Here is a 55,036-nt window from a genome sequence, read left to right on the forward strand (position 1 = left end):
CGGCCTTCTCCCACTGCTGCGCGGTTGGGAGCGTCTTGCCCGCCCACTTCGCGTAGGCGGCGGCGTCCTTCCAGGTCACCCACACCACGGGGTGGTTGGCCAGTTCCTTCGGGAAGGTGCCGTTTTCCCAGTGCTGCGGCGGCTGGTGCCCAGTGGCGGCGACGAACTGGGCGTAGTCGGCGTTGCTGACCAGGTAGATGTCGATGTAGTACGACGGCACCCACAGGGGCGTGTTGCTCGGGCCGGACTGGTAGATGCTGCCGTCCACCTTGACCATCGAGCTGCCGGTGAGCGGGTGGCGAACCTGGCTGCTCCCAATCGGTTCGATGGTCTCGGCGCCGGAGATCTCCGCACCGCCGGTAAGGCCCTTGAACCGGGCTTTGGTGTCCGGGTCGGACATCCGCAAGGCCGTGTCCAGGATCGCCTGGTTGACCGGGATCGGGGTGACATCTGAGCCTTTGGCTTCCCACTTCGAGATGTTGCGCTCACTCACGCCCAGGTGGGCAGCGAACTCCCGAAGACTCAGCCGCATCGCGGTGCGGAGAGCCTTGATCTCGGTCCCCGTCCAAACCTGCACATTCGCCACTTGCCAGCTCCCCTGTCACGACTTCCGCAGGGAAGCCTAAAGGTCATGCCCGCGTGGCTACACCCTTTCGCCTGGGATGTCTGCGTACAGCCCGCGCAGCTCGTCAAGAACGGGGTGTTCCTTGGGCCATTCGTTGCTCTCAACGGCGGAGACCACCCGGAGGCCGGTGGCGGCGTTCGTCGCGAAAACGGCGTCCATCTCGTTCAGGTCGGAGAGCGTCACCGGCTCCACAACCACCGACTCGTCGAACTCCTGCTGAAGCAGGGTCATGGTGACCCCGGACAGGTACTCGGCCTTGGGCCAGATGATCTGTCCATCTCGGACGAAGCCGATGTTCGAGGTCGCGATCTCGCTGATGGTGCCGTTGGGGTTGAGAAACAGCACGTCATCGAAGCCGTCGCGCTGGGCGATGCGGCGCCGGCGGAGCGCGGCGTACAGGCCGATGTGCTTCACCGGCGGATCATCGCGAACGTAGGAGATCGCTCGAAGCCGCAGCGGTGACGCGATGCCCGGAGAGGCCTCACGCGTGGTCACGAGAACGTGCGGTTCGGCGTCTTGGCCGATCGTGCCGAGGCTGAGCGCGGGGTCATAGATCGTCACGCGGGCCGTCGTCAGAGCCGGCGCGTCTTCGAGCGCCAGGCGGACGAAGTGCCGGACGCGGTCGACGTCCAGGTCGACGTCGAAGAGCTGGCGGCAGTCACGCAAGAGCCGCTGCATGTGGTGGGACAGGCCGCGTACGCGCCCCTCCTCAACCCTCATCGACGTGAAGTGGCCGTAGTTCGTCAAGGCCAGGGTCTTGACCTGCTCCATGTCGGGCGGCGTGCCGTTGAGCTGCATGGGGACCAGCTTGGCAGCTGACCGGCCAATTCTGAACTTCAACGGAACCGGAGTGCAGCACGAGTTCAGGGGCACCGGTTCAGCACGGGTTCAGTGTAGGGCGTTCGAGGACAGTTCTTTGCAGCTCGCTGAGACCGCAATCTGGATATGTCAGCGGAACGGGCAAGCGAAAAGCCCTCAGCGAGAAGGAGAAAGTCATGGCGAAGCAGGCCTTCCCCGGAGTCCAGACCGGCGGCATCATGCCCAAGCTCATCGGCGCGGCCGTCACCTTCGCGGTCCTGGTCCTCATCGTGAAGCACCCTGCCGAGTCGGCGGTGTGGGTCAAGGGCGCGTTCGAGCTCTTCATCGCCCTCGTCAACGGCATGGCCCAGTTCTTCCAGGGACTCATGGCATGACGGCGCCGACCACGAAGCGGTCCGCGCTACTCGTCCCGGACTCGGCTGATGAGGTCGTCAAGCCGCCCCTCCAGGGCGTTGATAGCGGCGTCCGCCTGCTGAACCGTCTTGCGAAGCTCGGTCAGCTCCGAGCGTGTGCGGGTGAGTTCCGCAGCCACGTCGACCTGCTCCGAAGGCTCCCGGACGTAGGCGCCGGCGTTGGTCCGGATCGTGACCACGCCGGCGTCCCGGAGCAGGCGCACGGCAGCCAGCGCGGTGTTGACCGCAACCTCGTACTCCTCCGCGAGCAGGCGATATGTCGGCAGCTGGGCACCCGGGGCGAATTCGCCGGCGTCGATCCGCCCCTGTAGGGCGTCCGCCACACGCCGACTAGCTGGGCGCTTGTCCTCGTGCGCGTCGTCAGTAGCCACGTGATCAGCGTACTCGGCATGTCTTGAGACATGGGTTGACAGCTCATCCCGCGCGCCCTAATGTTTCGCGACAGATAAATATCTTAAGACATCAGGAGGTAGCAATGCCTTACCAGGGCTACGGGTCCCTTGGAGCCGAGCTGGCCAACTGCGAGGCCGAACTGAGCGAGTTCGAGCAGGAGGCGGTGCAGGACTACTGGGCGCAGGTCATCGCCGACGAGCTGGGCGAGCTGCCCGTGGCGCCCTTCGTCTGGTCGGAGCTGGGCGCGGGGGAGCGCACGCGGCTGCGGCGCTACGAGCGTCGCGAGGCCGGCGCGGTGCTGCGGCTGATCACGACCGAGGCGGACTCCGGGGAGGCGGCGTGAACGGGTTGCTGAATTGGCTGTTGTCCGGGCGGCGGGTGCCGCGGTTTTCGACCGAGGACGGCTCCAGGGGTGCCAGGCGGCGGCGTGAGCTGACCTGCCCGGAGCACAAGCCGAGCAGTGGTGAGCAGGTCAGTGAGGTGTCGGTGCGGTGGACCTGCGACTGCGGTGCCTATCGCTTCGAGATCGACGCGCCTCCGCCGCACGTCGATGAGGTCCCCACGGCGGCGTATCTGGAGATGGAGCGTAGGGGCCTTCAAGGGAAGAAGGGGCCGTGGCGTTCCCAGATCACCGGCAAGCCCCTGCTGGTCAAGCGCACCGAACCGGCCGACGAACCGGCGGTCGAGGCGTGCGCGTCGGAGCGGGCGGAGCGCGAGCTGCGCTGCGACCGCAAGGCCCGGGAGTACGTCAAGCGGTACGGGCCGAATGCGGCGCGGGATGAGGCCTACTGGGCCGATCAGAACAACGACGCCTGGATGGCTGAGGCCCTGTTCCGGGCTGCCGATCGTGTCGACGGCGGCGAGACCACCTGGCCTTTTTGATGCACCCGACCCAGCAGGCCAGTCGCCAAACCAACTGCTGGGCCGGGTCTCCCACCGATCACGAAACCGTTAGGAGATCTCTGATGCTACGGATCACCGCTAGCCCCCGTGGGGGTGCGCGATGACTACCGCGAACAGCTCGTACCCCGTGCCAGTCGCCGAGCTGCTGCCGCAGGCACGCCACCTGGTCACGCAGTTGGGGCGTACGCCGAGCCGGAACCAGTTGATGGCTGAGCTGCGGATCGGGGCGCCGAAGGCCCGCGAGATCCTGGAGCGCTTGGCCGCCGAGCAGCCGGTGAAGGCTTCCAACCCGGCCGGTCTGCACGTGGTCACCGACCCCACCCCGGCCGAAACCGAACCCACCGAGACCCACGACAACGAACCCACCGAGGCCGAGCCTGAGACCGCCGACGTGGAACCGGTCGCCGAGTCTGAGCCAGTTTCTGCCGAACAGTCGGAGCCGGTGCGTGAGGTCGAGTCTGAGCCGATCACCACGGCCGCAGACCCGGCTAAACCCGCCGACGATCAGGCGCCGAGGCCGGTGGCGGTGTGGCCGGTGATGCTGCTGGCTTTGCCCGCGTTCGTGGCGATCTGGTCCGGGTGGGTCGGACTCGGCCAGCTCACCGGGTTCGGCATCGTGCACCCGCTGCCGGGGATCGCGGACGCGTTCGCCATCAACACGGCGATCACGCTCCCGATCGGAGTGGAGACCTACGCCGCCTACGCCTTGCGGGTCTGGCTGTCCGGCCAGGTTCCGGCCCGTGCCCGGCGGTTTGCGAAGTACTCCGCGCTCGGCTCGCTCGGGCTGGGGGCGTTGGGGCAGATCGCGTTCCACCTGATGAAGGCCGCCGGCATGACCTCCGCGCCCTGGCTCATCACCGCCGCCGTGGCGTGCCTGCCCGTCGCCGTGCTCGGCATGGGCGCCGGCCTGGCCCACCTGATCAAAGACACCCACCGGGAGGTGCAGCGATGACCGAACAGCCGAACACCCCCAAGCCCGAGGACAACGAGCACCAGGCCGACGAGCAGGCCGCGCGGGTGCTGCGCTTCCCCTCCGAACGCCTCTAGTCCGACCAGGCCGAGGCCGACGGCCAGGTGGTCGACGGGGAGTTGGTCGAGGAGGACCAGGCCCCGCAGGTCGACCAGGCCCAGCCCGCTGGGGATGGGGCGAGTCTGGTTCGCCGTGAGAAGCGCGAACCGGTCCTGCCCCGGTGGGCGAGCAGCGTTGAGGAGTTCCGGGAGACCGCGAAGTGGGCGGTGGGCTACGCCGGCCACACCCTGGCCTTCCACGCGGTACGCTGCCCGGTCTACATCGCCCGCATCCTCATCCGCGTTCCGCAAGGCACGCTGCGGCTGCTCCGCGGGTTCCTGCGGTGGGTGACCGACGCCGAAGGCCGCCCGGTTCGGCACGCTGCCGCTGACCGCGCCGACGCTGCGGAGTACCTGCGGCTGTCCGGACAGCGTGATAGCCGGGTCCGGGGCCGCATCTACGCCACCGTCGGCCTCGGGGTGGCTGCGCTTGCGGCGTTCTTCCTCGGCCGCGAGCTGCTGCCCGAGCTGATCCAGTACGCGATCGTGGCCGGCGCGCTCGGTGCGGTGGGGTGGTTGGGTGCTCCGGCGGATCAGCCGATCGCCTCCCGTGCGGTGGAGGCGACGAAGGTGCCGAAGCTGACCAGCAACGCCGTCGAAACCGCCCTCAACGCCCTGGGCATCTCCGGGATCAACCAGGCAATGGCTAAGGGCGGCGAAGGCATCGGGTTCCCCAAGCCGATCTCGCGTGACGGCAAGGGATGGCGGGCCGACATCGACCTGCCGCACGGTGTGACACCGGGCGACATCATGGACCGCCGCGAAAAACTCGCCTCCGGCCTCCGCAGGCCACTCGGGTGCGTGTGGCCCGAGGCCGACAACGCCGAGCACGCTGCGCGTCTCATCCTCTGGGTCGGTGATCAGGACATGCGCAAGGCTAAGCAGCCCGCCTGGGCACTGCGCAAGGGCGTGCGCGTGGACCTCTTCCAGCCCCAACCGTTCGGCACCGACCAGCGCGGCCGGTGGGTGGACCTGCGCCTGATGTTCACCTCGGTGGCCATCGGGGCGATCCCGCGCATGGGCAAGACCTTCGCCCTCCGCGAGCTCCTGCTCATCGCCGCACTCGACCCGCGCGCGGAGTTGCACACCTACGACCTCAAGGGCACCGGCGACCTCGACCCCCTGGAAAAGGTCACCCACGCCCACGGCGTCGGAGACGACGACGAAGAGATCGAAAAGGCTATTAGTGACCTGCGGAAACTCCGCGACGAGCTCCGCCGCCGAGCCAAGCTCATCCGGGACCTCGCCAAACAGGGTCTCGCCCCGGAGAACAAGGTCACCCCAGAGCTCGCGGGCAAGAAGAGCCTTGGGCTGCACCCGATCGTCATCGGTGTCGACGAGTGCCAAGTGTGGTTCGAGCACCCCGACCACGGCGAGGAGTTCGAAGCCATCTGCACCGACCTCGTCAAACGAGGACCCGCGCTGGGAATCATCATCATGTTGGCTACCCAGCGCCCGGACGCGAAGAGCCTGCCCACGGGGATCTCGGCGAACGTGTCGACGCGGTTCTGCCTGAAGGTACAGGGCCAGACCGAAAACGACATGGTCCTGGGCACCTCGAAGTACAAGCAGGGCGTCCGAGCGACGACGTTCGCCTGGGCGGACAAGGGCATCGGCTACCTCGTCGGCGAAGGCTCGGATGCCCAGATCGTGCGCACGGTGGCCGGTTTGGATGGTCCGGCCTCGGAGAAGGTTGCGGCCTACGCCCGCACCTTGCGCGAGCAGGCCGGAACGCTGACCGGCCACGCCACCGGCGAGGCGCCGGACGTCGACGAGTCGGTGTCCAAGAAGGACACGTTGCTCGAAGACATCCTGGCCGTGGTCGGCGAGACCGAGAAGAAGGTCTGGAACGAACGCGTCATCGCCCGCCTCTACGAGCTCAAGCCCGAGGTCTACGGCACCTACACCGAGTCGGCCGACCTCACCGCCGCGCTCAAGCGGCATGGCATCCGCACCGCCCAGGTGTGGGGCACCACCGACGACAACAAGGGCGCCAGCCGCATCGGCATCACCCGCGCCGACATCGCCCACGAAGTCGCGGAGCGTAACCGCCGTGAGGGGTCCGGCTAGCCCTCGCCGGGTCTCTAGACCTAGACGACCACGCCTCTAGGTCTAGAGACCCCGCTAGACCCCCACTCCCACTCTCACCAGCGCCCTAGTCCCTAGAGGTGCCTGGGCCAGTGCGCCCAAAAACCGCCCAGGAGGCCACCTGTGACCCCCACCGACCCCGCTAGCACCGTCCTGTTCCTCGCGCTCCTATTGGTCACTTTCGGTTACGGCGTGACGTGCTGGTTCTGGCCCTTCAAGGCCTGCCGCACCTGCCACGGCACCGGCAAACGCCGCGCCCCCTTCGGCCGCGCCCTCCGTCTCTGCCCGCCCTGCGACGGCACCGGCCTTCGCCTTCGCCCCGGCCGCCGCGTGATCAACGCCGCCCGCCGCATCCACCGCGCCAACCACCACCGCAACTGAAAGGGGCAGCCATGACCACGAACCTCACCATCGCCAGCTGGCTCGCTGCCCAGGGCATGCACGTCTTCCCGCTGCGGCCCGGCAGCAAGCGCCCGTTCGCCAACTGCCCGCACTGCAAGGCCGGCCACACCGCACCGGCCGCCTGCCGGTGCCTGACCGCCGAGCAGCCCTGCCACGGACTGCTCGCCGCCACCACCGATCACGAGCTGATCCGGCAGTGGTGGACCCGCACACCCCGCGCCGGCGTCGGCATCGCCACCGGGCCGTCCGGGCTGGTCGTGCTCGACCTCGACCGCAAGCCCAAGACACCGGCCCCGGCCGCGCACGACGTGCCCAGCCCAGTCGGCGACGGGTTGGAAGCCCTCGACGCCCTGACCATCGCCGCCAGCGTGTCCTGGCCAACCACACTCGCCATCGCCACACCCTCCGGTGGCCGGCACCTGTACTTCCGCGCCCCGGCTGGCTTGGACGTGCCCAGCGACGCCACCGGCCGAGTGGGGCATCAGATCGACGTCCGTGCTCAAGGCGGCTACGTCGTCGCTCCCGGAACCCGCATCACTACACCCCCGGAGGACGTTGCCGGCGCCTACAGCCGGATCTCAGCGACGGCTGAGATCGCCGAGCTGCCCACCTGGCTGCGAGCCCGGGTCATGCCCCCGGCCACCCCGGCACCAGCAGCTCCCAACCTCGCCGCCGAGCGGCCAGGCGCGCACGCACCGGGCTACTGGCAGCGCATCTGGGAAGGACAGCTGACCAAGGTCGAAACGGAGCCGGGGGAGCGCTGGCGCCTGGTCTACGCGGCCGCTCGCCGCCTGGCGAACCTCGCCACCCACGACACCGCCCCTTGGACGGCGACCGAGGCGATCGACGCCCTGACCGCCGCCGCCCTCCGTCGCCGGGAGCGCACGGGCAAGCCGCTCGAACCCGCCGCCGCCCGACGCAACGCCCTCCGGGGTTGGGAGCGCGGAACCCACGACGGCCCGGAATCCCTGCTGGGACGAGGCGCGGCATGACTACCACCGACATGAAGGGAGGTAGCCCGATGACGGCACCCACCACCGGCGCGGAGCTCCTGGACGAGCTCCACCAGGCGGTGACGCGCTACGTGATCCTGCCCAGCCCACAGGCCGTCGACGCCGTGGTCTTGTGGATCGCCGCGACCCACGCCCAGCCCGCGTGGGCGCATGCCCCGCGCCTGGTCATCCGCGCACCGGAGAAACGCTGCGGCAAGTCCCGGCTTCTCGACGTGGTCGAGGCTGCCTGCTACGAGCCGCTGATCACCGTCAACGCCTCGCCGTCGGCGGTGTACCGCTCGATCGACGAGGACCCGCCCACGATGCTCGTCGACGAGGCCGACACGATTTTCGGCGCCGACGCGGGCAACAACGAAGACCTGCGCGGGCTGCTCAACGCCGGACACCAGCGCAACCGTCCTGCGATCCGGTTCGACGCCAACACCCGCAAGGTCGAAGCCATCCCGACCTTCGCAATGGCCGCGTTGGCCGGCATCGGCGCCATGCCCGACACGATCGAAGACCGAGCGGTCGTGATCCGCATGCGCCGACGGGCACCGGGCGAGAAGGTCTCGCCCTTCCGGCACCGCCGCGATCGGCCGGCGCTGACCCGCCTTGCAGACCGGATCAACGGATGGTTGCGCGCTGACCTGGACAAGCTCGAAGCCGCTGAGCCGGACATGCCGCTGGAAGACCGAGCGGCCGACACCTGGGAACCACTGACCGCGCTGGCCGACCACGCCGGAGGGACGTGGCCGGAGCGAGCACGGCAAGCCGCGGTTGACCTCCTGGCCGAAGCCAACGACAGCGACCAGGGCTCGATGAAAATTCGACTGCTGGTCGACATCCGCCGTGCCTTCGCCGATCAGCAGGCCATCTCCACCAGCGACCTGCTAGGCAAGCTCAACGCCGACTTGGAAGCGCCCTGGTGCGAGTACGGACCGTTGGGCCTCAACCCCAACAAGCTCTCGAAGCTGCTGGCGGACTTCGAGATCCGCTCCAGCAACGTCCGCTTCCCAGACGGCTCCCAAGCCAAGGGTTACCGCCGCGCCGACTTCGTTGACGCCTGGGCTCGGTACTGCCCGCCGGAGTCCCCAGCCGGGGAGGCGTCCCAGCCGTCCCAAGCGTCCCAACCCAGGTCAGCGCGGGACGGCACCACCGCCCGGGACAGCTCAAGCCGTCCCACCCAGATCACCGGCCCAGTCCCTTGGGACGGCAAAAGCCGTCCCGGTACTGCAAGCCGTCCCGCGCTGACCTGCATCGGGACGGATGGGACGGCTGGGACGGCTACCCCGCACGCCACGAACAACAGGGGGGTCGCATGACCGCGAACACCGCACAGCTCGCCGCCACGCTCGCATCGCTCGCGGCCTTGCTCGCGGATCAGCAGACCGCCGAGCCACCTCAGCCCGAGCAGGCTGCCCGCGTGATGCCGGATCGAGTGCTGCTGACGGTTGAAGAAGCTGCCCAGTGCCTCGGAATTGGCCGGACGAAGACCTACGCCCTGGTCCGTGATGGCGAGCTCGAATCCGTCCAGATCGGCCGATTGCGCCGCGTGCCCAAGAACGCGATCGAGGACTACGCAGCCCGACTTGTTCAACGGCGACCGTCGAAGGCCTGAGGGAGATACCTATGGCGAAGAAGAGCAGGAACGCCAACGGCGGTTCGAGCATCCACAAAGGTTCTGACGGCTCGTGGCATGGATGGGTGAGTGTTGGAACCAAGGACAACGGACGGCCGGACCGTCGGCACGTGCGTGGCAAGACGAAAACCGAAGTAGCGGCGAAGGTCCGCAAGCTTGAACGCGAACGAGACGAAGGAAAGCTGCGCAAGGCAGGCCAGACCTGGACGGTTGCCCAGTGGCTCACGCATTGGCTGGAAACCATCGTCGCTCCGCCGGCCATCACGGAGAACGCATGGGATGCCTACGCCAACGCCGTCCGTGTGCACCTCATCCCCGGAGTCGGCGGGCACAGGCTCGACAAGTTGGAACCGGAACACCTTGAACGCCTTTACCGGAAGATGATCCAGGCCGGGGCGAAGGCGGGAAATGCGCACCAGGTTCACCGGACCATTCGTGCGGCGCTCAACGAGGCGAAGCGGCGCAAGCACATCACCGAAAACCCGGCGTCGATTGCCCGCGCGCCAAAGGTGGACGAGACCGAGGTCGAGCCGTACACGGTCGAAGAGATCAAGTGCCTGCTCGAAACCGCACAAGAGCAGCGAAACAGTGCGCGATGGGCGATCGCGTTGGCCCTTGGTCTGAGGCAGGGGGAGGTGCTTGGCCTGCAATGGTCGGACGTCGACCTTGAGGCCGGGACACTCGTTGTCCGCCGGAATCGGCTCCGGCCGAAATGGAAGCACGGTTGCGGCGAGAAGTGCGGGCGCAAGCGCGCCGGACACTGCCCGCAGCGGGTCCCGGCCAGGGAGGAGACGGCAGGGACGAAATCGCGGGCGGGGATGCGTGGCATGGGCCTTCCCGACGAGCTGGTCCAGCTGCTCAAGGAGCATCGCGACCAGCAGGAGAGGGAACGACAGCTGGCGGCCGGCATGTGGGAGGAGAGCGACTACGTGTTCACCAAGCCCAAGGGCGGCCCGCTCCATCCGCGAACGGACTACGCGCACTGGCTCCGCCTTCTGGAACGAGCCGGTGTCTCAGAGAGGCGGCTGCACGACGCCAGGCACACTGCCGCAACGGTCTTGCTCTTGCTCGGAGTCCCGGAGCGGACGGTCATGGGCGTCATGGGGTGGTCCAACACCGCGATGGCGGCCAGGTACCAGCACGTGACCGCTGCGATTCGTCGCGACGTGGCCCACAGCGTTGGGGGCCTGCTGTGGAAGTCGGCGGCAGGCGAACCCGGCTCGGAGGGCGGGGCGTCCGAGCCGTCGCGGACAGCCTGACGGGACGCAACTGCTACCAAAACTGCTACCGCGACCAAAAGGACCCGGTGGGGGAGATCCCCATCGGGTCCTGTTTGTGCTGGTCAGCTGAGCGGAAGCGGCGGGATTCGAACCCGCGGTCGGTCTCCCGACGCTCGCTTTCAAGGCGAGTGCATTCGGCCGCTCTGCCACGCTTCCAGGGCCGGAGCCTAGCCCGCTGGGACGGTTCGGGGGACAGCGGGGAGGGGCTGCGCTCAGGCGTCCGGGCGGTCGTGCAGGCGGGTGCGGAGGCGTTCGAAGACGGCGGCGAGGACCTGCTTCTCGGCGGGCTCCAGCAGGTCGATGAAGTGCTCGCGGACGCTGGCGACGTGGGTGGGTGCCGCGGTGCGCAGGACTTCGAGACCGCGGTCGGTGAGGACGGCGAGGACGCCGCGGCCGTCTTCGAGGCAGTCGTTGCGGCGCACCAGCTCGGCGTTCTCCAGCCTGCGGATCTGGTGCGAGATGCGGCTCTTGGAGTGCGCCACGTCGCGGGCGAGCTCGCTCATCCGCTGCTGCCTGCCGGGCTGCTCGGAGAGCCGGACGAGGATCTCGTAGTCGGCGATGGACAGGTTGTGCGCGGCCTGCAGCTCCCGGTTCAGCCGGTGCTCCAGCAGGGCGCTGCCCTCGATGTACGAGCGCCACGCCGCCATCTCGCCGTCGTCGAGCCAGCGGGCCTGTTCTTCGCTCCCATCGATCACGCCCACCAGGTTAGTCCGCGGTGGGCGACGGCCGGAGCGGATCGGCGGGACGGGCCGCCGCGCACCGCCTGCGCCGACCGGGACGCTGCGGGCCGCGGGACCGGATCGGCGGGCGAGCGGGCGGGCCGGGGTCCGCCCGTGCCGGATCGGGCCGAGCGGTCCACCCGGTCCGGGCGGGCCGCTCGGCCACTCGATCAGCGGACCGCGTGCTCCCCGAGCCGGGGGAGCGGTGCGGCGGCGGTGCGCTGGGCGGTGCGGCCCTGCGCGCCGTTGACGCCCGCGGTGCTCTGCGCGTACCGGCCGATGGTGTCGGCCAGCGCCTTCGAGTTCCGCTCCAGCGCCACCCGGTCCACGTTGGACAGGTCGTCCTGCGGGGTGTGGTAGTTCGGGTCGAAGGTCTGCCCGGCGGTGCCGCCCCACTTCGCGGCCTGCTCCTCGGTCTTCGTGCCGTCGCCGCCGGTGAACAGCCCGCCCGCGGGGATGCCGTTCGCGATGAACTCGCCGTAGTCCGAGCGCCCGTCGAAGTCGGTGCCCTCGGCCTCGACGCCCTGCTCGGCCAGCGCCGCCACCAGGTCCCGCTCGATGGCGCCGGAACCGTGCGGGCCGGGGCCCGCGCCGACGCCGTCCGAGTCGTCGCCGTCGTAGGCGAAGTACCCGGCGTTCGGGGAGCCGATCATGTCGAAGTTCAGGTACAGCGCGATGTCCAGCTGCTGCTCGAACCCGAGGCCCTGCACGTACTTCGTCGAGCCGACGAGACCGGATTCCTCCGCGCCCCAGAACGCGAAGCGCACCGCGTTCTCCGCGCCCGGGTTGCCGCCGAGGGCTTCCGCGGTGGCCAGCAGCCCGGCGGTGCCGCTGCCGTTGTCGTTGATGCCCGCGCCTTCGGGGACGCTGTCCAGGTGCGCCCCGGCGACCACCACGTTGTCGGTGCGGCCGCTCCGGGTCTGGGCGAGGACGTTGCGAGTGGTGATGTCCTCCAGCCGCGACTGCACGTCCAGGTGCACCTGCGCGCCGGCCTGCTCGGCGAGCCGCTGCCCGGTGGCGAGGTCGACGCCCGCGCTGGGGATCCGGGCGTCGGCCGGGTCGCCCAGGGTGCCGTTCAGCGGGCCTTCGACGTTGTTGTAGACGATCGTGCCCGCGGCGCCGAGTTCCGCGGCGACCAGCTGCTTCTCCGCGAACGTGCAGGAACCGCGCTGCACCAGCACCACCGAGCCCGCCACGTCCGCCGGGTAGTCGGTGGCTTCGCAGCCGGGCGTGTCGTCGATCGCGGCGACGGTCAGCGGTGCGGTGATCCCGCCCTGCGGCGTCGCGGGGGAGTACTCCAGCGCGCCGCCCTCGACCGGGGCGCCCGCCACGTCCAGCGCGAACGAGTCGAGGAAGAACGCCTGGTAGTCGAATTCCGGTGTGGTGACGTCGAAACCGGCCGCGCGCAGCTTGCCCGCCACGTAGTCCACGCTGGCCTCGTAGCCGGGCAGCCCGGAGGCGCGGTTCCCGTCGTGCGTGTCGGCGATGCGCTGCAGCGCGACCAGGTGCCGGTGCACCGCGTCCACCTCGACCCGGTCGCCCAGGTCGGTGGTGGCGGCGGAAGCGGGAACGGCGGCGAGCAGCATCGCGGCGAAGGTGGCGAACGCGGCGGTCGCGCGGCGACCGGGTTTCACAGCACTCATGTTCTGTTCGGCTCCCCAAGGTGAGTTCGTGACGATCAGCTTCGACAGCTCCCCCGACGGAGTCAAGAATGTCCGGATGATGGTCCTGGCGGGCGGTTTTCCCGATATTGCCGGAACGCGTCCAGGTACTACCGTCGGCACCATGCATGCCATCGCGATCCGTGAACCCGGGAATCCGGAAGTGCTGGAGTGGACCGAACAGCCCGATCCGCGGCCCGCTCCCGGCGAAGTGCTCGTCGAGGTCGCCGCGGCCGGGGTGAACCGGGCGGACCTGTCGCAGCGGCAGGGGAACTACCCGCCGCCGAAGGGCGCCAGCGAGGTCCTCGGGCTGGAGTGCTCCGGCACCGTCGCCGAGCTCGGCGAGGGCGTCACCGGCTGGCAGGTCGGCGACCAGGTGTGCGCGCTGCTGTCCGGCGGCGGCTACGCCGAACGCGTCGCGGTGCCCGCCGCGCAGCTGCTGCCGGTGCCGGACGGCGTCGACCTCCTCGACGCGGCCGGGCTGGTGGAGGTCGCGTGCACGGTGTGGTCGAACGTGGTCATGGAAGGCGGTCTCGCCGAGGGGAAGCTGCTGCTGGTGCACGGCGGTTCCGGCGGCATCGGCACCAGCGCCATCCAGATCGGCCGGGCGCTGGGCGCGCGGGTCGCCGCGACCGCGGGCGCGCCGGAGAGCATCGAGTTCTGCCGGCGGCTCGGCGCCGACCCGGTGATCAGCTACCGGGACGAGGACTTCGTGGAGGTCGTGAAGGGCCTCGGCGGGGCGGACGTGGTGCTGGACAACATGGGCGCCGCCTACCTGGACCGGAACCTCTCGGCGCTCGCCCCGGACGGGCACCTCGCCGTGATCGGCATGCAGGGCGGCCGCAAGGCCGAGCTGGACCTGGGCAAGATGCTGGTGAAGCGGCTGCACATCTCGGTGCTGGGGCTGCGCGGGCGGCCGGTGGACGGCCCGACGGGGAAGGCGGCCATCGTCGCCGACGTGCGGGAGAAGCTGTGGCCGCTGGTCGCCGCCGGGAAGGTGCTGCCGATCGTGCACGACCGCATCCCGCTGCCGGAGGCGGCGCGCGCGCACGCGCTGCTCGAAGCGGGCGGCGTGCACGGCAAGATCCTGCTCGTCCGCCCCTGACCAGGTGAGTGGCCCATTCGCCCAGTCCCGCTGGGCCGGTGGGCCGTTCAGCAGGCGCTCCCCGCCTGCCCCCGAACCCTGCCCGGCGGGTCCTTCATCGGTTTCCTGTCAGCGGCGAAGCCGCTGAGCCGCCGACCACGTATGCAGCAGGACCACCCGCGGGTTCTCAGCGGTTCCCTCGCGAGGACAGCTTTTTCCCTCGTGGCGGAGCCACTTGGGAAAAAGATCCCGCAGCGAGGGGACCGCTGAGGTTCCGCCACCCCAGTGCTACGCACAAGGAGTGGGAAGACCAGCACTCAAGTGAGAGCGGCGACCGCGCGCAGGAGTTGGTCGACCTCGTAGGTGTTCGTGTAGTGGGTGAGCCCGACGCGCACCGCGCCGCCGACCTCGCCGACGCCGAGCACGGCGAACACCCCGTGCGTGCCCGGGTCGGCGAACGCGCAGACGCCCTGCTCGGCGAGGTGCTCGATCGCGTCGACCGCCTTCACCCCGTTCACGGTGAACGCCATCGACGGCACCCGGCGCATCGCGTCCCCGATGATCATCACGTTCCGCAGTCTGCGCAGCCCGCCGGTCAGGTTCGCCAGCAGCCCCGCCTGGTAGGCCTTCACCGAGCTCAGCGAGGTCAGCAGCCGTTCCCGGCGCGGTCCCGCGGCGGCGTCGTCCAGCCCGGCCAGGTAGTCCACGGACGACACCAGACCGGCCAGCAGCGGGTAGGCGTGCGGCCCCAGCTCCAGCCGGTCCGGGCCGCGCCAGCCGGGTTCCAGGGCCGCCGACGGCAGCTGGTCGATCATCGCCGGGTCGCGGAACACCAGGGCGCCGACCGGCGGCCCGCCCCACGCGGAGGCGTTCAGCGCGAGCACGTCGGCGCCCATCGCGGTGATGTCCAGCGGCAGGAACGGTGCGGCGGCCGAGGCGTCGACGACCACGAGCGCGTCGTGCGCGGCGGCGAGCTCGGCGATCTGGCGGACGTCCGGGCGGGTGCCGACGGCGCCGGAGGCGGCGGTGACCGCGACGACCTTGGTGCGCTCGTCGATCAGGTCCTGGTACTGCCAGGCGGGCAGCTCGCAGGTCTCGATGTCCACCTCGGCCCACCGCACCTGGGTCCCGGAGCGCTGCGCGGCCCGCTGCCAGCACACCACGTTGGAGGGGTGGTCGAGCCGGGACACCACGACGCCGTCGCCGATCATCCAGCCGTCGCCGAGCCCGTCGGCGAGCCGTTGCAGCAGCACGGCGGAGTTCGGCCCGAGCACCACCCCTGCGGGGTCGGCACCCACGAGATCGGCCAGTGCGCGACGGGCTGCGTCCACGATGGCCTCGGCGCGCTGCGACGCGGGGAAGATCCCGCCAGGCCCGGAGACGGGGGCGCGCAGCGCGGTGGACACCGCGGTCGCGACCTGCTCGGGAACCTGCATGCCCGCCGGGGCGTCCAGGTGCACCCACCCGTCACCGAGCGCGGGGAACAGCCCGCGAACTGCAGCGACGTCGAACGCCATGGTCATACCGTACGGAGCGGGCCGGGCCGCACCGCCGCCGGGTGGTCCGATCCAGCGCGCCACGTGCACCCGGCGCGGCCGGACGCGGCAGGATGGTGGGCATGAACCAGAACGAGCAGGACCAGCAGCGCGAGATCTTCGTGGTGGGCGAGGGCACCCCGCTCGGCTCGGGGGCCGACCCGTCCGCCGAGGCGGTGGGCGAGCGGGAGAACGTCGGCGAGCTCGTCGAGCAGCCCGCGAAGGTGATGCGCATCGGCACCATGATCAAGCAGTTGCTGGAGGAGGTGCGGGCCGCGCCGCTGGACGAGGCGAGCCGCAGCAGGCTCAAGGAGATCCACCAGTCCTCCATCCGCGAGCTGGAGGAGGGCCTGGCGCCGGAGCTGATCGAGGAGCTGGACCGGCTGTCGCTCCCGTTCGCCCAGGAGTCCACCCCCTCCGAGTCGGAGCTGCGCATCGCGCAGGCCCAGCTCGTGGGCTGGCTGGAGGGCCTGTTCCACGGCCTGCAGACGGCGTTGTTCGCGCAGCAGATGGCCGCGCGGGCGCAGCTGGAGCAGATGCGGCGCGGCCTGCCCGCGGGTGGCGCGGGCGAGGGCGAGCCGGCCTCGCACCCGAGGGGAACCGGCCAGTACCTCTGAACGGACGATGACCGGAGGGTGTCCGGTATGCCGAGAGTGATCGCGGCAGCGATGCCCTGTACTCGGTCGGGTGTGGCCTGTGGGTACTCTGACGCACCGTGCAGGCCACAAGCACGCAAGAGCGCCCTCCGGCCCCGCCCGAGACGTCCGCACGGACTTGGCGCAAGGCGTTCCACGACATCGCGCAAGGTTTCCAGCAGCAGCAGCTCTGGGCTCATCTGGGCTGGCAGGACATCAAGCAGCGCTACCGCCGCTCGGTGATCGGCCCGCTCTGGATCACCATCGGCATGGGCATGACGGCGACCGCGCTCGGTCTGCTGTACTCCCAGCTGTTCGACCAGGACATCAAGACGTTCCTGCCGTACCTGACGGTCGGCTTCATCGTCTGGAACTTCATCCTGGGCTGCCTGACCGAGGGCACCGAGGTCTTCATCTCCAACGAAGGCCTGATGAAGCAGCTGCCGGCCCCGTTGAGCGTGCACGTGCTCCGGCTGGTCTGGCGCCAGGCGCTGCTGTTCGCCCACAACATGGTCGTCTACCTGGTGGTCCTCGCGATCTTCCAGATGCCGATCGGGTGGAGCGTGCTGCTGGTCTTCCCGGCGTTCCTGCTGCTCATGATCAACGGCGCGTGGGTGGCGCTGCTGTTCGGCGTCATCGCGACGCGGTTCCGCGACATCCCGCCGGTGATCAACAGCCTCACCACGCTGCTGTTCTTCATGACCCCGATCGTGTGGGACGCGAAGATCCTGGAGGAGAAGGGCGTCGGCTGGCGGGCGAACCTCGCCGAGATCAACCCGCTCTACCACTACATCCAGATCATGCGCGACCCGCTGATCGGTGGCGACGAGAAGTTCTACCACTGGGGCATCGTGCTCGGCTGCACCGTCGTCGGCTGGCTGCTGGCGCTGGTCGTGCTGCGCAACTACCGCGCTCGCGTCACCTACTGGATCTGATCGGGGGTTCTGCACATGGTCAGCATCGACGTCTGGAATGCCGCGGTCGACTTCCCGATCTTCGACGCCAAGTCCCGCTCGCTGAAGAAGGCGGCGCTGGGACGGGCCGGCGGCAAGATCGGCACGGAGAGCCGGGTTCCGATCATCGAGGCCCTGCACGACATCGACCTCTCGCTGCGGCACGGCGACCGGGTCGCGCTGGTCGGGCACAACGGCGCGGGCAAGTCCACGCTGCTGCGCCTGTTGTCCGGCATCTACGAGCCCACCCGGGGCAGCGCCCGCGTGGTGGGCAAGGTCGCGCCGGTCTTCGACCTCGGCGTCGGCATGGACCCGGAGATCTCCGGGTACGAGAACATCATCATCCGCGGTCTGTTCCTCGGCATGAACCGCAAGCAGATGGAAAAGCGGATGGACGACATCGCCGAGTTCACCGAGCTCGGCGACTACCTCGGCATGCCGCTGCGCACCTACTCCACCGGCATGCGGGTGCGGCTGGCGCTGGGCGTGGTCACGTCCATCGACCCGGAGATCCTCATCCTCGACGAGGGCATCGGGGCCGTGGACACCGAATTCCTGGACAAGGCGCGGGACCGGCTCAACGACCTGGTCAAGCGCTCCGGGATCCTGGTGTTCGCCTCGCACTCGGACGAGTTCCTGATGGAGCTGTGCACCACCGGGCTCTGGATGGAGAAGGGCGGCATCCGGGAGCACGGCTCGCTGCGCAGCGTCCTGACCTCCTACAAGGGCAAGGACCCGTTCGAGAACCTCAGCCCGGAAACCCTGGCGCGGATCGGCGAGTCCGCCCTGATCGAGAGCGACAAGGCACCATGAGCACCGACTCCGCCGAGCAGCCGCAACTGCCCGCCGACTCCGTCGTCGCGGTGATCGTCACCAGGCATCGCCGCGAGCTGCTCGCGGAGTCGCTCAAGGTGATCGCCACCCAGACCCGGGTGCCGGACCACCTGGTCGTCGTGGACAACGGTCCCGACCAGCCCGCGCGGCAGGTCGTCGAGGACTGCCCGATCCCGTCGACGTACCTGCCCTCGCAGCGCAACCTCGGCGGTGCCGGTGGTTTCGCGCTGGGCATGCTGCACGCGCTGGCGCTCGGCGCGGAGTGGGTGTGGCTCGGCGACGACGACGGCAGGCCCGCCGACGACCACGCGCTGTCGACGCTGCTGGAGGTGGCGCGCACGCGGAAGCTCGCCGCCGTCTCGCCGGTCGTGGTGAACATCGACCACCCGGAGAAGCTGGCGTTCCCGCTGCGCCGCGGCCTGACCTGGAAGCGGCACCCGGAGGAGCTCGGCGCTCCCGGCGGCGACGCGGACTTCCTGCCGGGCATCGCGTCGTTCTTCAACGGCGCCCTGTTCCGCGCGGCCACGCTGGACGTGGTGGGCGTGCCGGACTACCGGCTGTTCTTCCGCGGCGACGAGGTGGAGCTGCACCGCCGCGTGGTGCGCTCGGGCCTGCCGTTCGGCACCTCGTTGAAGACGCGGTTCGTGCACCCGGACGGGTCGGACGAGTTCAAGCCGATGCTCGGCGGCCGGTTCCACGCGCAGGACCCGTCGGACGCGAACAAGCGCTACTACACCTACCGGAACCGCGGCTACCTGCTGTCGCAGCCGGGGATGCGCAAGATCGGTGCGCTGGAGGTGCTGCGGTTCGGGCTGTACTTCGTCGGTCACCGCCGGGACCCGAAGGCGTTCCGGGAATGGCTGCGGCTGGTCCGGCAGGGGCGCCGGGAGCAGTTCTTCCGCCGCTGATCGGGGCTGCGCGCGTTCCGCCGTTCGGCGGAACGCGAATCTTTCTAGCGTATTTGCCGCTTGAGTGGCCATCGCGGTAGAAGTATGCTGTGGTCAACAAGAAGCTGAAGCCGGCCAAGGTGCTCAGCCTGGCGCGCCGCGCGGCCCGCGGCGCGAAGGCGACGATCAAGGAGATCCCCGGCAGGGGCAAGGGCTCGCACCGGATCTTCGCGGTCTACGACCGGGACGGTGCGGAAGTGGCCAGATTCGGTTTAACGGGGCACAACAAAGAGATCTCCTGGCATGTGCTGACGCACGTCGAGACAGGTTTGGCCCCCGTGTTCGGCGAGAAGTGGCTGGAGGACCGATGAGCGCGACGCAACGTGCCGGCGACTACCGAGTGGACGTGAGCCGGGAGTCCTCCGGCTGGGTCGCGGTGGTCCGCGGGCTGCCCGCCGGGGCGACCGAGGTGGACCACTTCGACGAACTCGACGTCGAGGTGCGCGACCTCATCGCCGGTCTCGCCGACCGGGAACCGGACTCCTTCGACCTCTCCTGGCACTACCGCCAGGGCGACGTCGAGTACACCCGCCCGGTCGAGGAGCTGGTCCACTGGCGCGAGCAGTCCCGGCAGGCCGCGGAGAACGCCGAACGCGCCCGCCTGGAGATCATCACGACGCTGCGGGCGGCGGGGCTGAGCCAGCGCGTCATCGCCGAGGTGATCGGCACCTCGCACCAGCGCGTGGCGCAGCTGCTGGCGGAGGCGTCCTGAGCGTCCCCGGTGTCCGGGTCACCGGGCGGTCACCGGGGGATCACGGGACGCTGAGAGCGGCCTGAGAATCACTCGATCGGTACTGCTCATGGGGTCGGCGGAGATCTCGATTCCGGCCGCACCGAACGCGCCGGACGTCCCCGGACCAGCGACTACTATTCTCCTGGCGTGCTTAAGGGGCAGGAAGACAGCAGTCGCAAGGACGACCCATCGGAGTCGTCCGAGGATCGACCGGCGGACTCTCCGGCACGCCCGGCGGCGAACCGGCGCGACCCGTCCGCGAAGCAGCTGAGGTGGTTCGCCTCCGTGCTCGGGCTGCTCGGCGCGGTCCTGGCCATCGCGGTTCCCTTCCTGCCGGTCGAGCACGACGTCAACACGTTGAGATGGCCCACCGCGGAGGGCACCGAGTCGGTGTCCGCCCCGCTGGTGAGCTTCGAACCGCTGTGGATGGACGCGACCGTGCCGTGCGCCTCGATCCGCAGCCTCGACGCGCGCACCCAGGGCCCGGCGAACCTGCTGAGCACGAACCCGCCGGACTCCGACTACGGCAACCTCACCGGGATGACCCTGCAGGTCGACAACGGCCAGGTGACGCTGCTGTCGAAGGGGCAGCAGATCAGCACGATGCCGCTGCCGCCGGGGGACTGCGCCATCGAGGTGCGCTCGGACGCGATCGGCACCAAGGTCGAGCTCGGTGACGAGAAGCTGGCCAACATGCGCGGCGACCAGCGCCCGCAGCTCACCGGCATCTTCTCCGACCTGGACGCGAACGTCGACGACATCCGGGGCCTGTCCTTCGAGGCCCGCATCGACAACCGCTACGAGAGCAGCGCGACCCCGATCAAGATCGCGGTGATCGTGCTGGCGCTGGCGTCGTTCGTCGGCTCGGTGGTGTGCCTGCGCCGCCTGGACGTGCGGGCGGGCCGGCGGCCGCCGCGGTGGGCGCCGCTGGGCTGGTGGAAGCCGACGCTGCGCGACCTCGCCGTGTTCGGGTCGCTGGTCGTCTGGTGGATCGCGGGGGCGATGACCTCCGACGACGGCTACATCCTCACCATCGCGCGGGCGCGGGAGAGCGCCGGCTACATCAGCAACTACTACCGCTGGTTCGCGGTGCCGGAGGCGCCGTTCGGCTGGTTCTACGAGCTGTACTCGATGTGGGTGCAGGTGTCCACGGCGACGCCGTGGGTGCGGTTGCCCGCGCTGCTGATGGGTTCGGTCAGCTGGATGCTGATCAGCCGGGAGGTGCTGCCGCGGCTCGGACAGCAGGTGCGGCGCAGCAACGCGGCGGGCTGGGCCGCGGCCGCGGTGTTCCTGGCGTTCTGGCTGCCCTACAACAACGGGCTGCGCGCCGAGCCGGTGATCGCGCTGTTCTCGCTGCTGGCGCTGTGCGCGGTGGAGCGGGCGGTGGCCACCGGCCGGCTGATGCCCGCCGCGCTCGGCCTGGTCGTCGCGGCGCTGGCGCTCGGCGCCGGGCCGCACGGGCTGGTGGCGGTGCTGCCGTACGTGGCGGCGCTGAAGCCGCTGCTGCGGCTGGTGCGGCAGCGCGCCAAGGACTACGGCTGGTTGCCGGTGCTGGCGCCGATCGCGGCCTGCGGGTTCGTGATCCTCACGGCGGTGTTCGCGGACCAGACGTGGGGTTCGGTCATGGACGCCACCGAGCTGCGCACCGAGCTCGGGCCGAGCGAGGACTGGTACCAGGAGCTCAACCGCTACAACCTGCTGTTCAGCCCTACTCCGGACGGTTCGCTGGTGCGCCGGTTCCCGGTGCTGCTGGTGATGCTGTGCCTGGCCACCTGCGCGGTGATGCTGCTGCGCCGGGGCCGCATCCGCGGTGCCGCGCTCGGCCCGAGCCGCCGCCTGCTGGCGGTCGCCGCGCTGTCCTTCGTCGCGCTGGCGCTGACCCCCACCAAGTGGTCCCACCACTTCGGGATCTTCGCGGCGGTCGGCGGCGCGCTGGCGGCGTTGACCGCGCTGGCGACGAGCAGCACGGTGCTGCGGTCGCGGCGGAACCGGGCGGCGTTCTTCGCCGGTCTGATGGTGATCTGCGCGTTCGCCGCGACCGGCCCGAACGCCTGGTGGTACGTGTCCGGCTGGGGCGTGCCGTGGTTCGACAAGCCGCCGTCGATCAAGGGGCACGACGCGAGCACGCTGCTGCTGGGCCTCGCCGCCGTCGCCGGCATCGTCGCGTTCGTCGAACACCTGCGGCTGGACGAGAAGAACCCGAAGCTCGTGGAGCTCCCGGACAGGACGGGGATGGAGAAGCGCAGCCGCGCCCTGCGGCTGGGCACCGCCCCGCTGGCGATCATCTGCGCGCTGCTCGTGCTGGGCGAACTGGCGACCTTCGGCAAGGTCATCCAGAAGCAGGCGGGCAGCTACAGCCTCGGCATGGACAACATCAAGCAGCTGGCCGGTTCCAGCTGCGGCCTGTCCGACTACGTGTACGTGGAGACCGATCCGAAGGCGGGCATGCTGCCGGTGTCCGGGCAGCAGCCGGGCTCGCCGGCCCCGGACTTCGAGGTGCCCAAGCGCGCCAAGGACGAGGAGGACGCCCGCCAGTACCTGGGCGCCAAGATGGACGGCTTCCGCCGCCCTGGCCTGCCCGTCGGGGACGGTTCGGACCCGGAGGAGCCGGACTGGCGCCCGCCGTACCAGTTCGGCGACGACACCGCCCCGGTGTGGGGCAGCTACGACGAGGCGGGCACCGGCACCGGCGAGCTGCGCACCCAGTGGTACGACCTGCCGGAGCGCGCGGCGACCGGCGAGGTCCCGGTGGTGCTGAGCCTGGCCGGTTCGGAGTCCGGGGCGAACGCGCTGGTCCTCGAATTCGGCCGGGACACCCCGCAGGGCTTCGAGCTGATGCACCGGCAGTTCGTCGGCCAGGGCCCCGGACCGTCGTGGCGGGACTACCGCTACACCGTCGGCGGGGACGCCGAGGGCGCCACCAAGATGCGGGTCGTCGCGATCGACCAGGCGGTGTCCCCGAACGGCTGGCTGGCGGTGAGCGCGCCGCGCGCGCCGCAGCTGTCGAACATGACCGACGTCGTCGGCGACGCCCCCACGTTCGTGGAGTGGACGGCGGCGCTGGTGCACCCGTGCCTGAAGATCTCCGGGATCAGCGGCGGCGTCGCCGAGATGCCGCGGTTCCGCGTGTCGGCGGGTGCCGAGGTCCGCGACATCGGCGCGGGCTGGTCCTCACCGGACGCGGGCGGTCCGTTCGGCTGGATGAACGTGAGCTCCAGCGTGCGGGAGCTGCCGACCTACATGCGCGGGGACCTGAACCGGGACTGGGGTTCGCTGTACGAGGTGGACCCGTACGAGCCGGACGCGCTGCCCGCGCAGGCGGCGATGGAGGTGCACTCCGAGACGCACTCCGGGCTGTGGTCGCCGGGGCCGCTGACCAAGACGGTCCAGCTGCCGGGCGACGTGCCCAGCTCGGACGACCGCAACGACGTCAAGCAGCTCGGCGGTGACGACGACCAGCAGTGAGGAGCCCGTCCGGAACGGCCTGCGGGTCGTTCCGGCGGCCCCCGAGCGATGACGGCCCGCCTCGCCGATTTCCGGTGGGGCGGGGCCGTTCCCGTGTCCGCCGAGGGTGAAAAGGCCTGGTGGCGCGTCCGCTCAGGGTGAAAGCACCTGTCGCCGGGGCCAGCGCGGTGGTGCGCTGGGGGCATGAGCGAGAAACGACCGGGACTGGTCCTGCACCTGGCTGGCGTGTCCCAGCCCCTGCACATCGCGCTGGACGCGACCGAGGCCGAGACGCTGGACGGGCGCTTGGCGGAACTGATGGGCTCCGGCGGCACGACGCTGCTGACGACGGCGGACGGCGGCAAGTTCGCGGTGAACTTCGCGCACGTCGCCACGGCGCACGTGGAGAGCACGCGTTCGGACAGCAACGCCTACGGGGCGCCGAACCGGCCCGCCGGGTTCAGCCGCTGACGGGCCGGTGCCGGGTCAGTCGCGGAAGACGACCCACTTCAGCATCACGAAGTTGATCAGCGTGCCGAGGCCCTGGGCGATCACCCAGAACAGCCCGAACTGCCACGCCTCGCGCGCCTCGAAGATCCGGCACAGCAGCTCGTTCGAGCCCATGTTCACGAAGAACGTCGTCGTGTAGACGATCGCGAACGCCCCGGCCTTGGCCGTGGAGTTGCCGGTGCTCGCCCCGCTGAAGGTGAACTTCCGGTTGATCAGGTACGACGCCGTGGTGCCGAGGATGAAGGAGATCGACTTCGACAACCAGGTCGGCCAGCCCAGCACGCCCAGCAGCACCGAGTACGTGCCCGCGTCGATCAGCGCGCAGAACCCGCCGATGGCCACGAAGCGGAAGAGTTGCTGGAACAGCCCGAGCTTCTTGATCTCGGCGTCTGCACCGGATTCGGCCACGGCCACTGGTTCACCCCAAGTGTCGGCAACGAGCGTCGGTACGGCGGGCCCGGAGGCGGACGACCACAAGTCGCCCCGAAAAGTGTAGCGGCGAAGCTCTGCACCGACGGGGACACCTGTGCTAGGCCGCCGCTACCCGCCCGTACCCGGGGTCGGGGCGCGGATAGACTCGGCTGGGTGGGATCGGTACAGCACGAACACGCGACCAGCCAGCGGTTGACCGGCTGGGGGCGCACGGCGCCGACCTCGGCTCAGGTCGTGAGCACCCCGGACGTCGACGTGATCGCGAGAGCGGTCCGCGAAGCCGGTGCGCGCGGCGTCATCGCCCGCGGCCTCGGCCGCAGCTACGGCGACCCGTCGCAGAACGCGGGCGGCACCGTCATCGACATGACCGCGCTGAACCGCGTGCACCAGGTGGACGCGGACGAGGCGACGGTCGTGGTGGACGCCGGTGTCTCGCTGGACGTGCTGATGCGCCGCCTGCTGCCGTACGGCCTGTGGATCCCGGTGCTGCCGGGCACCCGCCAGGTCACCGTCGGCGGCGCCATCGGTTCCGACATCCACGGCAAGAACCACCACTCGCAGGGTTCGTTCGGCAGCCACGTGCTGTCGCTGGACCTGCTCACCGCCGACGGCTCGGTGCGCACCCTGTCGCCGCAGGGCGCCGGTTCCGAGCTGTTCTGGGCGACGGTCGGCGGCATGGGGCTGACCGGGATCATCCTGCAGGCGACCATCCGGCTCAAGCGCGTCGAAACGGCGTACTTCCTGGTCGACAACGTGCAGACGAAGAACCTCGACGAGCTGATCGAGCACTTCACCGACGGCTCCGACGGCAACTACATCTACTCCGTGGCCTGGTTCGACTCGCTGGCGCGTGGCGAGAAGCTGGGCCGCGCCCTGCTGACCAGGGGGAACTCCGCGAAGCTGGAGGACCTGCCGAAGAAGCTGCGCAAGGACCCGTTGAAGTTCAACGCCCCGCAGCTGATGACCGCTCCGCCGATCTTCCCGAACGGGCTGGTGAACAAGTACACGATCACCGCCTTCAACGAGGTCTGGTACCGCAAGGCGCCGACGAAGTTCGGGGCCGTGCAGAACATCACCCAGTTCTTCCACCCGCTCGACCTGGTCGGCGAGTGGAACCGGGTGTACGGGCCGAACGGGTTCCTCCAGTACCAGTTCATGGTGCCGTTCGGCCAGGAGGACATGTTCCGCCGGTCCATCGACAAGATCAGCGCGAGCGGGCACGTGTCGTTCCTGAACGTGCTCAAGACCTTCGGCGCGGGCAACGAGGCCCCGATGTCGTTCCCCGGCGAGGGCTGGACGCTGACCGTCGACATCCCCATCTCGCCGGGCCTGGACCGGCTGTGCCGGGAGCTCGACGAGCTGGTGCTCGACGCGGGCGGGCGGCTCTACCTCGCCAAGGAGTCGCGGACGACGGCGGAGATGATCGAGCGGATGTACCCGCGCATCCACGAGTGGCGCAAGATCCGCGCCTCGGTCGACCCCGAGGGCGTGTTCCATTCCGACCTGTCCCGGAGGTTGAGCCTGTGACCGCAGCGTTGCAGAACCGGAAGCTGATGGGCTGGGCGCGCACCGCGCCGACCCACGCCCGCGTGCTGAGCACCCCCGACGTCGATGCGATCGCCCGCGCAGTCCGCGAGGCCGATGAGCGCGGCGTCATCGCCCGCGGCCTGGGCCGCAGCTACGGCGACGTGTCGCAGAACGCGGGCGGCACGGTCATCGACATGACCGCGCTGAACCGCATCCACGACATCGACCCGGACAAGGCCGTGGTCGACGTGGACGCGGGCGTGAGCCTGGACCAGCTGATGAAGGCGGCGCTGCCGCACGGCCTGTGGGTCCCGGTGCTGCCGGGCACCCGCCAGGTCACCATCGGCGGCGCCATCGGCTGCGACATCCACGGCAAGAACCACCACTCGCACGGCAGCTTCGGCAACCACGTGCTGTCGATGGACCTGCTCACCGCCGACGGCGAGGTCCGCACCCTGACCCCGGACGGGGAGGGCTCGGAGCTGTTCTGGGCGACGGTGGGCGGTGTCGGGCTGACCGGCATCGTGCTGCGCGCCAAGGTGAAGATGAAGCGCACCGAGAGCGCGTACTTCATCGTCGACGCCGACCGCACGAAGGACCTGGACGAGACGCTGGAGCTGTTCTCCAACGGCTCGGACATGAACTACGACTACTCGATGGCGTGGTTCGACGCGATCTCCACCGGCCCGAAGCTGGGCCGTTCGGCCTTCTCCCGCGGCTCGCTGGCCAAGCTCGACGAGCTGCCGCCGAAGCTGCGCGCCGACCCGCTGAAGTTCGACGCGCCGCAGCTGCTGACCTTCCCGGACGTGTTCCCGAACGGGCTGGCCAACAAGCTGACGTTCAGCACGCTCAGCGAGGTCTGGTACCGCAAGACGCCGAAGGCGGGCCGCGGCCAGGTGCAGAACCTGACGGCCTTCTACCACCCGCTGGACATGTTCGGCGAGTGGAACCGCGCCTACGGTTCCAAGGGTTTCCTGCAGTACCAGTTCATCCTGCCGTTCGAGCAGCACGAGGCGCTGCGCACGCTGGTGAAGCGCATCGCCGAGTCCGGTCACGTGTCGTTCCTCAACGTCCTCAAGCGGATGGGCGACAGCAGCCGCGCGCCGCTGTCGTTCGCGATGCCGGGCTGGACGATCACCGTCGACTTCCCGATCAAGGACGGCCTGAGCCGGTTCTGCCAGGAACTGGACGAGGTGGTGCTCGGCGCGGGCGGGCGTCTGTACTTCGCGAAGGACTCGCGGACCACGCCCGAGATGATCCAGCAGATGTACCCCCGCCTCGACGAGTGGCGCAAGGTCCGCGCCGCCGTCGACCCGCAAGGAATCTTCCACTCCGATCTGTCCCGAAGGTTGGCCCTGTGATCGACGCCGTTGGAAACCCGCAGTCCCTGTTCATCCTCGGTGGTACGTCCGACATCGCGTTGGCGACCGCGGAGCAGTACGCGAACCAGCGCCCGCTGCGGATCGTGCTGGCCGCGCGCCCCGAGGAGGCCGACCTGGTCGCAGCCGCCGCGGAGCGGCTGCGCAAGACCGGCAGCACGGTCAGCACCATCGAGTTCGAGGCCACCGACCCGGAAACGCACGGCGACGTGGTCGAGAAGGCCTTCGCCGACGGCGACATCGACGTCACCCTGGTCGCCTTCGGCGTGCAGCTCGACAACGAGAAGTGCTGGACCGACCCGGCCGCCGCCCGGCTGACCGCGGAGGTCAACTACGTGGCGCCGATGTCGCTGGGCGTGCACCTGTCGAACAAGCTGCGCAAGCAGGGCCACGGCCACCTGGTGATGATGGCTTCGCCCGCCGGTGAGCGCGCCCGCCGGACGAACTTCGTCTACGGCTCCGCCAAGGGCGGCATCGACCTGTTCTACTCCGGGCTGACCTACGCCCTGGAGGGTTCGGGCGTGAAGGTCACGGTCGTGCGCCCGAACTTCGTGAAGACGAAGCTCACCGCGGGCATGAAGCCGGCTCCGATGGCGCAGACGCCGGAGCAGGTCGGCGCCGCGATCATCGACGCTGTCCGCAAGGGCAAGGAGTCCATCTGGGTTCCGGGACAGATGCGCTGGGTGATGGTCGTGCTGCGGCACCTGCCGCGGGCGATCTTCCGCAAGCTGTCGTTCTGATCCGGAACGCGTGAGCGAGGGCCGCCGGGCGCACCGGCGGCCCTTTCTCTTGTTCGGGGCGGTTCCAGCGGGGTGGGCGGACCCTTCGCCCAACGGGAGTTGAGCGGGGTGGGCGGACCGTTCGCCCAACGGGATCGGACGAACGGGCCGCTCACCCGGTACCGGCTCAGCCTCGCGCGGCCGCACACCCCCGCGGGCCGGTGCCGCCGGTCAGCGGGTGCGCAGCGGGAGCTTCCGCACGCCGGTCATGTTCGGGTTGGGCTGGAACTCCGGCGGATCCGAAGGGTCGGTGGCCAGCTCCGGGAACCGGTCCAGCAGCGAGTTCAACGCGATCTTCCCCTCCAGCCGGGCGAGCGGCGCGCCGAGGCAGAAGTGGATGCCGCGGCCGAAGCCGAGCTGCGGGTTCGGGTCGCGGGTCGGGTCGAAGACGTCCGGGTTCGGGAACCGCCGCGGGTCCCGGTTCGCGGCGGCGACCCACACCAGCAGCGGCTGCTCGGCTGGGATGCGCTGCCCGCCGAGTTCGACCTCGGTGTCGGTCACCCGCCCGATGGCGGCGAACGGGCTGAGGAACCGCAGCGATTCCTCGATGGCGCCGGGCAGCGCGGAGCGGTCGGCGCGGACGCGGGCCTGCTGCTCCGGGTGGGCGTCCAGGCAGAGCACGGTGTTGCCGAGCAGCATCGTGGTGGTGATGTGCCCGGCGATCAGCAGCACGTTCGCGAAGTTGACGACTTCGTCGTGGGTGAGCTTCGCGCCGTCCACCTCGGCTTCGACGAGTTTGCTGAGCAGGTCGTCGCGCGGGTGCGCGCGGCGTTCCGCGACGTGCTCGCCCAGGTAGTCGGTGAGGTGGCCGACCTGGGCGAGCACCTCGTCCAGTTCGCGCCGCTGCTCCGGCGTCGGGTCGCTCAGCGACATCCGCGCGTCGCGGGTGAACATCCCGTCCACCCACTCCTTGAACAGGTCGCGGTCGCTGCTGGGCACGCCGAGCAGCTCCGCGATGACGATCACCGGCAGCGGGTAGGCCAGGTCGGCGACCAGTTCCAGCCGGTCGGTGCCGTCGACGGCGTCGAGCAGTTCACCGGTGAGTTCGGCGATGCGCGGTTCGAGCCCGGCGACGACCTTCGGGGTGAAGGCGTGGCTGACGAGCTTGCGCAGCTTGTCGTGCTCCGGCGGGTCCATCCGCACCAGGTTGCCCTCGGCGAACCGCTCGCCCTCCGGGAAGATCCGCGTCGTGTCGGAGGAGTAGGTCGCCGGGTCGGTGAGGACCCGCATCGCCTCCGGGTATCCGTAGACGTTCCAGAACCCGAACGATTCGTCGTGCTGCACGGGCTCGCCGGGGCGTTCGCCGCGCAGCCAGAACTGCGATGCCGGTGATCCCCAGTCTTCGATCGCGGTCATGATGTCCCCTTCATCGAGCGTCGGGTGGAATCCGCCGGGGGGCGTTCGCCGCGTCCAGCGCGTCGAACAGCTCCCGGTAGCCGTTGATCAGTTCGGCGAGCAGCGCGTCGATCCGGCCCGCGACGGCGCGCACCACCGCCGGGTCCGGCTCCGCCGGTGGTTCGAACGCGTGCCGGATGGTGTGCGCGAGGGCGTCGGCCTTCGACTCCCGATCGATGCCGGAGAGGGTGGGCTTGTAGTCGTCGGCGAGGAAGAACCCGAGCGCGGCGGCGTTGAGCGTGTAGGCCAGGTCGGGCAGGTCGTCGCGCAGCAGCCCGGACTCGGCCAGCACCGCGTAGAACCGCTCGTTGGTCCGCTGCATCCACTCCTCGCCGGAGCGGTCCGCACCGGATGGCCGCCGGAGTTCGCCCAGGACTTCGGCGTCTCCGGTGATCAGCGCCAGCGCCAGCGGGCGGCGGAAGGTCACGAGGTAGGCCAGCCGCAGCAACCGGTGCGGGCGGACCGCGTCCGGGTCGTCGCGCAGCCCGCCGCGGAGGTCGTCGACGAGCGCGATCGACTCGCGCAGCAGGAGGCCTTGGAACAGCGCGACCTTCGTCTTCCAGTGCAGGTAGACGGTGCCCTTGCCGACTCCTGCCCGGCGGGCGACGTCGTCGACGGTGACCTTCCGGTACCCGTGGCGCAGCAGCAGTTCCCCTGCGGCGTCGAGGATCCGGTCGGCTCGGGCGGTATCGCGGGGCACTGGGTTCCTCTCCTGCGCCGGTCGCGGCGGCGCGGTCTCGTGACTTCGTGACCGGATTCGCGCATCTGGTCACGAGGTCACGCTAGACCTGCCGGGAGCCGGCGGGCAAGCATCTTCACGGGACTGCGCAGCGCCACCGCCGGCTCGGCGTCGCGCCCCTCGCGGGACGAGGTCGGCCCACCTCCGAGCCCGGGTGATCACCGCGGGCACCCGCGGTGATCACCCGGAGGCGGTCAGGACGTGCGCAGCGGGAGCCTCTCCACGCCGGTCAAGCTCGGATGCCGGCGGAACCGCGGCGGATCCTCCGGGACGGTGCCGAGGGCCGGGAACCGGTCGAGCAGCTGATCGAGCACGACCTCGCCCTCCAGCCGGGCCAGCGGGGCACCGAGGCAGAAGTGGACGCCCCGGCCGAAACCGAGGTGCGGGTTCGGCGCGCGGTCCGGGTCGAAGTCGTCCGGGCGCGGGAACCGCCGCGGATCCCGGTTGGCGGCACCGAGCCACACCACCACCGGCCGGTCTGCCGGAATCCGCAGACCGCCCAGCTCCACCTCCGCGGTGGTCACCCGCGCGACCGAGGCGAACGGGCTCAGCAAGCGCAGCGACTCCTCGATCACGGCGGGCAGCGCGGAGCGGTCGGCGCGGACGCGGGCCTGCTGCTCCGGGTGGGCGTCGAGGCAGAACACGGTGTTGCCGAGCAGCATCGTGGTGGTGAGGTGGCCTGCGATGAGCAGCGATGTCGCGAAGTGGGCCACCTCGGCTCGCGTCAGCCGCACGCCCGCCACCTCGGCCTCGACGAGCCGCGTGAGCAGGTCGTCCCGCGGCTGCGCGCGCCGCTCGTCGGCATGCTCGGTCAGGTAGTCCCGCAGCTTCCGGAACATGGCCACCGCGGTCCGCGTCCGCTGCTCCGGATCGGTGTCGAACTCCCCGGAGTTCGCCCCGCCGAGCGCCACGTCGACCCAGCCCGTGAACAGGTCGCGTTCGTCGGCGGGCACGCCCAGCAGCTCGGCGATGACGATCGCCGGGAGCGGATGGGCGACGTCGGCCACCAGGTCGAGCCGGCCGTCGGCGCGGTCGAGCAGTTGGAGGGTGAGCTCGGCGATGCGCGGTTCGAGCCCGGCGACGACCTTCGGGGTGAAGGCGCGGCTGACGAGCGTGCGCAACTCCGCGTGCTCCGGCGGATCCCGCTGCAGCAGGTCGCCCTCGACGAACTCCTGCATCTGCGGTTGCAGCCTGGCCGTGTTCGACGAGTACGACCGGGGATCGCCGAGCACCCGCAACGCCTCCGCGTGGCCGTACACGTGCGCACCGCCCGTGCCGAGGTCCTGCCGGACGGGGTCTGCCGGTCGTTCGCCGCGCAACCAGAACTGCGCTTCCGGAAGCCCCCAGTGCTCGCTCGCGATCATGCGTCGTCCTCCGCCGCGCTCGCGCAGTGCCGCTGCCGGTTCCCAGCAGAACGGAGCCGCCGCACCGGCGTCGAGCGATTTCGCCGAGAGCCTTCGCGCGCTGCTCGACCGGCGGAACCCCGCAGGTGCCCACCGGCCTCGGCGACAGTGCGTCACGACCGCGGTGCCGCCGCTGCACCTGGTCACCCGAAAGTGCAGCTTCGTGGTAGCTGACCTGCCTGGACGGTCTTGACCGGCGCGCGTTCGCCCGGCAGGAGGACTACCTTCGAGGGTTACCTGAGACGTCGCCAGAAGGGAGCTGTCATGGGACTCGGCAGCCTCAAGGACAAGCTGTTGAACATGGGCAAGCAGCACAGCGACAAGGTCGAACAGGGCATCGACAAGGGAAGTGATGCGGTCAAGAAGAAGTTCGGCCACGAGCAGCAGGTCGACCAGGCCGCCGAGAAGGGCAAGGACTACTTCCGCAACCAGGACTCAGGACCGAAGCAGTAGTCCGCGCTCCGCTGCGCGGCCGAAGCCGAACCGGAGGGACCTGGCGAGGGTGGTCCCGACCGAGCGGTGGCCGGCAGCGCCCCGAGAGGGGTCGTCCCGCACGCGCGGGGACGGCCCCTCTCCTCGCGTCCGGAGCCGTTCGCGCGGGTGCGCCGGGGGAGCGGGTCACGCCCGGACGGCGATCGCCAGCCCCTGCCCGACGCCCACCGAGGCCGCCGCGATGCCCAGCCCGCCGCCCCGGTGCCGCAGGTGGCGGCACAGGTCCAGCACGATCCGCGGCATCGACGCCCCCAGCGGGTGCCCGTAGGCGAGGGCGCCGCCGTGCACGTTCACCCGCTCCCGGTCCACGCCGGGCAGGTGCTCCAGCACCGCCAGCACCACCGCGGCGAACGTCTCGTTGATCTCCCACAGGTCCACGTCGGCCGCGGTCACCCCGAGCTTGCGCAGCAGCGCGCGGATCGCGGGCACCGCGGACAGCGCGAAGTGGTGCGGTTCCGTCCCGGTGCTCGCCGAACCCACCAGCTCGCCCCACGGCCGCACACCGAGCCGTTCGGCCTGCGCCTCGGTGCCGACGAGCGCGGCCAGCGCCCCGTCCGACAGCGGCGCCGAATTCCCCACGGTGACCGGCCCGCCCGGGGAGAACGCGGGGTCGAGCCTGCCGAGCTTGCGCAGGTCGGTGTCCGGCCGCACCGACTCGTCGCGGCGCACCACCTCCCCGTCGGGCGCGGTCACCGGGAACGCGAACCCGTCGTGCAGGCCCGCGTCCCACGCGGCCGCCGCCCGCCGGTGGGAGCGAAGAGCGCACCCGTCCAGCTGTTCGCGGGTGATGCTGAGGTCCAGCGCAGTCCGCTCCGCGGCGTGCCCGAGCGGCACCGTCCACGCCGAGAGCATCCGCGGGTTCACCAGCCGCCAGCCCGCGGCCGTGGACACCGCCTCCATCCGGTCCGGCATGGCCCGCTCGGCGCGCGGCACCACGAACGGCGCGCGGCTCATGCCTTCCACCCCGCCCGCGACGAGCAGCTCGGCCTCGTCGGCCTTGACGGCCCGCGCCGCCTGCACGAGCGCCTCACCGCCGGAGGCGCACAACCGGTTGACGGTGACGCCCGGGACGGTGGCGGGCAGCCCGGCGAGCAGCGCCGCCATCCGCGCCACGTTGCGGTTCTCCTCGCCGGCGCCGTTGGTGTTGCCGTAGAGCACGTCCTCGATCCGCGCCGGGTCGAGCCGCCCGCTGCCGCCGGGACCGTGCCTGCACAGCAGTTCGGTCAGCGGCAGGGCGGCGAGGTCGTCGACGCGGATCCCGGACAGCGAACCCCGGTAGCGTCCGAACGGGGTGCGGGCGGCGTCGAGGACGTAGGCGCGGGCCATGCCTCCATGCTGGCCGAACCGGCGGCGCCGGTGGAAGGTGCGGGCGGAGTCGCTGTCAGCTCGCTGGGAGTTCCACGGTGGCGGACCCCTCGCCGAGCGCGGTGATGCGTCCGCCGCGCGCGCCGAGCTCCCGCAGCCTGCGCAGGTCCCGATCGCCGCGCAGCGCTACCTCCTGGCTCGTCCGCTCGGGGTCGCTGACCCGCTCCAGTTCGCCGCGCGCCGCGAAGCCCGCGTCGACGGTGGTCTTGAGCGCCCCGGTGGAGGCCAGCGAGCCGCGCGCGGCGCCGAGCCGGCCCAGCGCGTCGTCCACCGCGTCCAGCAGCGCCACCCGGTTGCCCTCGGTCATGGCCCGCACCAGCTCCGGGTCGGAGGCGGCGACGCGGGTGGCGTCCCGGAACGACCCGGCGGCCAGCGACAGCGCGAGCGGCCCGCCGTCCGCGCCGACGGCGGCGAGGACGTTCGCGAACACGTGCGGCAGGTGCGAGATGCGGGCGACGGCGTCGTCGTGCTCGGCGGCGGAGGTGGCGACGACGTGCGCGCCGCAGTCCAGCGCCAGTTCGGCGGCGTCCCGCCACGCCTCCAGCGAGGTGCCCTCCTCGACGACGACCGCCCACGGCGCGCCGCGGAACAGCTCGGCGGACCCGGCGGCCCAGCCGGAGGACGCGGTGCCCGCCATCGGGTGACCGCCCGCGTAGCGCGCCCCGGGCAGCAGGCCGCGCACCTCGGCGTCCACCGGGTCCTTGACGCTGACCACGTCGGTGAGCCGCGCTTCCGGCGCGTGCCAGGCGACCTCGCGCAGCACGGCGCGCACCGAGGTCAGCGGGGTGGCGACGACGACGAGGGCGTCCTGCTCGGCGGCGCGGCGCAACGCCTCCTCGGTGCTGTCCACCTGGTAGCCGTCGCCGCGGGCCCCGGCGGCGTCGTCGGCTCCCGCGGTGGCACCCCAGGCGGGGCGTCCGGCGGCGGTGGCGGCGCGCAGCACCGAGCCACCGATCAATCCCAGTCCGATCACGCACACGGCACGCATGGACCCATCCTGCCCGACCCCGGGGCGGGGCAGCGCCACCCGGTCGTGCGGTTGTGCACCCCCGTTCGCGGTGCCGAAGGTCACGAGCGCGCAATAGTGCTTTCGGGTGGCACCCGCACGCTCTACCGTGGTCCGCATGACAGGGCAGGAGCCGGAGGCGGGCTTCGCCGTGGCCGTGGTTCGCGAGGACGGCCGGTGGCGGTGCAGTGCGTTGGAGGGCTCGGTGTTGGGCGGGCTCGACGACACGATCACCGCGTTGCGGGCCTTGCGCTCGACCGGCGCGGTGTTCGGCATGTGCAACGTGGACGACGAGTTCTTCGTGCTGATCCGCCCGATCCCCGGTGGCGTCGACCTGCTGCTGTCGGACGCGGCGGCCGCCCTGGACTACGACATCGCCGCGGACGTGCTGGACCTGCTGCGCGCGGACGCCCCCGACGAGGACGACGACGAGGTGTGGCCGGAGGGCAACCTGTCGATCCTGTCCGACATCGGACTCCCGGAGGGCGAACTCCTCGTGATCATCGAAGAGGTCGACCTGTACCCGGACGAGCAGCTGGAGATGATCGCGCAGCGCTGCGGTTTCGGGGAGCAGTTCGCCGGCGTGCTGGAGAAGCTGGACCAGTGACGCCCCGCGACACCGAGCTGGTGCGCGCCGCGCTGGAGGTCGCCCCCGGTGCGCTGGCCACCGGCGACGTGCCGATCGGCGCCGTGGTCGCCGCCCCCGACGGCCGCGTCCTGGCCCGCGCCCACAACCGCCGCGAAGACCTCGCCGACCCGACCGCGCACGCCGAGGTGCTGGCGCTGCGCGCCGCCGCCGCGGAGTGGGGCGACGGCTGGCGGCTCGCCGACTGCACGCTCGCCGTGACCGTGGAGCCGTGCACGATGTGCGCGGGCGCGCTGGTCCTGGCCCGGGTGTCCCGGCTGGTGTTCGGCGTGTGGGAGCCGCGCACCGGCGCCGTCGGCTCGCTGTGGGACGTGGTGCGGGACCGCCGCAGCAACCACCGCCCGGAAGTGGTGGGCGGCGTGCTGGCCGCCGAGTGCGCGCGGCTGCTGGAAGGATTCTTCGACCAGCACCGGTGATCTGCGCCACGTGTGCGTGATGCCGGATCATGAGGGGTACTCCCACGCGCGAACCGAATGCTGCGGAAGGAGTCATCATGGGCGTGTTCGACAAGGCCAAGCACCAGGCTCAGCAGTGGACCGGCAAGGCCAAGGAGGCGGCCGGGAACGCCACCGGCAACGACGAGCTGAAGAACGCCGGCAAGCGCGACCAGGTCGAAGGCCAGGTCAAGGAGACCGGCCAGGACGTCAAGGACAAGGCCGCCGGCGCCGTGCAGGACGTCCAGGACAAGTTCAAGGGCTCCGGCGACGGCGAGTCCAGCGGTTCCTGATCTTCGACCCCCGCCTGAGGCGCCGAACAGGCGTGCAGTAGCCTAGTCGGCGGTAGCGTGTCCGAGCGGCCGAAGGAGCGCGCCTCGAAAGCGCGTGAGGTGAGAGCCTCCGTGGGTTCGAATCCCACCGCTACCGCCAGCGAAGAGCCGGTCCCCGCAGGGGGCCGGCTCTTCGGCGTTCGGGGGGTCTCCGCGCGTGGTGGTGGGCTCCGGCGCTCGACGAGGGTGGTGCTGCTCTTCGCGCGGGCGTGATCCGGGGTTCGGCGTGCGAGGGGAGGGTCCGTGAACCGCACCGATCGGCTCTACGCACTGGTGGAGGAGTTGCGGGCGGTGGCGCCCCGGCCGCGGAGCGCGGGGTGGCTGGCGAAGCGCTTCGAGGTGAGCACTCGGACCGTCGAGCGGGACATCGCGGCGCTGCAGCAGTCCGGGGTGCCGATCTGGGCCGACACCGGTCGGCGCGGCGGGTACGCGCTGGACGGGTCGCGCACGCTGCCGCCGCTGGCGCTGACCGCGGGCGAAGCGCTCGCCGTCGGGATCGCGCTGCGCTCGGCCGAGGGCTCGCCGTTCGCCGCGGCCGCCCGGAGTGCGGCGGGGAAGCTCCTCGCCGGCCTGCCGGAGGACGTCCGGCGGCGGGAGGAAGTGCTCGCCGGCCGCGTCCACCTCGTCGGCGACGGCGGTACCGCGTCCGCGGTGGCGCACCACGAACTGGCCGAGGCCGTCGCCTCCGGGAACGTGCTGCGGCTCGACTACGTCGACGCCGACGGTCGTCCCTCCTACCGCGACGTCGAACCGATGGGGCTGTTGTGGGGTTCCCGCGGCTGGTACCTGCTCGCCTGGTGCCGGTTGCGGCGCGGGGTCCGCGGGTTCCACGTCGATCGCATCGGGGCCGTCGAAGCGCTGGGGGAGCGCGCACCGCTGCGGGACGCGGAGCTGCGCCGCGAACTCGACCGGCTCGACGCCGACCCGCTGCGCGAGTGACCTGGAACACCGACAGGACGGTGTCGGGCGTCTGGCGAACGCTCGGGGCATGACCGACATCGAGACCGACCTCGCGCACCTCGCCCAGCGCTGGTGCCACATGTGGAACGCGCGGCCCGAGTCCGCGCACGAACTGCTCACCCCGGACGCGCGCCAGTGGTCCGGGAAGTCCCCCGGGCTCGACGACCTCGTCGGGCCGGAACCTGCCGTGGGGTTCATCCGGCGGTGGGCGATCGATCCGGGGCCCCGCTTCGCGGTGCGGCTGCTGGCCGCGGATCGCGGCGAGCGGCTGGCGTACACGTGGGACGCGACGCTGCCCGACGCCACCGTGCTCTCCGGCATGGACGTGAACGTGCTGGTCGGCGGGAAGGTCGCGGAGAACTGGACCATCGTGGGGGATCGGCGCGTCCCCGGGCCCGATCCGGCACCGCGGCCCGCGTCGGCGGACCGGTTGCGGGAGATCGCCGACGGCTGGGTCGGCCCCGAGCCCGCGGACGTGCTCGGGCCGGACGTCGTCCTCCGCTCGGCGCTCGCCGAGGTGGGCGACGTCGAAGGGGGCGCCGCCGTCCGCGATCTCCTGTCGGCCCGCGGGCCGCGGGCCGTGCACCGCGAACCCGTCGTCGACCCGGAGCGGGGGGCGGTGGCGGTGCTGTGGACCGCGGACGACGGCGCCACCGGGATCGAGTTCCTGGTGGTCCGCGACGACCGGGTCGTGGAGGTCCGCTCATACCCCGCGAACCGCCCCTTCCACTACTGACCTTCCTGTCCGCTTCTGTTGCGAGGCTGGTCGGGTGGCGGAACCTCAGCGTCCTCCTCGCTGCGGGATCTTTTTCGCAGGTGGCTCCGCCACATGCGACAAAGCTGTCCTCGCGAGGAGGACGCTGAGAACCCGCGGGTGGTCCGGTTGCGTGCGTGGTCGTTGGCTCATCGGCTTCGCCGCTGACAGAAAACAGCCAGAGCTCGGCGGGTGGTTTCCGGGGCGGGTGGGTCCGCCGGGTGCGGTCAGCTGGTCGGGGGGTGCGGGTGGTTTTCGACGTTCATCGGTTCGATCAGGCCGAAGTCCTCCTCGTCCGCGAAGTCCTCCCAGTCCATGTTGGCGAGGGACAGGTTGATCTCCATCTCGACGAGGGCGCCGGTGGTGGCGCGGCGGGTCTCGCCGAAGCTGTCCTCGTCGAGGCTGACCACCAGCACGTCGTGCTCGGGCGCGGTCATGGTGTGCGCGTCGGCGACGACGAGCAGCGGCCAGTCCGCGTCCGCCGGGACGAGGGCGGTCAGCTGCGCCGCGGAGAGTCCGGCGTAGCGGCGGTCGTCGACCAGGACCACGTTCGCCGACCAGGGTTCGTCGTCCGGTTCGCCTTCGAAGTAGTCGGCGGTGGTGCGGGCCGCGGTCGCCGCCCACGCCGCGTCGTCGGAGAAGTCGGTGCGCACCACGGGCACCTCTTCGGTGGCGGGCAGCTCGGGGACGTTCGCGGGGCGCGTCGGCCGCGCGGGACGGGCGCGCTTCGCCGGGACCGCCGGGGCGAGCGGCTTCGGGCGGTGCGCCCACAGGATCTCGTCGTGCGCGTCGACGAGGGCGAGGAGCCCGTCGTCGGTCACCAGCAGCGCTTCCGCGCGCACGTCCGGCGCCGGACCGACGATGCCGGGCAGCGCGTAGCCGTCCGGCCGGACGGTGCGCGGCTCGCCGTCCGCGGTGAGCGCGAACCCGTCACCCCGCCGGATCGGCTCGTGCCACAGCACCGGACCGTCCACCCGGCACAGGAAGCACGCGTCCTCCTCGCCGACCACGAACTGGTACTCGCCGTTCGCGGAGGTCAGCGAGGCGTTCCGCAGCGTCTGCCCGCGCCGCACCCGGTGGCCGTCGGCGGGGGAGTTCCAGCCGTCCCAGCGCTTCGGCGCGCGCGGCGATTCCCACAGCACGTGACCCTGCTCGTTCTTCAGCGCGATCTTGCCCCAGTCGTGGACCACCAGGGACTCGACCGGTTCGCACTGGGGGCCGATGGCCCAGAGCCGCTCGCCGGTGTGCGCGTAGACCACGAGGTCGCCGTCCTCCTCCAGGGCGAGGCGGCCGGGGCGGCCGAACGCCGGATCCGGATCGGACACCAGGGGTGAGTCGCGCACCGCACGCTGGTAGTTCGTGCCGGTGGCCCACACCGCGACCGAGTCGGCGTTCCGGTAGAGGACGACGTTGCCGTCGTGCTGGTGCACCAGGCCGTACTCGCCGGAGGGGCAGCTCACCGCGCGGCGGCTCAGGTGCTCGCCCGGCCGCAGCACGAGCGCATGTCCGTATCCAGGTCTCACGCCGCGGGACACTAGATCAACGCACCGACAGGCCGGCGGCTATTCGAGCCGAGCGTGGATCTCGGGCAGCAGGCTCGCACCGAACGCCTGCTTCAACCGCTCCTTCGCCTCGTCCAGCAGCAGTTCCTGGAGCGGGTCCAGGCAGTGCCGCACGACCGCCGGATGCCGGGGCGGGGACTTGCACAGCACGACCGCGAGCGTCCGCAGCGCGGGCAGCAGTGCGGCGGCCTGGTCGATCGCGGTGAGCCCGAGCGCTTCGGTGAGGCGGGTCCAGAGCTGCTTCGTGCACGCGGAGACGACCTCGGCGGGGATCGTGCGGCGGCTCGCGTTGACCACCTCGTCGAGCTGCTTTCCCACCACCTGGGGAATCGCGTCCCAGGCGCGCTTCGACTCCTCGATCACCACGACCAGCTGCACGAGCAGTTCGCACCAGAAGTGCTCCGCCATCGCCGCGCGCGTTCCGGTGCCCAGCGGGCCGAAGTCCCGCTCTACCTGGTCGAGGACCTGGCCGAGCAGCTCGCCCACCGCTTCGACCCGGTCCACGTCGGTGCGGGCGGTGGCGAGCCTTCGGTCGGTGTCCGCCCGTTCCCGGGCCGCGGTGTCGGCTTCCTCGTCGGACGTCGGAGGTGGTGGAGATTCCTCCCGTCCTGCACCGGGTCCGGTGGCTCCGTCGTCGGGCGTCGAGTCCGGCGGGGGACTCTGCTGCTCCGCACGGGACTCGGCGGCCCGGTGCTCCGCGCGGAGCGCCCGGAGCACGTGTTCGCGCGCGGTGTCCACCGCGGCGCGCTTGTGCCCGATCGTCGAGCGGGAGCGGTTCTCGCTCCCGGAAGCCTTGCGTTCGGCCGCCTCCCACCTGCGGTCGGCTCGTTCCCGGAAGTCGTCGAGTGCGTCGGGTGCCGGGTCGCGGATCAGCGAAACGGCGCCGGGCCACCCGTGCAGGGTGTTGGCGCACCGGCACTCGCAGGTGTCGCCACCGGCACGTTCGCAGTTGGGCGGATGCGTCAACGTCCCTCCAGAGCGCGGAGAAAGAGCCGCTGGGAACGGATGCTTCCGGGCCGCGCGGCCCCGCCCTACCGCTGGTCCAGCGAAACTCGCTGCGTCGCGGCACAGGTCGTGGGCTTGCTCGTTCGGGGCATCCGAGGCGTTCGGACGGCGGGTGGGTGCTGACCCGGCGCACCGGTGCTCGCCGCCGAACGGGGAACGCGGGCCCCGGCGCGCTGCTCTGTTCCGGCGTCGGGCGGGGCGTCGACGTCGAGTGCGCCGGTGTCGCGGTGCGCCCCGAATCCTGGTGAATGCCCGGGTTCCGGACGGGGATGCTGCTGGGTGGGTCGGTGCAGGCGTCGGCGGCTGGAGGAGCGCGGAACATGTGCGGAATCGCGGGACTGGTGTCGTTCGAGGACGACGTGAACCGGCGGCGGGACGTCGTGGCGGCGATGACGGAGACGATGGCCTGCCGCGGCCCGGACGCGGCGGGGGTGTGGCTGGACCGGCACGTCGCGCTCGGCCACCGCAGGCTCGCCGTGATCGACATCGAGGGCGGGGCGCAGCCGATGCGCGCGGACACCTCGGACGGTCCGGTGGTGCTGACCTACAGCGGCGAGACCTACAACTTCCCGGAGCTGCGCGAGGAACTGCGCGGCCGCGGCCACCGGTTCGGCACCTCCAGCGACACCGAGGTGGTGCTGCGGGCCTACCTGGAGTGGGGCGAGGAGCTCGTCGACCGGCTCAACGGCATGTACGCGTTCGCGATCTGGGACGGCCGCGCCGAGAAGCTCGTCATGGTGCGCGACCGGATGGGCATCAAACCGTTCTACTTCCAGCGCACCCGGGACGGCGTGCTGTTCGGTTCGGAGCCGAAGGCGATCCTGGCGCACCCGGACGTGCGGCCGGTGATCGCGGCGGACGGGGTGAACGAGCTGCTCGGCGGGATCAAGACGCCGGGGCACGCGATCTGGGCGGACATGCGCGAGGTGGTGCCGGGCACGCTGGTCGTGGTGGACCGGGACGGGCTGCGCGAACGCACCTACTGGACGTTGCGCACCGCCGAGCACACCGACGACCTCGACACGACGATCGCCACGATCCGGGAGCTGCTGGACGACTCGGTGCGGCGGCAGCTGACCGCGGACGTGCCGCTGGGCGTGCTGCTGTCCGGCGGCCTCGATTCGAGCGCGCTGACCGCGCTGTCGGCCGGCCAGCTGGCGGCGCGGGACGAGCGGGTGCGCAGCTACTCGGTGGATTTCGTGGGCCTGGCGGAGAACTTCCGCCCGGACGACATGCGGGCGACACCGGATTCGCCGTTCGTGCACGACGTGGCGCGGCACGTCGGGTCGGTGCACCAGGACATCGTGCTCTCCGACGCGGCGCTGGCCGATCCCGTGACGCGGCGGAAGGTGCTGGCGGCGAAGGACTTCGCGGTCGGCGCCGCCGACGTGGACACCTCGCTGTACCTGCTGTTCCAGGCGATCCGGGAGCACTGCACGGTCGCCCTGTCCGGGGAGACCTCCGACGAGCTGTTCGGCGGCTACCCGTGGTTCCACGACCCGGTGGCGCAGCAGGCCGAGATCTTCCCGTGGATGGTGCCGGTGTTCGCCGCCGGTGAGATGTCCGCGGACGAAGGCGGGCCCGCCGTGTCGGAGTTCTTCGACCCGGACCTGGACGCCCGGATCGACCTGATGACCTACCTGAAGGACCGCTACCGCGACGCGGCCGCCGAAGTGGAACCGCTGCCCGGCGAAGACCCGCACGAAGCGCGGATGCGGGTGATGAGCCACGTGCACCTGACCCGCTTCCTGCGGGCGCTGCTGGACCGCAAGGACCGGATCAGCATGGCCGTCGGCCTGGAAGTGCGCGTCCCGTTCTGCGACCACCGGCTGGTCGAGTACGTGTTCAACGCGCCGTGGGCGATGAAGAGCTTCGACGGCCGGGAGAAGAGCCTCCTGCGCGCCGCCACCCGCGACGTGCTGCCCGAGTCGGTGCTGCAGCGGGTCAAGAGCCCCTACCCGTCCACGCAGGACCCCGGTTACGCGGGGAAGTTGCAGGCGATGGGCCGCGAGGTGCTGGCCGACCCGGACCACCCGATGTTCCAGGTCATCTACCGCAAGTGGTTCGACGCCACGGTGAGCACGCCGCCCGCGGAACTCCCCGGCTACGAACGGGAGAAGCTGGACCGAGCCCTCGACATCGCCGCCTGGCTAGAACAACACCACCCCGAAATCCGCGTCTGAAACTGCGGTCGTTCCCCCGGTGGTCGGGGGTGGGGTGGCGGAACCTCAGCGGGATTCTCGCTGCGGGATCTTTTTCCCGGGTGGCTCCGCCACGAGGGAAAAAGCTGTCCTCGCGAGAATCCCGCTGAGAACCCGCGGGTGGTCCGGCTGCGTGCTTGGTCGCTGTTCAGCGGCTTCGCCGCTGACAAGAAAAGGGCGGAGATCCGCAGGGCGCTGTTTGTCCGGTGCGGTTTTGCCCGGCGTACGGGTGAAATCGGTGGGGAGGTCACCTGGGCGCGGTAGCGTCGGGCGCCGCTGTGATCGTTCGAGCGCTGGGGGTTCGGAGTGGGATCGTCGAAGGTGCTGGCCGGGGCGTTGGCCGCGTGCGGGGTGCTGGTGGTGCTGCCGGGTTCGGCGGCGGCAGCCGAGGTGCGCATCCACGACGTGCAGGGCGCGGGCCGGGTCTCGCCGCTGCTGGGGCAGCGGGTGAGCGGTGTGCCGGGCGTGGTCACCGGCGTCCGGACCGAGGGCACCGCACCGGGTTTCTGGTTCCAGGACCCGGAACCCGACGGCGATCCGCGCACCAGCGAGGGCCTGTTCGTCTACGCCCCGGACGCGCCGCCGCGGGTCGCGGTGGGCGACGTGGTGGCGGTGTCCGGCACGGTCGCCGAGTACTACGCGGTCGGCGACGGCGAGCAGCCGGAGACCACGCCGAACCAGTCGGTGACCGAGCTGTCCGGCGCCAACTGGGAGGTCACCGGCACGGCACCGGTCCCGGCGGCGGAGCCGATCACCCCCGACTCGGTGCCGGACGCGTACGCCCCGGACGGCGAGCTGGACGCGCTGCCGCTCGACCCGGCCCGGTTCGCGCTGGACTACTACGAGTCCCGCGAGCACATGAACGTCTCCGTCACCGACGCGCGCGTGGTGGGCCCGACCGATGCGTACGGCGCGCTGACCGTCACCTCCAAGCCGGAGCAGAACGCGGGCGAGCGCGGCACCACCACCTACCTCGGCTACGACGAGCCGAACTCGGGCCGGTTGAAGGTGGAGCCGGTGGGCCTGCCGGTCCCGGCGGCGAACGTGGGCGACGAGCTGGCCGGGCGCACCGAGGGACCGCTGGACTACAGCCGGTTCGGCGGCTACCTGCTGGCGGCGACGGCGCTCGGCGAGCACCGGCCGGTGGGCGTCGAACCGGAGGTCACCCGCGCGCAGGATCCGGACGAACTGGCCGTCGCCACCTACAACGTGGAGAACCTGGCGGGCACCGACGAGCAGTCGAAGTTCGACCGGCTGGCCCGCGGCGTCGCGGTGAACCTGGCGGCCCCGGACGTGATCGCCCTCGAAGAGGTGCAGGACGACACCGGCGCCACCGACGACGGGGTGGTCGCCGCCGACGGCACGCTGCGCCGCCTGGTGGACGCCATCGCCGCCGCGGGCGGCCCGCGCTACGAGTGGCGGCAGATCGACCCGGTGGACGGTGCCGACGGCGGGCAGCCGGGCGGCAACATCCGGGTGGCGTTCCTGTTCGACCCGACGCGGGTGTCCTTCGTGGACCGTCCCGGTGGGGACGCGGTGACCCCGGTCCGGGCGGTGCCCGCGGAGGGGCGCGCGGAGCTGAGCGCTTCGCCCGGGCGCATCGCGCCCGCCGACCCGGCGTGGGAGGCGAGCCGGAAGCCGCTGGTCGGCGAGTTCTCGTTCCGCGGGGAGCCGGTGTTCGTCGTCGCGAACCACTTCACCTCGAAGGGCGGCGACCAGCCGCTGCACGGCCGGTTCCAGCCGCCCGCGCGGGAGTCGGAGCGGCAGCGCGTCGAGCAGGCCCGGCTGGTGCGCGGTCTCGTCGCGGACCTCACGGCGATCGACCCGGGCGCGAAGGTCGTCGTCACCGGCGACCTCAACGACTTCGGCTTCTCCCCGGCGGTGTCCGCGCTGACCGAGGGCGGGCTGCTGAGCTCCGCCGCCGACGCGCTGCCACCGGTCGAGCGGTACAGCTACGTGTACGAGGGCAACGCCCAGGCGCTCGACCACGTGCTCACCACCCCGGGCGTCGGCCGGGTGGACTACGACGTGGTGCACGTGAACGCGGAGTTCGCCGATCAGACCAGCGACCACGACCCCCAACTCGCACGCCTCCGGCCTTGACCGCCCCCCTCGCTCGCTTTGCTGAGGGGTGGGGTGGCGGAACCTCAGCGGGATTCTCGCTGCGGGATCTTTTTCACCGGTGGCTCCGCCACAGGAGAAAAAGCTGTCCTCGCGAGAATCCCGCTGAGAACCCGCGGGTGGTCCGGCTGCTTGCTGGGTTTCTGCTCATCGGCTTCGCCGCTGACAGGAAGGACGATTTTGGTCAGGGGTGCTCGGCTGCGGCTAGGGACGGGGTGAGGGGGGACAGGGCTGCGCGGAGGTGGTCGGGGAGCGGGCCGGTGGGGACGACCAGGCCGTCGTCGGTGCTCCCGGCCGGCCGGAGCCAGGTTTCCAGGGCGATGCGGACCGCTGCCGCGACGCTCGCTGCGAGGACGCGGGCGGTGGGCGCCTCGACACCGGGCGCGCGTGCGCTGATCGCCGCCGCGAGCGGCCCTTCGATGCCGGCGGTGGTGTCGAGGAACGCGTCGCGCAGCGCGGGCCGGGTGGTGATCAGCAGCAGCGCCTCGGGGTCGTGCTCGCCGGTGCCGGTGAGCTGCTCGACCACCGCGCCGGTGACGGCGTCGGCCAGGCGCACCTCGGCAGGCCGGGCCGCGACCGCGGCGGCGATCCGCGACTCCCGGTCCGCGGTCACGGCGGAGACGATCGCCTGCTCGCGGCTGGCGAAGTAGTTGTTGTAGGTGCGCGGCGAGACCCCGGCCGCCTCGGCGATGTCCTCGACCCGCACCTGGTCCGGCCCGCGCTCGACCGCCAGGCGCAGCGCCGCCGCGCGCAGTGCTTCGCGCGTGGCCTGCTTCTTCCGCTCCCGCAACCCCGGTGCCGTCGTCACGGCGCCAGCGTCCCACGGATAGATGCGTACACGCAAACTTGCGCGCACGCACTTTCGCTGCCACGCTCGTCCGTCGGAAGACCGACGGAGGGGATCGCGCCATGCGAGCAAGGGGAATGACCTACGACACCGGGTTCGTCGTGCACGGCCGGACGTCCCGCGAGCACTTCGACCCCGCGGTGGTCCGGCGCGAGCTCGCCATCATCCGCGACGACCTGCACTGCAACGCCGTCCAGATCATCGGCGGCGACCCGCGGCGCATCGAGCTGGCCGCCGGCGCCGCCGCCGACCTCGGCCTGGAGGTCTGGTTCTCGCCTTACCCGCTCGAACTGGAACCGGAGCAGATCCTCGCGCTGTTCCGCGACTGCGCCGTGCGGGCGGAACGGCTCCGGCGGCGAGGAGCCGAGGTCGTGTTCGTCGCGGGGGTCGAGCTGAGCGTGATGAACCGCGGGTTCCTGCCCGGTGGCACCCCCGAGGAGCGGGTCGAGCAGCTGGTGGGCCGGCCTGAGCAGCGGGCCGCGGCGCTGCGCGAGCTCGGCGGGCGCGTCAACGCGTTCCTGCGCGACGCCGCGGCCGCGGTCCGCGAGCGCTTCGGGGGCGGGCTCACCTACGCCGCCATCCAGTTCGAGCAGGTCGACTGGGCCCCCTTCGACTTCGCGACGTTCGAGCTGATCCGCTCCGCCGAGGTCGCCGACGGGTTCCGCGAAGCGGTGCGCGAGCTGGCCCGCGGTCCGAAGCCGCTCGCCATCACCGGGTTCGGGACCGCGGCCTACCGGGGCGCGGGAGACCGCGGTGGACGGGTGCTGGAGGTGGTCGAGCACGATCCGCGGACCCGGGTTCCGGTGCGGTTGACCGGTTCCTACGAGCGCGACGAGGCCGGTCAGGCCGCCTACCTGGACGAGCTGCTGGAGATCTTCGAAGCGGAGGGCGTGGACGGCGCGTTCGTGTTCCTGTTCGCCCTGCCCGGTTACCCGCACCGCCCGGACGGCGACCCGAGGGACGACTTGGACCGGGCCGGCCTGGGGATCGTCAAGATCCTCGAAGGGCGGCGGGGGAGGACCTATCCCGACCTGGAGTGGGAACCGAAGGCCGCCTTCTCGGCGGTGGCGCGGCGGTACCGGGCCGCCGCGGCGGGGGCCGCAACCGCGTGATCATCGCGAATCGGGCCGGAGATTGTCGCGCCGGTCGGGCCGAGAACTTCCGGTGGGCACTTCTGGGTGTCACTCAAGGTGAGTACGCTGTGGGCACTGGGTGACGAAGGGGGGAGTCATGGGACAACCGCAGCGGGACGCGTCCAAGGGTGAAGTGCAGGAGCTGGGCGACTCCGCCTAGCAGCCCGGCGGAGCGGTTCGAGTCCCCGCGGGGCGATCGGCCCCGGACGGGGTTCTCCGGGAACCCGGGAAAGCAGAAGGCCGGGCACCTGATCGGTGCCCGGCCTTCCGGCTGGCGGAGGATACGGGATTCGAACCCGTGAGGGCTATTAACCCAACACGATTTCCAATCGTGCGCCTTAGGCCGCTCGGCCAATCCTCCACGCGGAAGTGTACGGGAGGACGATGATCACTCCGCGCCGGGGTCCCCTCCGCGCCGACCGGTCCGGCACCCCCGAACGGCCCAGGTGAACGGCCTGCCGGACCGGCGGATCGGGCGAACGGGCGGTTCACCCGAGCGGCGCGGCCGGTGCGCTGCGGCGATCAGAGGGCGCGGAGGACCCGGGCGCGGTCCTGGCGGGCGCGCCGCGCCACGTCGGAATCCGGGACGGCGCTCTCGAACGCGTGCGGGCAGCCCGGGCGGACGTGCAGCTCGACCGGGACTCCGGCCAACGACAGCCTGCGCGCGTATTCGACGTCCTCGTCCCGGAAGATGTCCAGGTCCCCGACCTCCACGTACGCCGGGGGAAGCCCCCGCAGGTCGGTGGCGCGGGCGGGTGCCGCGGTCGCCGGCACGTCCGGGCCGCCCGCGAGCTCGCCGAGCAGCGCGTGCCAGCCGGTCGCGTTCCGCTCGTAGGACCAGGTCGCCAGCGCCACCAGCTCCGGATCGGGTTCGGTGGTGCGGTCGTCGAGCATCGGGTAGATCAGGATCTGCCGGGCGAGTCGCGTGCCGCGCTCCCGCGCCAGCAACGCGGCCCCGGCGGCGAGGCCACCGCCCGCGCTCTCACCCATGATCGCGATGCGCCCCGGGTCCACGCCGAGCTCGGCGGCGTGCTCGTGCAGCCAGGCGAGGCCGGTCCAGGCGTCTTCGACGGGCGCGGGGTGCGGATGTTCCGGCGCGCACCGGTAGTCCACGACCAGCACCGGCACCCCGGTGGCCGCGACGAGCCCGGCCGCGTTCGGCAGGCACGGCCGTGCGTCGCCGAAGATCATGCCGCCGCCGTGCAGCCACACCACCGCCGAGCCGGGCGGCGCGCCGTCCGCGGTGAGCCACCAGAGCCCGATCTCCGCGCCGTCGAAGCCGAGCGCGGTGCGTTCGGTGCTGCGGACCCCGGCCGGGAGTTCGGTGGGCGCGGCGGCCAGCGCGGTTTCGATGCTGCGCCGGATGGCGAGCGCGTCCCCGGGCGCCTCGGGTGCGGGGCGGCTCGCGAAGTACGCGTCCAGCAGCGGTTTCAGCTCGGGGTCCACTTCGAGCGGCATGGTTCCTCCGGTCGGCGACTGAGGTCGACCCTAGCCGCGGATCACCCGAGCACCGCCCGATTCCGCTCGTGGCGCATCAGCCGCCGGGATGCATCAGCTCCCACACGTGCCCGTCGAGGTCCCGGAAGCTGCCCCGCACACCGCTACCGCCAAAACCGGCCGCCCTTGATCGCCGCGAGGAAGTCGTCGAACGCGCCGTGCCCGAACGCGAGGACCGGGCTCGCCGCGCCGAGCTTGGAGTCCCGGACGCCGGTGCCCGCGGCGATGGTGGCGACTTCGACGCAGATGCCGCCGTTTCCGGTGCTGTAGCTGGACTTCCGCCAGGTTCCCGGCGTGGGGGCATGTATCGGCATGTCGACTTCCATGCCCGTGTGTACCGGTGTGCGAGCGGTGCGGGCTAGGCCCGGATGGGGGTTCGTCCGAACCGTCCGTCCTTGACCGCCGCGAGGAAGTCGTCGAACGCGCTGTGGCTGAACGCGAGGATCGGGCTCGCCGCATCGAGCTTGGAGTCCCGGATGCCGGTGCCCGTGCTGACCGTGGCGACTTCGATGCAGTTGTGGTTTCCGCTGCTGCGGCTCGACTTCCGCCACGCGACCGATCCGAAGTCACTGGACTGCATGCCGCTCCTAACGAAGCTCTCGTATCCGTTCGTCCAGGCGGCGCTCTGTCTCGGGGCGATCGAGCGAGACTTCCGACAGCCTGTCGAACGCTTGCACGTACACGGACGTGTGAGCAGGCTTCTCCAAGTAATCGGCGTCCGTCAAGCCCTCGACGTAGACGTAGGTCGCCTGCGGATCGTCTAGGTGCAGGACGGTGAACGGAGTTCCGAGAGCCGCGTGTTCTCCGGCGGTGTAAGGCAGAACGCGGACTTCTACGTGGTCGAGTTCGGCCAGGTCCCTCAGGTGTTCCAGCTGAGCGCGAAGCGTTTCCCGTCCGCCGACCTCGTAGCGGAGAGCTCCTTCGCCGAGGATCGCGATGATCGGTCGACCCTCGTGTTGGATGATCTTCGTTCCGCGTAGGACGCGCTCGTCTGCTCGCCGCTCAGCATCGCGGTTCGTCGTCACCAGCGAGGTCGAGAGCAGAGCTCTGGCGTAGTCGGTGGTCTGCATGAAACCGGGAATGAGATCGCCGTTGTGCACCTTGATCTCCGACGCGAGTGCTTCCATGCCCGCGTAAGTCCTGGCCCAGTCCGGGATGCGGCTCGGACGGTCCCGCTTCCGCGCTTCGGAGGCGAGTGCGCGGATCTTGTCGGCTTCCGGGCCGTCCGGAACCCCGAAGAGCCCGAGGATCACGTTGATCTCGGCGGCGGCCACGGTGAGCTCGCCCTTCTCGACCCTCGTCAGCTTTCCCGGGTACCAGTCCAGTTCCTTCGCCACGGTCCCGGATCGCACGCCGCTTCGTTCGCGGAGCTCTCGGAGGAACAGCCCGAGCTGCACGCGTCGGATCGCCGGGTTCTGCTGCGTCGCCACCATCGTTCCTTCTCGTCGAAGCGTTCCCGGGCATGGTGCCTTGTCCGGCCGCGGGGCCTCCGCAAGATCACTCCTCCGAGGCATATGAACCTTAAATTGCAGGTTGTAGTTTTCACGAGCATGGAGGTTGATCGATTCACCAGGAGGTGGCCGATGAACGTCATGGAGGCTCGGTTCGGGTCGCACCTGGGGGTGATCGCGGCGACCGTGCGCGCCGGGTTCCGGTTCCGGTACCTGCCGTCGCTCGCGGAGATCGACGCCGTGCAGGGCTTCCGGGTCCGCGCGGGTGCGATGGACGTCTACCTGGTCCGCGCCGAGCAGGACGCGTTGGCCGCCCGCTTCCGGGTGGACGACCTCGAAATTCCGGTGCCGCACGCGATCTGGCACCGGCGGGGGAGCGTCGCCGGCGTCGTCGCCGAACTGCTCGCGCTGCCCGCGCACGGCGCCCCCGGTGCGCCGAAGGCCCCGTTGCGCTGCCGCGAAGTCGGCTGGATCTTCGGCCTGCGGTCGTGAGGCCGAAGCCGTTCCTGCCCATGACCTGGTGCTACGAACCGGTGGGCGGTGGCTACACGTTCCGCTGGGGGCGCGGCTCCGGGGTGATCACGGTGCACCGCGGGGACGTGCGCGGCTCGCACGGTGACGAGGCGCTGGTGGACACCGTGCGGGTAGGCCGCGACTGGGTCGACGACCGCGACCTGCGCGTCGAGGCGCGGCGGTGGCTCCGCGCCGAGCAGCAACGGCTGCGCAGAGCCGCTGCGCAGCCGACTGAGCAGGACCGCTGAGCAGAGTGACTGAGCAGGGCCGCTGAGCAGGACCGATGGGAACGGCCGCCGAGTGGGGCTGCCGAGCGGGCCACCGAGCAGGCGCGAGCGGAACAACTGAGCAGAACAGCCGAGCAGGACCGATGGGAACGGCCGCTGACAACGGCCGCTGAAAAGCGAAGAGCCGCCCCCTCGCGGGAGCGGCCGATGAGCAGGCCCGGCGTGACCTACCCCGACAGCGCCGGGCCGTCCGGGCCGGTCGGTGCGAGGCCCCCGCACCGACCGGTCTCCGGCCTCAGGACTGGATGTTCAGGCAGGCGGCACGGCCACCCGCGGTGCCGGCCTGGCCCGCGCCGGTGTTCGTGTTCGACTCCTCGTGCACCACGATCGACTTCGGGGCGCGCTCGCCGGTGATCCCGAACGGGACCGTCGCCGTGGAGCTGCCAGCGCCCTGCGCGTCCGTCTGCAGGTCCAGCCAGATCTCGTTCTGCGGGTTCGCGTACGCCGGGTCCGAGGACGGGTTGCCCGGTCCGGCCGCCGGATCCTGCTGGTTCTGGAAGTGCGGACCCGCCGCGTCGCCCGTCGGCCCGCACGCGTTCACGTGCGCGTGCGCCGCGTACCCGCGGTTCGGCTGCAGGCCCGTGACGGTGAAGGTCACCACCGTGGACTGCTCGGAGCCGTCGACGGTGGCCTTCACCTGCGCGCCCGCCGGGGCCAGTTGCGGGTTGTAGGTGAACGCGCCGCCCTGGCCGCCGGGCTGCGCCAGCGTGCCCTCGAACGTCTGCCCGCCACCACCGCTCTGCTGCTCCTGCACCGCCGGAGGCGGCGGCGTGCCCGGACCGGGCGGCTGGGTGGACGGTTCACCAGGGGGCGTGCACGCGGTCAGCGCGAGAGCCGCGACCGCACTGCCGAGCACGAGCGCCCGGCGACCGGCAAAAGAGATCCGCAGAGACATGCAGCAGATCATGCCCGAAACGGCCGAATCAGGCGACGACCGGCCCAGGTGGCGCGGCTCGCACCGAACGGGGCCCGGAGGGGGTTCGAAGCCCGCCGAGGTACGCGCTAGACTCTTGGTGGGACTCCGTGCGGCGTCCATCCTGTGAACTCCCCCAGGGCCGGAAGGCAGCAAGGGTAAGCGGGCTCTGGCGGGTGCACGGGGTCCCGCTTACTTTTCCCCGGCCGCCCGCACCCCCACGTCCCGATCCGGGGCGTCGGTGCCACCGCGTAGGGTTCCGACCGTGGCGCTCGCCCTCTACCGCAAGTACCGTCCGGCGACCTTCGCTGAGGTCGTCGGCCAAGAGCACGTCACCGAACCGCTGCGCACCGCGCTGTCGGCGCAGCGCATCAACCACGCGTACCTGTTCTCCGGGCCGCGCGGCTGCGGCAAGACGTCCAGCGCGCGCATCCTCGCCCGCTCGCTGAACTGCGCGCAGGGGCCGACGCCGGACCCGTGCGGGGAATGCGACTCGTGCGTGGCGCTCGCCCCGGAGGGCTCCGGCAGCGTCGACGTCGTCGAGCTCGACGCGGCCAGCCACGGTGGCGTCGACGACACCCGCGAACTCCGCGACCGGGCCTTCTTCGCGCCCGCCCAATCGCGGTACCGCATCTTCATCATCGACGAAGCGCACATGGTGACCACGCAGGGCTTCAACGCCCTGCTGAAGATCGTCGAAGAGCCGCCCGAACACCTCATCTTCGTGTTCGCCACCACCGAACCGGACAAGGTGCTCACCACCATCCGGTCCCGGACGCACCACTACCCGTTCCGGCTGATGCCGCCCGGGGTGATGCGCGAACTGCTCGAACGCATCTGCGGCGACGAGGGCGTGCGGGTCGAACCGGCCGTGTACCCGCTGGTGATCCGCGCGGGCGGCGGCTCGGCGCGCGACACGCTCAGCGTGCTCGACCAGCTGCTCGCCGGGGCCGGGGACGAGGGCGTCACCTACGAGCGGGCGGTGGCGCTGCTCGGCGTCACCGACGTGGCGCTCATCGACGACATGGTGGACGCGCTCGCCGCCGGGGACGGCGCCTCGGTGTACGGCACGGTCGACAAGCTCGTCGAAGCCGGGCACGATCCGCGCCGCTTCGCCGCCGACCTCCTCGACCGGCTCCGCGACCTGGTGCTGCTGCACGCGGTGCCCGACGCGGGCGGCCGCGGGCTCATCGACGCGGCGGGTGACGAGCTCACCAAGATGCAGACGCAGAGCGAGCAGCTCGGCGCCGCCACGCTGTCCCGGTTCGCCGAGATCGTGCACACCGGGCTGCAGGACATGCGCGGGGCCACCGCGCCGCGGCTGCTGCTGGAACTGCTGTGCGCCCGGATGATGCTCCCGGCCGCGTCCGAGTCGGAGGGCGCGCTGCTGCAGCGCGTCGAGCAGGTCGAGCGGCGGATGACGCTGGCGCCGCCCGCGGCTGCCGACGGTTCCGCCGCTCCCGCTGCTCCCGCCGCTACCGCCGCTCCCGCCGCGGCCACCGGCCCGGCCGCAGCCGCTCCCGCCGGGGACGCGTCCGCCGGCAAGCGGGTGTTCCAGCGGCCCAGCGACCGGCAGACCGCGGCCGAACCGCAGGCCCCGGCTCAGCAAGCCCCGGCGCCGCAAGCCCCGGCTCCGCAAGCCCCGGCGCCGCAGGCGGCAGGGCTGGCCGCGCCGGAAGCGGAACCGGCGCCGCGGCCCGAGTCCCGGCAGCCCGAACCGCAGCAGCCCGAATCCCAGCAGGCGGCGCCGCCGCAGCCCGAACCGCAGCAGGGCCGCCCGGCCGCCGCTCCGGCTCCGCAGCCCGCGCAGTCCGAACCGTCCGAACCCGCGGTCGCCGACCCGGGCGCCGCGCACTCCGCGGGCTTCGGCGCCGCCGACGTGCGCCGGGTGTGGACCGACCTGCTGCGCGCCGTCGCCCAGCGCAACCGGCCCACCCAGGCGCTGCTGCTCAACGCGACGGTGCACGACTACACCGACGGCACGCTGGTGCTGACCATGCCCACCTCGGGGCTGGTGAAGCAGTTCGCGCAGCAGCGGCGCATCGACTTCGTGCGCGAGGCGATGGCCGAGGTGCTCGGCGCGGGGACGGACTACGACGTGCGCTGCGTCGAAGCCGGTGCCGCCCCGCCGCCGCAGCGTCCCGCCGGGGCCGCGAAGCCCGCGTCCCAGCAGCCCGCGCAGCCCGCCGCGCCCCCGACCTACAGCAGGCCCAGCGCGGCGCAGCACCAGGAGCAGCGCCCACCGGAATCCGGCAACGGCCAGCGCCGTCCCGCCCCGGCCCGCCGCGGTGCGCCGTCCGGCCGGGGTCGCTCGGACGACATCCCGCCGCCCCCGGAGCCGCCGCCGGAGGACGAACCGCCGCCGGAGGACGCGTACCCGCCGCCCGCGGCGCCGCCGCCGGACGAGGAGGACGAGGAGTCGATGATCGCGGATTCCTCCCCGGCGTCCGCCGCCGAAGCGATGCCGCGCCGCGACCGGGAGGACGAGGCCGTGCAGCTGTTCACCGCCGAACTGGGCGCCCGCAAGATCGACGAGTGACGTCCCCAGGTGAACGGCCCACCGGCCCGGCCGCAACGGGCGAGTGGGCCGTTCACCCGGCGCGTCAGATCAGGTGGCGGGTGAGGAACGCCAGCGCCCTCGGGTAGGCGTCGAGGCGGTTGGCGCGCTTCGCCAAGCCGTGGCCCTCGTCGTCGAACACGAGCAGTTCGCACTCGACGCCACCGCGGCGGACCGCCGTCGCCAGCTGCTCGGCCTCGGACAGCGGCACCCGCGGGTCGTTCGCCCCGTGGATCACGAACAGCGGCGCCGAGATCGCGTCCACGTGCGTCAGCGGCGAGGCCTCCCGCAGGAACTCGGCATCCGCGGCCAGCGAGCCGTACTCGCGTTCGCGGTGCGCCCGCCGGTACGGCGAGGTGTTCTCCAGGAACGTCACCAGCGAGGAGATGCCGACGATGTCCACCCCGGCGGCCCACCGCTCCGGCTGGAACGCCAACCCGGCCAGCACCATGTACCCGCCGTACGAGCCGCCCCACAGCGCCGACCGCGCCGGGTCCAGCCCGAGGCTCGGCAGCCAGTCGTGCAGCGCCGCGAGGTCCCGCACCGAATCGAGCCGCTTGCGCCCGTCGTCGGCGCTGTACCAGCGCTTCCCGTAACCGGTGGAGCCGCGCACGTTCGGCACCAGCACGGTGTGCCCCTGCGCGGCGAGCGCTTGCACGATCGGGTTGAAGGTGCGCACCGACTGGCCTTCCGGCCCGCCGTGGATGATCAGCACCGAGGAGCCGGTGGGGTCCTCGGGCCGGTACGCGAAGCACGGCACCTGCTCGCCGTCGGGCGTGGGAACCCGGTGCACCGACGGTGTGACCAGGCGTTCCCCGGCGAGCGCGGCCGCCGAGCCGGTCATCGCCAGCGGCGGGTCGTCCTGCTCGACGTCGAGGACCAGCACGTCGCCCGGCACGTCGGGGGCGCTGAAGGACAGCGCGACCAGCCGCGAATCGGGGGACCACACGGGGGAGGGCAGCGGGAACGCGCACCAGCCGTCGCCGGGCAGCGGGACCTCCCGGCGCAGCCGCCCGGTCCGCGCGTCGTGCAGCGCCAGCCGGCCCGCGCCGTCGTCGTTCGCCTGCACCAGCAGCGAGTTCCCGTCCGGTGCCAGCCAGCCGAGCAGGTCGTGCTCCTCGGAGGTCACCAGCCAGGTGCGGTCGCCGGTGCGCGGGTCGATGCGGGCCACGCCGACGCGGTCCCGGTCGGCGTTGCTGCTCACGACCAGCCCGGAGTCGTCGGGCAGCCAGCGGACGTGCGTGTTGCGGGTGTGCTCGCCGGGTCCGGTGAGCACGCGGAGGCGCTCGCCGTCGGTGGTGGGCATCGTGTCCACCAGCAGCACCTGGTCGGACATCGGCCGCTCGCCGGGCAGCGTCAGCGCCAGGTAGTGGCTGTCCGGGGACGCGGCGGCCTCCTGCACCATGCCGCCGCCGTCGTAGACGACGATCTCCTCGCCGGTGAGCGCGCTGCGGATGACCACGTCGAAGTCGACGCCGTTGCGCCGGTTCGTGGCGTACACGAGCCGGCCGGGCAGCACGTCCAGCAGCCGGTGCACGTAGCGCGGGTCCCGCACCAGCGGCTGCAGGTCGTCGAGCTCGGCGGGCCGGGTGCGGCGGCGGTCCAGGCGCATCAGGGACAGCTGGC

55 protein-coding genes, 3 tRNA genes and 1 other RNA gene (2 of these 59 running past the window's edge) are annotated in these 55,036 nt (G+C 71.4%); 36 read left to right on the forward strand and 23 right to left on the reverse strand.

The window, feature by feature from the left end; translation table 11 throughout:
- Both H1226_RS00770 and H1226_RS00775 read right to left on the reverse strand, forming a co-directional pair.
- A protein-coding gene (locus tag H1226_RS00770; RefSeq protein ID WP_258344963.1) for an SUMF1/EgtB/PvdO family nonheme iron enzyme crosses the window boundary here: on the reverse strand, positions 1–586 show its 5' portion. 347 nt of this gene lie to the left of the window's left edge; only the first 586 of its 933 coding nucleotides appear in the window; its start codon is at positions 584–586; its stop codon lies beyond the left edge, outside the window.
- 57 nt (positions 587–643) lie between these two features.
- Positions 644–1,423 carry an aminotransferase class IV family protein gene (locus tag H1226_RS00775; protein ID WP_258344964.1) on the reverse strand — a complete coding sequence of 260 codons (780 nt, stop codon included), beginning with the start codon at positions 1,421–1,423 and terminating at the stop codon, positions 644–646.
- Between the two features lie 197 nt (positions 1,424–1,620).
- Here H1226_RS00775 and H1226_RS00780 point away from each other — a divergent pair, with 197 nt between their 5' ends.
- Positions 1,621–1,818: a hypothetical protein gene (locus tag H1226_RS00780; protein WP_258344965.1), complete on the forward strand. Its 198-nt coding sequence runs from the start codon at positions 1,621–1,623 to the stop codon at positions 1,816–1,818.
- Between the two features lie 26 nt (positions 1,819–1,844).
- On the opposite strand, the gene H1226_RS00785 is transcribed toward H1226_RS00780, so the two are convergent.
- A complete protein-coding gene (locus H1226_RS00785) occupies positions 1,845–2,228 on the reverse strand; it encodes a GntR family transcriptional regulator (RefSeq protein ID WP_207918454.1) in 384 nt (127 codons plus the stop codon).
- 104 nt (positions 2,229–2,332) lie between these two features.
- Here H1226_RS00785 and H1226_RS00790 point away from each other — a divergent pair, with 104 nt between their 5' ends.
- The 9 genes from H1226_RS00790 (at position 2,333) to H1226_RS00830 (ending at position 10,604) form a co-directional block, all read left to right on the forward strand.
- Positions 2,333–2,593, forward strand: coding sequence for a hypothetical protein (locus H1226_RS00790; protein WP_258344966.1), 261 nt, complete (start codon positions 2,333–2,335; stop codon positions 2,591–2,593).
- Complete coding sequence (locus H1226_RS00795) at positions 2,590–3,132, forward strand: hypothetical protein (RefSeq protein ID WP_258344967.1); 543 nt, start codon at positions 2,590–2,592, stop codon at positions 3,130–3,132. The genes H1226_RS00790 and H1226_RS00795 overlap by 4 nt, the downstream gene beginning before the upstream one ends.
- 277 nt (positions 3,133–3,409) lie before the next feature.
- The gene (locus H1226_RS00800) at positions 3,410–4,105 is read left to right on the forward strand and encodes an ABC transporter permease (RefSeq protein ID WP_258344968.1); all 696 of its coding nucleotides are present in this window, start codon (positions 3,410–3,412) and stop codon (positions 4,103–4,105) included.
- 137 nt (positions 4,106–4,242) lie between these two features.
- Positions 4,243–6,291, forward strand: a complete 2,049-nt coding sequence (locus H1226_RS00805) for an FtsK/SpoIIIE domain-containing protein (protein ID WP_258344974.1) — start codon at positions 4,243–4,245, stop codon at positions 6,289–6,291.
- Positions 6,292–6,432: 141 nt separating this feature from the next.
- Entirely contained in the window at positions 6,433–6,690 is a 258-nt protein-coding gene (locus H1226_RS00810; protein ID WP_258344975.1) for a hypothetical protein, read from the forward strand.
- An 11-nt stretch (positions 6,691–6,701) separates the two neighbouring features.
- Entirely contained in the window at positions 6,702–7,703 is a 1,002-nt protein-coding gene (locus tag H1226_RS00815; protein WP_258344976.1) for a bifunctional DNA primase/polymerase, read from the forward strand.
- Entirely contained in the window at positions 7,700–9,028 is a 1,329-nt protein-coding gene (locus H1226_RS00820) for a DUF3631 domain-containing protein (protein WP_258344977.1), read from the forward strand. Before H1226_RS00815 ends, H1226_RS00820 begins: the two co-directional genes overlap by 4 nt.
- Positions 9,025–9,324, forward strand: coding sequence for a helix-turn-helix domain-containing protein (locus H1226_RS00825; RefSeq protein ID WP_258344979.1), 300 nt, complete (start codon positions 9,025–9,027; stop codon positions 9,322–9,324). The genes H1226_RS00820 and H1226_RS00825 overlap by 4 nt, the downstream gene beginning before the upstream one ends.
- A 5-nt stretch (positions 9,325–9,329) precedes the next feature.
- Positions 9,330–10,604, forward strand: a complete 1,275-nt coding sequence (locus H1226_RS00830) for a tyrosine-type recombinase/integrase (protein ID WP_455363833.1) — start codon at positions 9,330–9,332, stop codon at positions 10,602–10,604.
- 92 nt (positions 10,605–10,696) lie between these two features.
- Here H1226_RS00830 and H1226_RS00835 read toward each other — a convergent pair.
- The 3 genes from H1226_RS00835 to H1226_RS00845 all read right to left on the reverse strand — a co-directional run bounded on the left by H1226_RS00835 (position 10,697) and on the right by H1226_RS00845 (position 12,987).
- Positions 10,697–10,781 (reverse strand) — tRNA-Ser (locus H1226_RS00835).
- A 56-nt stretch (positions 10,782–10,837) separates the two neighbouring features.
- Positions 10,838–11,272: a MarR family winged helix-turn-helix transcriptional regulator gene (locus H1226_RS00840; RefSeq protein ID WP_373690098.1), complete on the reverse strand. Its 435-nt coding sequence runs from the start codon at positions 11,270–11,272 to the stop codon at positions 10,838–10,840.
- Between the two features lie 242 nt (positions 11,273–11,514).
- Positions 11,515–12,987 carry a M28 family peptidase gene (locus H1226_RS00845; RefSeq protein ID WP_258344991.1) on the reverse strand — a complete coding sequence of 491 codons (1,473 nt, stop codon included), beginning with the start codon at positions 12,985–12,987 and terminating at the stop codon, positions 11,515–11,517.
- Between the two features lie 142 nt (positions 12,988–13,129).
- Here H1226_RS00845 and H1226_RS00850 point away from each other — a divergent pair, with 142 nt between their 5' ends.
- Complete coding sequence (locus H1226_RS00850; RefSeq protein WP_258344993.1) at positions 13,130–14,110, forward strand: NAD(P)H-quinone oxidoreductase; 981 nt, start codon at positions 13,130–13,132, stop codon at positions 14,108–14,110.
- 296 nt (positions 14,111–14,406) lie between these two features.
- On the opposite strand, the gene H1226_RS00855 is transcribed toward H1226_RS00850, so the two are convergent.
- Positions 14,407–15,606, reverse strand: a complete 1,200-nt coding sequence (locus H1226_RS00855; RefSeq protein ID WP_258344994.1) for a cysteine desulfurase-like protein — start codon at positions 15,604–15,606, stop codon at positions 14,407–14,409.
- 101 nt (positions 15,607–15,707) lie between these two features.
- Here H1226_RS00855 and H1226_RS00860 point away from each other — a divergent pair, with 101 nt between their 5' ends.
- The 8 genes from H1226_RS00860 (at position 15,708) to H1226_RS00895 (ending at position 23,641) form a co-directional block, all read left to right on the forward strand.
- On the forward strand, positions 15,708–16,241 hold the full coding sequence (locus H1226_RS00860; protein ID WP_258344995.1) for a bacterial proteasome activator family protein: 534 nt from the start codon (positions 15,708–15,710) through the stop codon (positions 16,239–16,241).
- A gap of 98 nt (positions 16,242–16,339) precedes the next feature.
- On the forward strand, positions 16,340–17,194 hold the full coding sequence (wzm, locus tag H1226_RS00865; RefSeq protein WP_224957158.1) for a galactan export ABC transporter permease subunit Wzm/RfbD: 855 nt from the start codon (positions 16,340–16,342) through the stop codon (positions 17,192–17,194).
- Positions 17,195–17,209: 15 nt separating this feature from the next.
- On the forward strand, positions 17,210–18,025 hold the full coding sequence (gene wzt, locus H1226_RS00870; protein WP_224957157.1) for a galactan export ABC transporter ATP-binding subunit Wzt/RfbE: 816 nt from the start codon (positions 17,210–17,212) through the stop codon (positions 18,023–18,025).
- A complete protein-coding gene (glfT1, locus tag H1226_RS00875) occupies positions 18,022–18,954 on the forward strand; it encodes a galactofuranosyltransferase GlfT1 (protein WP_258344999.1) in 933 nt (310 codons plus the stop codon). Before wzt ends, glfT1 begins: the two co-directional genes overlap by 4 nt.
- A gap of 89 nt (positions 18,955–19,043) precedes the next feature.
- A complete protein-coding gene (locus tag H1226_RS00880) occupies positions 19,044–19,304 on the forward strand; it encodes a hypothetical protein (RefSeq protein ID WP_258345000.1) in 261 nt (86 codons plus the stop codon).
- Positions 19,301–19,705 carry a MerR gene (locus tag H1226_RS00885; RefSeq protein WP_258345004.1) on the forward strand — a complete coding sequence of 135 codons (405 nt, stop codon included), beginning with the start codon at positions 19,301–19,303 and terminating at the stop codon, positions 19,703–19,705. Before H1226_RS00880 ends, H1226_RS00885 begins: the two co-directional genes overlap by 4 nt.
- A 168-nt stretch (positions 19,706–19,873) precedes the next feature.
- Positions 19,874–23,191, forward strand: coding sequence for an arabinosyltransferase domain-containing protein (locus H1226_RS00890; RefSeq protein WP_258345008.1), 3,318 nt, complete (start codon positions 19,874–19,876; stop codon positions 23,189–23,191).
- Between the two features lie 183 nt (positions 23,192–23,374).
- Positions 23,375–23,641 (forward strand): hypothetical protein, encoded by a 267-nt coding sequence (locus tag H1226_RS00895; RefSeq protein ID WP_224957152.1) that lies wholly within the window; start codon positions 23,375–23,377, stop codon positions 23,639–23,641.
- Between the two features lie 15 nt (positions 23,642–23,656).
- On the opposite strand, the gene H1226_RS00900 is transcribed toward H1226_RS00895, so the two are convergent.
- Positions 23,657–24,094, reverse strand: a complete 438-nt coding sequence (locus H1226_RS00900) for a GtrA family protein (RefSeq protein ID WP_224957151.1) — start codon at positions 24,092–24,094, stop codon at positions 23,657–23,659.
- 171 nt (positions 24,095–24,265) lie between these two features.
- On the opposite strand from H1226_RS00900, the gene H1226_RS00905 reads away from it, so the two are divergent.
- From H1226_RS00905 to H1226_RS00915, 3 genes are read left to right on the forward strand one after another with little or no spacing between them, the layout of a single operon-like run.
- Positions 24,266–25,639 (forward strand): FAD-binding oxidoreductase, encoded by a 1,374-nt coding sequence (locus H1226_RS00905; protein WP_258345011.1) that lies wholly within the window; start codon positions 24,266–24,268, stop codon positions 25,637–25,639.
- Between the two features lie 26 nt (positions 25,640–25,665).
- On the forward strand, positions 25,666–27,000 hold the full coding sequence (locus H1226_RS00910; protein ID WP_258349529.1) for an FAD-binding oxidoreductase: 1,335 nt from the start codon (positions 25,666–25,668) through the stop codon (positions 26,998–27,000).
- Positions 26,997–27,758, forward strand: a complete 762-nt coding sequence (locus H1226_RS00915) for a decaprenylphospho-beta-D-erythro-pentofuranosid-2-ulose 2-reductase (protein ID WP_224957147.1) — start codon at positions 26,997–26,999, stop codon at positions 27,756–27,758. Before H1226_RS00910 ends, H1226_RS00915 begins: the two co-directional genes overlap by 4 nt.
- A gap of 210 nt (positions 27,759–27,968) precedes the next feature.
- On the opposite strand, the gene H1226_RS00920 is transcribed toward H1226_RS00915, so the two are convergent.
- The 3 genes from H1226_RS00920 to H1226_RS00930 all read right to left on the reverse strand — a co-directional run bounded on the left by H1226_RS00920 (position 27,969) and on the right by H1226_RS00930 (position 31,295).
- Positions 27,969–29,153, reverse strand: a complete 1,185-nt coding sequence (locus H1226_RS00920) for a cytochrome P450 (RefSeq protein WP_258345016.1) — start codon at positions 29,151–29,153, stop codon at positions 27,969–27,971.
- Between the two features lie 10 nt (positions 29,154–29,163).
- The gene (locus H1226_RS00925) at positions 29,164–29,892 is read right to left on the reverse strand and encodes a TetR/AcrR family transcriptional regulator (RefSeq protein WP_258345017.1); all 729 of its coding nucleotides are present in this window, start codon (positions 29,890–29,892) and stop codon (positions 29,164–29,166) included.
- Positions 29,893–30,125: 233 nt separating this feature from the next.
- Positions 30,126–31,295: a cytochrome P450 gene (locus H1226_RS00930; protein WP_258345018.1), complete on the reverse strand. Its 1,170-nt coding sequence runs from the start codon at positions 31,293–31,295 to the stop codon at positions 30,126–30,128.
- A 303-nt stretch (positions 31,296–31,598) separates the two neighbouring features.
- On the opposite strand from H1226_RS00930, the gene H1226_RS00935 reads away from it, so the two are divergent.
- The gene (locus H1226_RS00935) at positions 31,599–31,787 is read left to right on the forward strand and encodes an antitoxin (RefSeq protein WP_258345019.1); all 189 of its coding nucleotides are present in this window, start codon (positions 31,599–31,601) and stop codon (positions 31,785–31,787) included.
- A gap of 165 nt (positions 31,788–31,952) precedes the next feature.
- On the opposite strand, the gene H1226_RS00940 is transcribed toward H1226_RS00935, so the two are convergent.
- Both H1226_RS00940 and H1226_RS00945 read right to left on the reverse strand, forming a co-directional pair.
- Entirely contained in the window at positions 31,953–33,152 is a 1,200-nt protein-coding gene (locus tag H1226_RS00940) for a thiolase family protein (protein ID WP_224957139.1), read from the reverse strand.
- Positions 33,153–33,207: 55 nt separating this feature from the next.
- Entirely contained in the window at positions 33,208–34,179 is a 972-nt protein-coding gene (locus tag H1226_RS00945; RefSeq protein ID WP_258345023.1) for a prephenate dehydrogenase, read from the reverse strand.
- A gap of 136 nt (positions 34,180–34,315) precedes the next feature.
- Here H1226_RS00945 and H1226_RS00950 point away from each other — a divergent pair, with 136 nt between their 5' ends.
- From H1226_RS00950 to H1226_RS00975, 6 genes are all read left to right on the forward strand, one after another.
- Positions 34,316–34,804, forward strand: a complete 489-nt coding sequence (locus tag H1226_RS00950; protein WP_224957135.1) for a tRNA adenosine deaminase-associated protein — start codon at positions 34,316–34,318, stop codon at positions 34,802–34,804.
- Entirely contained in the window at positions 34,801–35,259 is a 459-nt protein-coding gene (locus H1226_RS00955) for a nucleoside deaminase (RefSeq protein WP_373690001.1), read from the forward strand. The genes H1226_RS00950 and H1226_RS00955 overlap by 4 nt, the downstream gene beginning before the upstream one ends.
- 77 nt (positions 35,260–35,336) lie before the next feature.
- Positions 35,337–35,570: a CsbD family protein gene (locus tag H1226_RS00960; RefSeq protein ID WP_258345024.1), complete on the forward strand. Its 234-nt coding sequence runs from the start codon at positions 35,337–35,339 to the stop codon at positions 35,568–35,570.
- A 51-nt stretch (positions 35,571–35,621) separates the two neighbouring features.
- Positions 35,622–35,709, forward strand: a tRNA-Ser gene (locus H1226_RS00965).
- Between the two features lie 143 nt (positions 35,710–35,852).
- Entirely contained in the window at positions 35,853–36,548 is a 696-nt protein-coding gene (locus tag H1226_RS00970) for a helix-turn-helix transcriptional regulator (protein ID WP_258345029.1), read from the forward strand.
- Positions 36,549–36,597: 49 nt separating this feature from the next.
- The gene (locus tag H1226_RS00975) at positions 36,598–37,305 is read left to right on the forward strand and encodes a nuclear transport factor 2 family protein (protein WP_258345030.1); all 708 of its coding nucleotides are present in this window, start codon (positions 36,598–36,600) and stop codon (positions 37,303–37,305) included.
- Between the two features lie 245 nt (positions 37,306–37,550).
- Here H1226_RS00975 and H1226_RS00980 read toward each other — a convergent pair whose 3' ends face one another.
- Both H1226_RS00980 and H1226_RS00985 read right to left on the reverse strand, forming a co-directional pair.
- Complete coding sequence (locus H1226_RS00980) at positions 37,551–38,846, reverse strand: DUF6924 domain-containing protein (RefSeq protein WP_258345031.1); 1,296 nt, start codon at positions 38,844–38,846, stop codon at positions 37,551–37,553.
- A gap of 39 nt (positions 38,847–38,885) precedes the next feature.
- On the reverse strand, positions 38,886–39,851 hold the full coding sequence (locus H1226_RS00985) for a hypothetical protein (protein WP_258345032.1): 966 nt from the start codon (positions 39,849–39,851) through the stop codon (positions 38,886–38,888).
- Positions 39,852–40,210: 359 nt separating this feature from the next.
- Between H1226_RS00985 and asnB the strand changes: the two genes are divergently transcribed.
- Both asnB and H1226_RS00995 read left to right on the forward strand, forming a co-directional pair.
- Positions 40,211–42,073 (forward strand): asparagine synthase (glutamine-hydrolyzing), encoded by a 1,863-nt coding sequence (gene asnB, locus H1226_RS00990; protein WP_258345036.1) that lies wholly within the window; start codon positions 40,211–40,213, stop codon positions 42,071–42,073.
- Positions 42,074–42,397: 324 nt separating this feature from the next.
- On the forward strand, positions 42,398–44,194 hold the full coding sequence (locus H1226_RS00995) for an endonuclease/exonuclease/phosphatase family protein (protein ID WP_258345037.1): 1,797 nt from the start codon (positions 42,398–42,400) through the stop codon (positions 44,192–44,194).
- Positions 44,195–44,396: 202 nt separating this feature from the next.
- Here the strand turns inward: H1226_RS00995 and H1226_RS01000 are convergent, their stop codons facing one another.
- Positions 44,397–45,020, reverse strand: a complete 624-nt coding sequence (locus H1226_RS01000) for a TetR/AcrR family transcriptional regulator (protein ID WP_258345038.1) — start codon at positions 45,018–45,020, stop codon at positions 44,397–44,399.
- Positions 45,021–45,121: 101 nt separating this feature from the next.
- Here H1226_RS01000 and H1226_RS01005 point away from each other — a divergent pair, with 101 nt between their 5' ends.
- Positions 45,122–46,171 carry a hypothetical protein gene (locus H1226_RS01005; protein ID WP_258345039.1) on the forward strand — a complete coding sequence of 350 codons (1,050 nt, stop codon included), beginning with the start codon at positions 45,122–45,124 and terminating at the stop codon, positions 46,169–46,171.
- Positions 46,172–46,464: 293 nt separating this feature from the next.
- Here the strand turns inward: H1226_RS01005 and H1226_RS01010 are convergent.
- From H1226_RS01010 to H1226_RS01030, 5 genes are all read right to left on the reverse strand, one after another.
- Positions 46,465–46,553, reverse strand: a tRNA-Ser gene (locus H1226_RS01010).
- Between the two features lie 161 nt (positions 46,554–46,714).
- Positions 46,715–47,650, reverse strand: a complete 936-nt coding sequence (locus H1226_RS01015; protein ID WP_258345040.1) for an alpha/beta hydrolase — start codon at positions 47,648–47,650, stop codon at positions 46,715–46,717.
- Positions 47,651–47,793: 143 nt separating this feature from the next.
- Positions 47,794–48,003 carry a DUF397 domain-containing protein gene (locus tag H1226_RS01020; protein ID WP_258345041.1) on the reverse strand — a complete coding sequence of 70 codons (210 nt, stop codon included), beginning with the start codon at positions 48,001–48,003 and terminating at the stop codon, positions 47,794–47,796.
- Between the two features lie 44 nt (positions 48,004–48,047).
- Positions 48,048–48,269, reverse strand: a complete 222-nt coding sequence (locus H1226_RS01025) for a DUF397 domain-containing protein (RefSeq protein WP_258345042.1) — start codon at positions 48,267–48,269, stop codon at positions 48,048–48,050.
- 7 nt (positions 48,270–48,276) lie between these two features.
- Positions 48,277–49,122, reverse strand: a complete 846-nt coding sequence (locus H1226_RS01030) for a helix-turn-helix domain-containing protein (protein WP_258345046.1) — start codon at positions 49,120–49,122, stop codon at positions 48,277–48,279.
- Positions 49,123–49,272: 150 nt separating this feature from the next.
- Between H1226_RS01030 and H1226_RS01035 the strand changes: the two genes are divergently transcribed.
- Together H1226_RS01035 and H1226_RS01040 are read left to right on the forward strand one after the other, a co-directional pair.
- Positions 49,273–49,632 carry a hypothetical protein gene (locus H1226_RS01035; protein WP_258345047.1) on the forward strand — a complete coding sequence of 120 codons (360 nt, stop codon included), beginning with the start codon at positions 49,273–49,275 and terminating at the stop codon, positions 49,630–49,632.
- Positions 49,629–49,901, forward strand: a complete 273-nt coding sequence (locus H1226_RS01040) for a hypothetical protein (RefSeq protein WP_258345049.1) — start codon at positions 49,629–49,631, stop codon at positions 49,899–49,901. The genes H1226_RS01035 and H1226_RS01040 overlap by 4 nt, the downstream gene beginning before the upstream one ends.
- 274 nt (positions 49,902–50,175) lie before the next feature.
- Here H1226_RS01040 and H1226_RS01045 read toward each other — a convergent pair whose 3' ends face one another.
- Positions 50,176–50,835 (reverse strand): superoxide dismutase family protein, encoded by a 660-nt coding sequence (locus tag H1226_RS01045; protein WP_224957115.1) that lies wholly within the window; start codon positions 50,833–50,835, stop codon positions 50,176–50,178.
- A gap of 117 nt (positions 50,836–50,952) precedes the next feature.
- On the opposite strand from H1226_RS01045, the gene ffs reads away from it, so the two are divergent.
- Positions 50,953–51,049, forward strand: an RNA gene (ffs, locus tag H1226_RS01050) — signal recognition particle sRNA small type.
- 69 nt (positions 51,050–51,118) lie between these two features.
- Complete coding sequence (locus H1226_RS01055; protein WP_258345053.1) at positions 51,119–53,392, forward strand: DNA polymerase III subunit gamma and tau; 2,274 nt, start codon at positions 51,119–51,121, stop codon at positions 53,390–53,392.
- Between the two features lie 64 nt (positions 53,393–53,456).
- Here the strand turns inward: H1226_RS01055 and H1226_RS01060 are convergent, their stop codons facing one another.
- Positions 53,457–55,036 carry the 3' portion of an alpha/beta hydrolase family protein gene (locus H1226_RS01060; RefSeq protein ID WP_258345055.1) on the reverse strand. Its footprint extends 235 nt past the window's final position, so only the last 1,580 of its 1,815 coding nucleotides appear in the window; the start codon falls outside the window, past its right edge; the stop codon is at positions 53,457–53,459.

The organism is Saccharopolyspora gregorii, from assembly GCF_024734405.1.
Taxonomy (GTDB): Bacteria; Actinomycetota; Actinomycetes; order Mycobacteriales; family Pseudonocardiaceae; genus Saccharopolyspora_C; species Saccharopolyspora_C gregorii.

What these genes read in the sequence shown, in the direction of transcription:
- H1226_RS00950 (WP_224957135.1), top strand. Translation starts at nt 34,316, where the DNA reads ATGACAGGGCAGGAGCCGGAGGCGGGCTTCGCCGTGGCCGTGGTTCGC.
- H1226_RS00855 (WP_258344994.1), bottom strand. Translation starts at nt 15,606, where the DNA reads ATGGCGTTCGACGTCGCTGCAGTTCGCGGGCTGTTCCCCGCGCTCGGT.
- H1226_RS00975 (WP_258345030.1), top strand. Translation starts at nt 36,598, where the DNA reads ATGACCGACATCGAGACCGACCTCGCGCACCTCGCCCAGCGCTGGTGC.
- glfT1 (WP_258344999.1), top strand. Translation starts at nt 18,022, where the DNA reads ATGAGCACCGACTCCGCCGAGCAGCCGCAACTGCCCGCCGACTCCGTC.
- H1226_RS00780 (WP_258344965.1), top strand. Translation starts at nt 1,621, where the DNA reads ATGGCGAAGCAGGCCTTCCCCGGAGTCCAGACCGGCGGCATCATGCCC.
- H1226_RS00775 (WP_258344964.1), bottom strand. Translation starts at nt 1,423, where the DNA reads ATGCAGCTCAACGGCACGCCGCCCGACATGGAGCAGGTCAAGACCCTG.
- H1226_RS00845 (WP_258344991.1), bottom strand. Translation starts at nt 12,987, where the DNA reads ATGAGTGCTGTGAAACCCGGTCGCCGCGCGACCGCCGCGTTCGCCACC.
- H1226_RS00940 (WP_224957139.1), bottom strand. Translation starts at nt 33,152, where the DNA reads ATGGCCCGCGCCTACGTCCTCGACGCCGCCCGCACCCCGTTCGGACGC.
- H1226_RS01045 (WP_224957115.1), bottom strand. Translation starts at nt 50,835, where the DNA reads ATGTCTCTGCGGATCTCTTTTGCCGGTCGCCGGGCGCTCGTGCTCGGC.
- H1226_RS00945 (WP_258345023.1), bottom strand. Translation starts at nt 34,179, where the DNA reads ATGCGTGCCGTGTGCGTGATCGGACTGGGATTGATCGGTGGCTCGGTG.
- H1226_RS00850 (WP_258344993.1), top strand. Translation starts at nt 13,130, where the DNA reads ATGCATGCCATCGCGATCCGTGAACCCGGGAATCCGGAAGTGCTGGAG.
- H1226_RS00860 (WP_258344995.1), top strand. Translation starts at nt 15,708, where the DNA reads ATGAACCAGAACGAGCAGGACCAGCAGCGCGAGATCTTCGTGGTGGGC.
- H1226_RS00920 (WP_258345016.1), bottom strand. Translation starts at nt 29,153, where the DNA reads ATGACCGCGATCGAAGACTGGGGATCACCGGCATCGCAGTTCTGGCTG.
- H1226_RS01020 (WP_258345041.1), bottom strand. Translation starts at nt 48,003, where the DNA reads ATGCCGATACATGCCCCCACGCCGGGAACCTGGCGGAAGTCCAGCTAC.
- asnB (WP_258345036.1), top strand. Translation starts at nt 40,211, where the DNA reads ATGTGCGGAATCGCGGGACTGGTGTCGTTCGAGGACGACGTGAACCGG.
- H1226_RS00960 (WP_258345024.1), top strand. Translation starts at nt 35,337, where the DNA reads ATGGGCGTGTTCGACAAGGCCAAGCACCAGGCTCAGCAGTGGACCGGC.
- H1226_RS01005 (WP_258345039.1), top strand. Translation starts at nt 45,122, where the DNA reads ATGCGAGCAAGGGGAATGACCTACGACACCGGGTTCGTCGTGCACGGC.
- H1226_RS00930 (WP_258345018.1), bottom strand. Translation starts at nt 31,295, where the DNA reads ATGATCGCGAGCGAGCACTGGGGGCTTCCGGAAGCGCAGTTCTGGTTG.
- H1226_RS00815 (WP_258344976.1), top strand. Translation starts at nt 6,702, where the DNA reads ATGACCACGAACCTCACCATCGCCAGCTGGCTCGCTGCCCAGGGCATG.
- H1226_RS01035 (WP_258345047.1), top strand. Translation starts at nt 49,273, where the DNA reads ATGAACGTCATGGAGGCTCGGTTCGGGTCGCACCTGGGGGTGATCGCG.
- H1226_RS01030 (WP_258345046.1), bottom strand. Translation starts at nt 49,122, where the DNA reads ATGGTGGCGACGCAGCAGAACCCGGCGATCCGACGCGTGCAGCTCGGG.
- H1226_RS01015 (WP_258345040.1), bottom strand. Translation starts at nt 47,650, where the DNA reads ATGCCGCTCGAAGTGGACCCCGAGCTGAAACCGCTGCTGGACGCGTAC.
- H1226_RS00825 (WP_258344979.1), top strand. Translation starts at nt 9,025, where the DNA reads ATGACCGCGAACACCGCACAGCTCGCCGCCACGCTCGCATCGCTCGCG.
- H1226_RS00910 (WP_258349529.1), top strand. Translation starts at nt 25,666, where the DNA reads ATGGGCTGGGCGCGCACCGCGCCGACCCACGCCCGCGTGCTGAGCACC.
- H1226_RS00935 (WP_258345019.1), top strand. Translation starts at nt 31,599, where the DNA reads ATGGGACTCGGCAGCCTCAAGGACAAGCTGTTGAACATGGGCAAGCAG.
- H1226_RS00895 (WP_224957152.1), top strand. Translation starts at nt 23,375, where the DNA reads ATGAGCGAGAAACGACCGGGACTGGTCCTGCACCTGGCTGGCGTGTCC.
- wzt (WP_224957157.1), top strand. Translation starts at nt 17,210, where the DNA reads ATGGTCAGCATCGACGTCTGGAATGCCGCGGTCGACTTCCCGATCTTC.
- H1226_RS00790 (WP_258344966.1), top strand. Translation starts at nt 2,333, where the DNA reads ATGCCTTACCAGGGCTACGGGTCCCTTGGAGCCGAGCTGGCCAACTGC.
- H1226_RS01025 (WP_258345042.1), bottom strand. Translation starts at nt 48,269, where the DNA reads ATGCAGTCCAGTGACTTCGGATCGGTCGCGTGGCGGAAGTCGAGCCGC.
- H1226_RS00840 (WP_373690098.1), bottom strand. Translation starts at nt 11,272, where the DNA reads ATGGCGGCGTGGCGCTCGTACATCGAGGGCAGCGCCCTGCTGGAGCAC.
- H1226_RS00885 (WP_258345004.1), top strand. Translation starts at nt 19,301, where the DNA reads ATGAGCGCGACGCAACGTGCCGGCGACTACCGAGTGGACGTGAGCCGG.
- H1226_RS00820 (WP_258344977.1), top strand. Translation starts at nt 7,700, where the DNA reads ATGACTACCACCGACATGAAGGGAGGTAGCCCGATGACGGCACCCACC.